This is a genomic window from Nocardioides mangrovicus, assembly GCF_003674065.1.
In the GTDB taxonomy this organism is placed as follows: domain Bacteria; phylum Actinomycetota; class Actinomycetes; order Propionibacteriales; family Nocardioidaceae; genus Marmoricola; species Marmoricola mangrovicus.
Window position 1 is genome coordinate 856,528 of record NZ_RDBE01000010.1, and the last position, 56,360, is coordinate 912,887.

51 protein-coding genes (1 of these 51 running past the window's edge) are annotated in these 56,360 nt (G+C 72.2%); 33 read left to right on the forward strand and 18 right to left on the reverse strand.

What is annotated here, in order from left to right; all coding sequences use genetic code 11:
- Together murJ and D9V37_RS18660 are read right to left on the reverse strand one after the other, a co-directional pair.
- Positions 1-553, reverse strand: a 553-nt coding sequence (gene murJ, locus D9V37_RS18655; RefSeq protein WP_332835767.1) for a murein biosynthesis integral membrane protein MurJ, incomplete at its 3' end; no start/stop codon positions are given.
- On the reverse strand, positions 550-2,646 hold the full coding sequence (locus D9V37_RS18660) for a DUF6049 family protein (RefSeq protein ID WP_147455999.1): 2,097 nt from the start codon (positions 2,644-2,646) through the stop codon (positions 550-552). The genes murJ and D9V37_RS18660, both read right to left, overlap by 4 nt.
- A 71-nt stretch (positions 2,647-2,717) precedes the next feature.
- On the opposite strand from D9V37_RS18660, the gene D9V37_RS18665 reads away from it, so the two are divergent.
- The 3 genes from D9V37_RS18665 (at position 2,718) to D9V37_RS18675 (ending at position 7,359) form a co-directional block, all read left to right on the forward strand.
- The gene (locus D9V37_RS18665) at positions 2,718-4,148 is read left to right on the forward strand and encodes a CCA tRNA nucleotidyltransferase (protein ID WP_121807927.1); all 1,431 of its coding nucleotides are present in this window, start codon (positions 2,718-2,720) and stop codon (positions 4,146-4,148) included.
- Between the two features lie 161 nt (positions 4,149-4,309).
- Positions 4,310-6,394: a RecQ family ATP-dependent DNA helicase gene (locus D9V37_RS18670; RefSeq protein ID WP_121807609.1), complete on the forward strand. Its 2,085-nt coding sequence runs from the start codon at positions 4,310-4,312 to the stop codon at positions 6,392-6,394.
- 92 nt (positions 6,395-6,486) lie between these two features.
- On the forward strand, positions 6,487-7,359 hold the full coding sequence (locus D9V37_RS18675) for an LLM class flavin-dependent oxidoreductase (protein WP_121807610.1): 873 nt from the start codon (positions 6,487-6,489) through the stop codon (positions 7,357-7,359).
- 112 nt (positions 7,360-7,471) lie between these two features.
- Here D9V37_RS18675 and D9V37_RS18680 read toward each other — a convergent pair whose 3' ends face one another.
- The 3 genes from D9V37_RS18680 to D9V37_RS18690 form a co-directional block, all read right to left on the reverse strand.
- Complete coding sequence (locus D9V37_RS18680; RefSeq protein WP_121807611.1) at positions 7,472-8,320, reverse strand: hypothetical protein; 849 nt, start codon at positions 8,318-8,320, stop codon at positions 7,472-7,474.
- Positions 8,321-8,497: 177 nt separating this feature from the next.
- A complete protein-coding gene (locus D9V37_RS18685; protein ID WP_121807612.1) occupies positions 8,498-9,589 on the reverse strand; it encodes an inositol-3-phosphate synthase in 1,092 nt (363 codons plus the stop codon).
- 17 nt (positions 9,590-9,606) lie between these two features.
- The gene (locus tag D9V37_RS18690) at positions 9,607-10,167 is read right to left on the reverse strand and encodes a PadR family transcriptional regulator (RefSeq protein ID WP_121807613.1); all 561 of its coding nucleotides are present in this window, start codon (positions 10,165-10,167) and stop codon (positions 9,607-9,609) included.
- 209 nt (positions 10,168-10,376) lie between these two features.
- On the opposite strand from D9V37_RS18690, the gene D9V37_RS18695 reads away from it, so the two are divergent.
- Complete coding sequence (locus D9V37_RS18695; RefSeq protein WP_232525009.1) at positions 10,377-12,587, forward strand: transglycosylase domain-containing protein; 2,211 nt, start codon at positions 10,377-10,379, stop codon at positions 12,585-12,587.
- Positions 12,584-14,035 carry a glycosyltransferase family 87 protein gene (locus tag D9V37_RS18700; protein ID WP_121807614.1) on the forward strand — a complete coding sequence of 484 codons (1,452 nt, stop codon included), beginning with the start codon at positions 12,584-12,586 and terminating at the stop codon, positions 14,033-14,035. Before D9V37_RS18695 ends, D9V37_RS18700 begins: the two co-directional genes overlap by 4 nt.
- Here D9V37_RS18700 and D9V37_RS18705 read toward each other — a convergent pair.
- The 4 genes from D9V37_RS18705 to D9V37_RS18720 are packed head-to-tail and all read right to left on the reverse strand — an operon-like array spanning position 13,996 to position 17,822.
- Complete coding sequence (locus D9V37_RS18705; protein ID WP_121807615.1) at positions 13,996-15,075, reverse strand: alanine racemase; 1,080 nt, start codon at positions 15,073-15,075, stop codon at positions 13,996-13,998. The genes D9V37_RS18700 and D9V37_RS18705 overlap by 40 nt on opposite strands.
- The gene (locus tag D9V37_RS18710; protein ID WP_121807616.1) at positions 15,075-16,190 is read right to left on the reverse strand and encodes a lipid II:glycine glycyltransferase FemX; all 1,116 of its coding nucleotides are present in this window, start codon (positions 16,188-16,190) and stop codon (positions 15,075-15,077) included. The genes D9V37_RS18705 and D9V37_RS18710 overlap by 1 nt, the downstream gene beginning before the upstream one ends.
- 10 nt (positions 16,191-16,200) lie before the next feature.
- Positions 16,201-17,028, reverse strand: coding sequence for an alpha/beta hydrolase family protein (locus tag D9V37_RS18715; RefSeq protein WP_121807617.1), 828 nt, complete (start codon positions 17,026-17,028; stop codon positions 16,201-16,203).
- Entirely contained in the window at positions 17,025-17,822 is a 798-nt protein-coding gene (locus D9V37_RS18720) for a deoxyribonuclease IV (protein WP_121807929.1), read from the reverse strand. The genes D9V37_RS18715 and D9V37_RS18720 overlap by 4 nt, the downstream gene beginning before the upstream one ends.
- 352 nt (positions 17,823-18,174) lie before the next feature.
- On the opposite strand from D9V37_RS18720, the gene rpsF reads away from it, so the two are divergent.
- From rpsF to rplI, 4 genes are all read left to right on the forward strand, one after another.
- Positions 18,175-18,465, forward strand: a complete 291-nt coding sequence (rpsF, locus tag D9V37_RS18725) for a 30S ribosomal protein S6 (RefSeq protein ID WP_121807618.1) — start codon at positions 18,175-18,177, stop codon at positions 18,463-18,465.
- Positions 18,466-18,522: 57 nt separating this feature from the next.
- Positions 18,523-19,128, forward strand: coding sequence for a single-stranded DNA-binding protein (locus D9V37_RS18730; protein ID WP_121807619.1), 606 nt, complete (start codon positions 18,523-18,525; stop codon positions 19,126-19,128).
- 65 nt (positions 19,129-19,193) lie between these two features.
- Complete coding sequence (gene rpsR, locus D9V37_RS18735; RefSeq protein ID WP_121807620.1) at positions 19,194-19,430, forward strand: 30S ribosomal protein S18; 237 nt, start codon at positions 19,194-19,196, stop codon at positions 19,428-19,430.
- A gap of 19 nt (positions 19,431-19,449) precedes the next feature.
- The gene (gene rplI, locus D9V37_RS18740) at positions 19,450-19,899 is read left to right on the forward strand and encodes a 50S ribosomal protein L9 (RefSeq protein ID WP_121807621.1); all 450 of its coding nucleotides are present in this window, start codon (positions 19,450-19,452) and stop codon (positions 19,897-19,899) included.
- Here rplI and D9V37_RS18745 read toward each other — a convergent pair whose 3' ends face one another.
- Entirely contained in the window at positions 19,900-20,487 is a 588-nt protein-coding gene (locus tag D9V37_RS18745; RefSeq protein ID WP_121807622.1) for a hypothetical protein, read from the reverse strand.
- Positions 20,488-21,068: 581 nt separating this feature from the next.
- On the opposite strand from D9V37_RS18745, the gene dnaB reads away from it, so the two are divergent.
- On the forward strand, positions 21,069-22,373 hold the full coding sequence (dnaB, locus tag D9V37_RS18750; RefSeq protein WP_198412683.1) for a replicative DNA helicase: 1,305 nt from the start codon (positions 21,069-21,071) through the stop codon (positions 22,371-22,373).
- Between the two features lie 125 nt (positions 22,374-22,498).
- Positions 22,499-24,739 (forward strand): putative bifunctional diguanylate cyclase/phosphodiesterase, encoded by a 2,241-nt coding sequence (locus D9V37_RS18755; protein WP_121807624.1) that lies wholly within the window; start codon positions 22,499-22,501, stop codon positions 24,737-24,739.
- A 10-nt stretch (positions 24,740-24,749) separates the two neighbouring features.
- On the opposite strand, the gene D9V37_RS18760 is transcribed toward D9V37_RS18755, so the two are convergent.
- On the reverse strand, positions 24,750-25,175 hold the full coding sequence (locus D9V37_RS18760; protein ID WP_121807625.1) for a hypothetical protein: 426 nt from the start codon (positions 25,173-25,175) through the stop codon (positions 24,750-24,752).
- The gene (locus D9V37_RS18765; protein ID WP_121807626.1) at positions 25,175-27,046 is read right to left on the reverse strand and encodes a penicillin-binding transpeptidase domain-containing protein; all 1,872 of its coding nucleotides are present in this window, start codon (positions 27,044-27,046) and stop codon (positions 25,175-25,177) included. The genes D9V37_RS18760 and D9V37_RS18765 overlap by 1 nt, the downstream gene beginning before the upstream one ends.
- 83 nt (positions 27,047-27,129) lie before the next feature.
- On the opposite strand from D9V37_RS18765, the gene D9V37_RS18770 reads away from it, so the two are divergent.
- The 4 genes from D9V37_RS18770 to D9V37_RS18785 all read left to right on the forward strand — a co-directional run bounded on the left by D9V37_RS18770 (position 27,130) and on the right by D9V37_RS18785 (position 30,995).
- Positions 27,130-27,612: a glutathione peroxidase gene (locus D9V37_RS18770; protein WP_121807627.1), complete on the forward strand. Its 483-nt coding sequence runs from the start codon at positions 27,130-27,132 to the stop codon at positions 27,610-27,612.
- A 12-nt stretch (positions 27,613-27,624) separates the two neighbouring features.
- Positions 27,625-28,053 (forward strand): PPOX class F420-dependent oxidoreductase, encoded by a 429-nt coding sequence (locus D9V37_RS18775; RefSeq protein ID WP_121807628.1) that lies wholly within the window; start codon positions 27,625-27,627, stop codon positions 28,051-28,053.
- The gene (locus tag D9V37_RS18780) at positions 28,050-28,361 is read left to right on the forward strand and encodes a TfoX/Sxy family protein (RefSeq protein ID WP_121807629.1); all 312 of its coding nucleotides are present in this window, start codon (positions 28,050-28,052) and stop codon (positions 28,359-28,361) included. The genes D9V37_RS18775 and D9V37_RS18780 overlap by 4 nt, the downstream gene beginning before the upstream one ends.
- 117 nt (positions 28,362-28,478) lie before the next feature.
- Entirely contained in the window at positions 28,479-30,995 is a 2,517-nt protein-coding gene (locus D9V37_RS18785) for an alkaline phosphatase family protein (protein ID WP_121807630.1), read from the forward strand.
- 10 nt (positions 30,996-31,005) lie between these two features.
- Here D9V37_RS18785 and D9V37_RS18790 read toward each other — a convergent pair whose 3' ends face one another.
- On the reverse strand, positions 31,006-31,728 hold the full coding sequence (locus D9V37_RS18790; RefSeq protein WP_158604521.1) for a TetR/AcrR family transcriptional regulator: 723 nt from the start codon (positions 31,726-31,728) through the stop codon (positions 31,006-31,008).
- Between the two features lie 84 nt (positions 31,729-31,812).
- Between D9V37_RS18790 and D9V37_RS18795 the strand changes: the two genes are divergently transcribed.
- The 4 genes from D9V37_RS18795 to D9V37_RS18810 are packed head-to-tail and all read left to right on the forward strand — an operon-like array spanning position 31,813 to position 35,333.
- Positions 31,813-33,267 carry an MFS transporter gene (locus D9V37_RS18795; protein WP_121807632.1) on the forward strand — a complete coding sequence of 485 codons (1,455 nt, stop codon included), beginning with the start codon at positions 31,813-31,815 and terminating at the stop codon, positions 33,265-33,267.
- 10 nt (positions 33,268-33,277) lie between these two features.
- On the forward strand, positions 33,278-33,715 hold the full coding sequence (locus D9V37_RS18800; protein WP_121807633.1) for a YdeI/OmpD-associated family protein: 438 nt from the start codon (positions 33,278-33,280) through the stop codon (positions 33,713-33,715).
- Positions 33,712-34,182, forward strand: coding sequence for a GNAT family N-acetyltransferase (locus D9V37_RS18805; protein WP_121807634.1), 471 nt, complete (start codon positions 33,712-33,714; stop codon positions 34,180-34,182). The genes D9V37_RS18800 and D9V37_RS18805 overlap by 4 nt, the downstream gene beginning before the upstream one ends.
- Positions 34,179-35,333, forward strand: coding sequence for a lanthionine synthetase LanC family protein (locus tag D9V37_RS18810; protein ID WP_198412645.1), 1,155 nt, complete (start codon positions 34,179-34,181; stop codon positions 35,331-35,333). The genes D9V37_RS18805 and D9V37_RS18810 overlap by 4 nt, the downstream gene beginning before the upstream one ends.
- A 249-nt stretch (positions 35,334-35,582) precedes the next feature.
- On the opposite strand, the gene D9V37_RS18815 is transcribed toward D9V37_RS18810, so the two are convergent.
- The 3 genes from D9V37_RS18815 to D9V37_RS18825 are packed head-to-tail and all read right to left on the reverse strand — an operon-like array spanning position 35,583 to position 38,352.
- Positions 35,583-36,035 (reverse strand): TspO/MBR family protein, encoded by a 453-nt coding sequence (locus D9V37_RS18815; protein WP_121807636.1) that lies wholly within the window; start codon positions 36,033-36,035, stop codon positions 35,583-35,585.
- Positions 36,032-36,994 (reverse strand): SDR family NAD(P)-dependent oxidoreductase, encoded by a 963-nt coding sequence (locus D9V37_RS18820; protein ID WP_121807637.1) that lies wholly within the window; start codon positions 36,992-36,994, stop codon positions 36,032-36,034. The genes D9V37_RS18815 and D9V37_RS18820 overlap by 4 nt, the downstream gene beginning before the upstream one ends.
- A complete protein-coding gene (locus D9V37_RS18825; protein WP_232525010.1) occupies positions 36,991-38,352 on the reverse strand; it encodes a cryptochrome/photolyase family protein in 1,362 nt (453 codons plus the stop codon). Before D9V37_RS18825 ends, D9V37_RS18820 begins: the two co-directional genes overlap by 4 nt.
- 51 nt (positions 38,353-38,403) lie before the next feature.
- Here D9V37_RS18825 and D9V37_RS18830 point away from each other — a divergent pair, with 51 nt between their 5' ends.
- The 6 genes from D9V37_RS18830 to D9V37_RS18855 all read left to right on the forward strand — a co-directional run bounded on the left by D9V37_RS18830 (position 38,404) and on the right by D9V37_RS18855 (position 45,446).
- Entirely contained in the window at positions 38,404-39,312 is a 909-nt protein-coding gene (locus D9V37_RS18830) for a MerR family transcriptional regulator (RefSeq protein WP_121807639.1), read from the forward strand.
- A 77-nt stretch (positions 39,313-39,389) separates the two neighbouring features.
- Positions 39,390-42,227, forward strand: a complete 2,838-nt coding sequence (locus D9V37_RS18835) for a hypothetical protein (protein ID WP_121807640.1) — start codon at positions 39,390-39,392, stop codon at positions 42,225-42,227.
- Positions 42,228-42,653 (forward strand): Crp/Fnr family transcriptional regulator, encoded by a 426-nt coding sequence (locus D9V37_RS18840; RefSeq protein WP_121807641.1) that lies wholly within the window; start codon positions 42,228-42,230, stop codon positions 42,651-42,653.
- Positions 42,616-43,602 carry an adenylate/guanylate cyclase domain-containing protein gene (locus tag D9V37_RS18845; protein WP_232525011.1) on the forward strand — a complete coding sequence of 329 codons (987 nt, stop codon included), beginning with the start codon at positions 42,616-42,618 and terminating at the stop codon, positions 43,600-43,602. The genes D9V37_RS18840 and D9V37_RS18845 overlap by 38 nt, the downstream gene beginning before the upstream one ends.
- A gap of 66 nt (positions 43,603-43,668) precedes the next feature.
- On the forward strand, positions 43,669-44,694 hold the full coding sequence (locus D9V37_RS18850; RefSeq protein ID WP_121807642.1) for an ATP-binding cassette domain-containing protein: 1,026 nt from the start codon (positions 43,669-43,671) through the stop codon (positions 44,692-44,694).
- The gene (locus D9V37_RS18855; RefSeq protein WP_121807643.1) at positions 44,691-45,446 is read left to right on the forward strand and encodes an ABC transporter permease; all 756 of its coding nucleotides are present in this window, start codon (positions 44,691-44,693) and stop codon (positions 45,444-45,446) included. The genes D9V37_RS18850 and D9V37_RS18855 overlap by 4 nt, the downstream gene beginning before the upstream one ends.
- A gap of 20 nt (positions 45,447-45,466) precedes the next feature.
- Here D9V37_RS18855 and D9V37_RS18860 read toward each other — a convergent pair whose 3' ends face one another.
- Entirely contained in the window at positions 45,467-46,066 is a 600-nt protein-coding gene (locus D9V37_RS18860) for a LuxR C-terminal-related transcriptional regulator (protein ID WP_232525012.1), read from the reverse strand.
- A gap of 241 nt (positions 46,067-46,307) precedes the next feature.
- On the opposite strand from D9V37_RS18860, the gene D9V37_RS18865 reads away from it, so the two are divergent.
- The 3 genes from D9V37_RS18865 to D9V37_RS18875 all read left to right on the forward strand — a co-directional run bounded on the left by D9V37_RS18865 (position 46,308) and on the right by D9V37_RS18875 (position 49,654).
- Positions 46,308-47,750: a flavin-containing monooxygenase gene (locus tag D9V37_RS18865; protein WP_121807645.1), complete on the forward strand. Its 1,443-nt coding sequence runs from the start codon at positions 46,308-46,310 to the stop codon at positions 47,748-47,750.
- On the forward strand, positions 47,750-48,520 hold the full coding sequence (locus D9V37_RS18870; protein WP_121807646.1) for a CPBP family intramembrane glutamic endopeptidase: 771 nt from the start codon (positions 47,750-47,752) through the stop codon (positions 48,518-48,520). The genes D9V37_RS18865 and D9V37_RS18870 overlap by 1 nt, the downstream gene beginning before the upstream one ends.
- A gap of 102 nt (positions 48,521-48,622) precedes the next feature.
- Positions 48,623-49,654 (forward strand): type IV toxin-antitoxin system AbiEi family antitoxin domain-containing protein, encoded by a 1,032-nt coding sequence (locus tag D9V37_RS18875; RefSeq protein ID WP_332835771.1) that lies wholly within the window; start codon positions 48,623-48,625, stop codon positions 49,652-49,654.
- A 102-nt stretch (positions 49,655-49,756) separates the two neighbouring features.
- On the opposite strand, the gene D9V37_RS18880 is transcribed toward D9V37_RS18875, so the two are convergent.
- On the reverse strand, positions 49,757-50,650 hold the full coding sequence (locus D9V37_RS18880; protein ID WP_198412646.1) for an NAD(P)H-binding protein: 894 nt from the start codon (positions 50,648-50,650) through the stop codon (positions 49,757-49,759).
- A gap of 89 nt (positions 50,651-50,739) precedes the next feature.
- Here D9V37_RS18880 and D9V37_RS18885 point away from each other — a divergent pair, with 89 nt between their 5' ends.
- The 5 genes in view from D9V37_RS18885 to D9V37_RS18905 are tightly spaced (at most 13 nt apart) and all read left to right on the forward strand, a layout consistent with a single transcriptional unit that may run on beyond the window.
- Positions 50,740-52,620: a glycoside hydrolase family 9 protein gene (locus tag D9V37_RS18885; protein ID WP_121807648.1), complete on the forward strand. Its 1,881-nt coding sequence runs from the start codon at positions 50,740-50,742 to the stop codon at positions 52,618-52,620.
- Between the two features lie 10 nt (positions 52,621-52,630).
- Positions 52,631-53,815: an ROK family transcriptional regulator gene (locus tag D9V37_RS18890; RefSeq protein ID WP_121807649.1), complete on the forward strand. Its 1,185-nt coding sequence runs from the start codon at positions 52,631-52,633 to the stop codon at positions 53,813-53,815.
- Entirely contained in the window at positions 53,812-55,137 is a 1,326-nt protein-coding gene (locus D9V37_RS18895) for an ABC transporter substrate-binding protein (protein WP_121807650.1), read from the forward strand. Before D9V37_RS18890 ends, D9V37_RS18895 begins: the two co-directional genes overlap by 4 nt.
- A 13-nt stretch (positions 55,138-55,150) precedes the next feature.
- Positions 55,151-56,065 (forward strand): carbohydrate ABC transporter permease, encoded by a 915-nt coding sequence (locus tag D9V37_RS18900; RefSeq protein WP_198412647.1) that lies wholly within the window; start codon positions 55,151-55,153, stop codon positions 56,063-56,065.
- A protein-coding gene (locus D9V37_RS18905) for a carbohydrate ABC transporter permease (protein WP_121807651.1) crosses the window boundary here: on the forward strand, positions 56,062-56,360 show its beginning. It continues 529 nt past the right edge of the window; the window shows 299 of its 828 coding nt (coding positions 1-299); it begins with the start codon at positions 56,062-56,064; its stop codon lies beyond the right edge, outside the window. Before D9V37_RS18900 ends, D9V37_RS18905 begins: the two co-directional genes overlap by 4 nt.

The window sequence follows — 56,360 nt, forward strand, 5'->3', positions numbered from 1 at the left end:
CGACCAGGACGACGATCGAGACCAGGTTGTTCGCGATCGGGGCCCACATCATCGGCCCGAACCGGTGGCGGGCGTTGAGCACCTGGCCCACCAGCACGAACATGCCGTAGAAGAAGACCTGCGGCAGGCAGTAGCGGGCGAAGGCGACCACGGACTCGCGCTGGGCGGCCAGCTCGTGGGCGTTGTAGGCGGAGTCGAGGAACAGCCGCATCAGCCAGGGCGCGCCGATGACCAGCACGGCTGTGACGCCGGCCAGGAACAGCGCGGCCAGCGTGATGACGCGACTGGTGTAGGCCTCGCCGCCGTCGGGGTCCTGTCGCATCGCCCGCACCAGCTGCGGGACGAGCACGGCGTTGAAGACGCCGCCCGCCAGCAGGATGTAGAGCATGTTGGGCACGGTGTTCGCGATCGTGAACACGTCGGCGTGCAGCTGGACGCCGAGCGCAGCGGCCAACAGCGAGCCGCGCGCGAATCCGGTGATCCGCGAAACCACCGTGCCCGCGGCCATGACGGCGCTGGAGCCGAGGACCGAGCGGCTGGCCGCCTCGCTCACGGGGCGGGCTCGCGGCGCAGTCCGCGCCGGACGGCGCGGCGCGCGATGGTGAAGGCGAGCAGCGCGAAGGCGCCGGCCATGATGCCCCACACCAGGGAGCTGACCCGGCTGTTGCGGATGCTGAAGCGGAACGGGGTGCCGACGGCGTGGCCGTTGCTGGTCTCGGGGGTGAGCACGACCGTCCGCACCCGGCTGGCGCCGGCGGTGACGCGCAGCCGCACGGTGGTGCGCTGACCGGCGGGCAGCACGGCGGCGGTGGGCGTGGTGATGTGCAGGTCGCCGCTGGTCCGCGCGCGCAACCCGACCTTGACCGGTCGGCTCAGGTCGTTGACCAGGGTCACCGTGAACCGGCCGGTGCCCCCGGACATCGTCACCAGCGAGAAGCCCTCGACGTGGATGCCCGCCAGCCGGTCGCGCACCGACGTCGCCAAGGAGCGGGTGCTGCGCAGCGAGGTCTCCCGGTGGGCGCGGGCGTGGAACGACGCGCCCTCCAGCGCCACCTTGGTGAACTGGTCGACCACCGAGCCGGGGTCGACCAGGGCGTCGGCGTAGATCTCGGCGTCGCGGCGCACGTCGGAGACGGCGTCGATCTGGGCCGCGGAGAGCTGCAGGTCGGCCAGCGTCGAGGGGTAGGCCACCGAGGTGACGGTCGGGGCGTCGGCGGGCACGGTGTCGGCGCCCAGCCGCACCAGGCGCAGCCACGGCACGCGCAGGCCGGCGAAGAAGCCAGAGGTGCTCCAGTCCGGGCCCGGGTTCCAGCCCGCCGGCAGCTCCACGACCAGGGGGTCCTGGGTGCCGGTGCGGTGCAGCGAGGCCTCGGCCAGGATGCGCTGGCGCATGGCCAGGGCCCAGGTGGCCGGTGTCGGCGACGGCCCGCCCTGGGCGGTGGCGGTGCTGGTGGTCACCAGCGGCTGCCCGCTGCGCGAATGTGAGAGCGAGCCGGAGCCGGTCACCGCCGTGTCGGACATCAGCAGCACCGTCGAGGGGTCGAGCAGGTCGGAGAACCGCGGCGGTAGCGCCCCCTCCACCGGCGCCGCGGCCGGCGTGGCGTCGATGTCGTGGCGGGCCAGGGCCTGCTCGGAGAGCGACGCGGCCACCGAGAGCAGCGCCGGGCGGTGCCGGGCGAGGGCGGCGACGTCGGGGTCGCCGTAGCCCAGCCCCAACACGCTCTGGTGCGAGGCGACGCCGCGGAAGCGGACCAGCCAGGCCTTGGCGCGCGCGACGTCGTCCTGCTCGCTGGTGTCCTTGCTGTCGCTGTCGGACTGGGCCAGCGTCGCGACGGCGTCGAGCACCGCGGGGTCGAGCAGCATGGTCAACGGGGCGTTGCCGGCACTCTCGGCGAGCCCGAGGAGCCGCTCGAGCCGGCCGTCGGCGGAGAGCTGCGTGCGCCACCGGTCCGGGTCGCGCAGCTGGCCGGCCTCGTCGGCGTCGCGGGAGACGGCCTGGCGGAACGGCAGCACCAGCGCGACGGCGGCCCGCGGCTTCTTGCCGTCGACGACCGGCATGAAGGTGCGGGCGCGCCCGGCCACCTCGCGGCCCTCGTCGCTGGTGCCGAGCGCGTGGACGCCCATGAAGTAGACGCCGGGCTCGTCGGGGATGGTCAGCTCCGCGCGCGGGACGCGCAGGGTGAACGACGTCTGCTGTCCCGGGGCGAGGTCGCCGACGGCGACGAAGCCGTGCTCGCTGGTCAGCCGCTCGCCGACGTCGGCGTCGGCGTCGGTGGCGGCGGCCGTCGCCAGGTCCTCGGTCGAGGTGATGGGCGTGGTGGAGTCCCAGGCGTGCACGTTGATGTCGCGCCAGGTCTGCGAGGAGGCGTTGCGGACCGTCCCGACCAGCTCCACCGCGCCCTTCGTGGGGACCACCCCCGGCGAGAGCGAAATCAGGTCGACGTCGAGCGGTTCGTCGCTGTCGTCGGCCGCGCGGTCGTCGGCGCGCGAGAGCGTGCTGGTGCGGGGGGTGGGGCTCGACGTGGGGTCGGGGTGGCGCGAGGAGGCGGCCGTCGCGGCCGGGGCGGGCACGCTCACGGCCACGGTGACCAGCACCGCCAGCAGGGTCAGCAGGCCCCGAAGCCGGCTGCCGGACCCCTCTGCCACCCAGGGGACTCTAGTGGTGGCCGCTGTTGGCCCTAGGGTTGTGCCCCGTGTCCGAGCCGCCCGTCCTGAACATGGGCGAGGTGCAGGCCCGCGTCGCGCGTGAGCTGGAGCGGATCGGGCCCGTCGTCGACGAGCTGGGCGAGCGCTTCGCCGCGGCCGGCGAGGAGCTGGCGCTGGTCGGCGGGCCGGTGCGCGATGCGATGCTGGGCCGGCTGCAGCAGGACCTGGACCTGACGACGTCCGCGCGGCCGGAGACCACGGAGCGGCTGGTGGCCGGCTGGGCCGACGCGGTCTGGGACATCGGCCGCGCCTACGGCACCATCGGCTGCCGCAAGGGCGACTGGACGGTCGAGATCACCACCTACCGCTCCGAGGCCTACGACCCGGACTCGCGCAAGCCCGAGGTGGTCTACGGCGACTCGCTGGCCGGTGACCTGGGCCGGCGCGACTTCACCATCAACTCGATGGCGCTGACCCTGCCCGACCGAGGCTTCGAGGACCCCTACGGCGGCATCGTCGACCTCGCCCACCGCACGCTGCGGACCCCCGGGACGCCGGAGCAGTCGTTCTCCGACGACCCGCTGCGGATGATGCGCGCCGCCCGGTTCTCAGCGCAGCTCGGCTTCGAGGTGGCGCCCGAGGTGCTCGCCGCGATGAGCGACATGGCCGAGCGGATCACCATCGTCTCCGCCGAGCGCGTGCGCGATGAGCTGGTGAAGACGGTCATGGCGCCCGACCCGGTGCGCGGGCTGCGGGTGCTGGTGGAGACCGGGCTGGCCGCCCACGTGCTGCCCGAGCTGCCCGCGCTGGCGCTCGAGCGCGACGAGCACCACCGGCACAAGGACGTCTACGAGCACACCCTGACCGTGCTGGAGCAGTCCATCGACCTCGAGGACCGGCTCCCGGCTGCAGGCGAGGGGGGCGGCCCCGACTTCGTGGCGCGGTTCGCCGCGCTGATGCACGACGTCGGCAAGCCGCGCACGCGCCGGTTCCTCGCCGACGGCTCGGTGACCTTCCACCACCACGACGTCGTCGGCGCCAAGCTGACCCGCAAGCGGATGCAGGCGCTGCGCTTCTCCCGCGACCAGACCGAGGCCGTGGCCACCCTGGTCGAGCTGCACCTGCGCTTCCACGGCTACGGCTCGGGGGAGTGGACCGACTCCGCGGTGCGCCGCTACGTGCGCGACGCCGGCCCCCTGCTGCCCTGGCTGCACGTGCTCACCCGGGCCGACTGCACCACGCGCAACCAGCGCAAGGCCGAGCGGCTGCGCCGCACCTACGACGAGCTCGAGGACCGCATCGAGCGCCTCTCGGAGGAGGAGGAGCTCGCCTCCATCCGCCCCGACCTCGACGGCAACCAGATCATGCGGCTCCTCGGCCTCGGCCCCGGCCGCGAGGTCGGCGAGGCCTACCGCTACCTCCTCGACCTGCGCCTGGAGGAGGGCCCGCTGGGTGAGGACGTGGCGGCCGAGCGGTTGCGGGCGTGGTGGGCGGCCCGGTGAGCGTGGTCCGTTGACCAAGGCACCATGGTGAACGGACGGTTCCCACGATGTGCTGACCGTGGGAAGCGACCGTTCACCACGGCACCATGGTGAACGGACGTCCGCGGCCGGGCCTGTGGACGACGGCCCCCACCGTCGGTGACGCCTGTTAGACAGGACGCATGACCGCCGCCGCCGACGAGCGCACCGCCACCCGGGCCGACGCCGAGCACCACCTGCGCGCCCTGGTGGGCCGCGAGGACGCCGTGCTTCGCGAGGACCAGTGGACCGCGATCGAGGCGCTCGCCGTCGACCGGCGTCGCGCGCTGGTCGTGCAGCGCACCGGCTGGGGCAAGTCCGCGGTCTACTTCGTGGCCACGCTGCTGCTGCGTGCCCAGGGGGCGGGTCCGACGGTCATCGTCAGCCCGCTGCTGGCGCTCATGCGCAACCAGATCGCCGCGGCCGAGCGGGCGGGCATCCGCGCGGTGACGGTGAACTCCACCAACGTCGAGGACTGGGAGCAGGTGCACACCGCCATCGCCGCCGGCGAGGTCGACGTCCTCCTGGTCAGCCCGGAGCGGTTGAACAACCCCGGTTTCCGCGACGAGGTGCTGCCGCGGCTGGCCGAGACCTGCGGCCTGCTCGTGGTCGACGAGGCGCACTGCATCTCCGACTGGGGTCACGACTTCCGCCCCGACTACCGGCGGATCCGCACGTTGCTCCAGGACCTCCGCGCGGGGATCCCGGTGCTCGCCACCACGGCGACGGCCAACGCCCGGGTCACCGACGATGTCGCCGAGCAGCTGGGGGCCGACGTTCTCGTGCTGCGCGGCTCGCTGGACCGCGAGTCGCTGCGGCTGGCCGTCGTCGCCCTCCGCACGCCCGAGCAGCGGCTGGCCTGGCTGGCCGACCACCTCGCCGAGCAGCCCGGCTCGGGCATCGTCTACTGCCTCACGGTCGCGGCCACCCAGGAGGTGGCCGACTACCTGCGCTCGCGGGGCCTCGACGTCGCGGCGTACTCCGGGCGCACCGAACCCGCCGAGCGGCACGACCTCGAGCAGCGGCTGGCCGCCGGCGAGGTCAAGGCGCTCGTGGCCACCAGCGCGTTGGGCATGGGCTTCGACGCGACGCTCGGGTTCGTGGTCAACCTCGGTGCTCCGCAGTCGCCGGTGGCCTACTACCAGCAGGTCGGCCGCGCCGGTCGCGGCACGCCGGACGCCGCGGTCGTGCTGCTGCCGCAGATCGAGGACAAGGACATCTGGGCCTACTTCGCCTCGCTCTCCTTCCCCCGCGAGGAGCTCGTGCGGCAGACGCTCGACGTCCTCGCCGAGCACGGCACGCTCTCCACCGCGGCGCTGGAGACGTACGTCGAGCTGGGCCGCACCCGGCTCGAGCAGATGCTGAAGGTGCTCGACGTCGACGGCGCGGTGCGGCGCGTCCGCGGCGGCTGGGAGGCCACCGGTCAGTCGTGGAGCTACGACGCCGAGCGCTACGCCCGCGTCACCGCCGCCCGCGAGCGCGAGCAGCAGGCGATGCTCGACTACCTCACCACCGACGTCTGCCGCATGCGCTACCTGCGCGAGCAGCTGGACGATCCCGAGGCGACGGACTGCGGCCGCTGCGACGTCTGCGGCGGCTTCGACGTCGTCACCGCGGTGTCCGAGGACGCCGTCGCCGAGGCGGGTGCTCGACTCGCCCGACCGGGCGTCGTCGTCGAGCCGCGCAAGCTGTGGCCCACCGGGCTGGCCAACCTGGGCGTCGACCTGCGCGGCAAGGTGGCTGCGGCCTCGGAGGGCCGGGCGGTCGCCCGGCTCACCGACCTCGGCCACGGCCAGGCGCTGCGCGACCTCTTTCGCGCCGGGGTCGAGGACGGTCCGGTGCCCGACCGGCTGGTCCGGGCGGTCCTCGAGGTCGTCAACGACTGGCGTCCGCACGTCGACGGCATCGCCCAGGTCGAGTCCGCCACCCGCCCGCAGCTGGTCGGGTCGCTGGCCGAGGGTCTCTCGCGCTACCTCAAGAAGCCGCTGGTGGCCACGTGGCAGATCGTCGACCCCGACGTCCCCCCGGGCGCCGGGGCGGCGAACTCCGCCCAGCGAGTCGCGGCGGTCCGGCGCCGGGCCCGGCTGGTCGGTGACGTGCCCGCCGCCCCTGTGCTGCTGGTCGACGACCAGCTCGTCACCGGCTGGACCCTCACCCTGGCCGCCCAGGGTTTGCGCGAGGCCGGCGCCACCGACGTCCTGCCGCTGGTGCTCGCCGTCGCCGGCTGAGGGTCGCGGCCCGCGCCGACCCCGGACGTCATACGAAGGGGTCTCCCCGGCGACCGGTCCGTATGACGTCTCGAGCACCTAGAGTCCGGACCATGCGCTTCGGGCTGTGCATCCTCACCGACCTGCCGTGGGAGGAGACCGAGCCTCGCTGGCGGGCGGCGGAGGAGCTGGGGTTCGACCACGCCTGGACCTACGACCACCTGGTGTGGGGCGGGTTGCCCGAGTCGCCGTGGCGAGGCGCGATGCCGACGCTGACCGCGGCCGCCATGGTGACCGGGCGGATCGGGCTGGGCACGTTCGTCACCTCACCGAACTTCCGGCACCCGGTGGCCTTCCACCGCGAGGTCGAGGCGATCGACGAGATCTCGCGGGGTCGGTTCCTGCTGGCGCTCGGCGCGGGTGGCGACCGCGACCGAACCATCACCGGCGGCCCGCCGCTGAGTCCGAAGGAGCGGGTGGACCGGCTGCAGGAGTTCACCGACCTCACCGTCCGGCTGCGCACCGAGGACCACGTCAGCAGCCAGGGTCGGTGGTTCAGCGCCGACGACGCCCGCACGCTGCCGCGGCTGACCAGGGTCCCGCTGCTCCTGGCCGGCAACGGCCCGCGCTCGGTGCGCTACGCCGCCCGCGTCGGCGAGGGCTGGGTGACCACCGGCCTTCCCGCCGACAGCATCGAGGAGTGGTTCGCCGGGCTGGCCCGCAACGTCAGCGTCCTCGACGACGCGCTGAGCGAGGCCGGGCGCGAGCCGACGGACTTCGGTCGCTACCTGAGCCTGGACTCCTCGCCGCGCTACTCCCTCGAGAGCGCAGATCTGTTCGCCGAGCTCGTGGGCCGCTCGGCCGAGCTGGGCTTCACCGACCTGATCGTGCACTGGCCCCGGCCGCAGCCGCCGTACGCCGGGAGCGAGGACGTGCTGCACGAGGTGGCCGAGCTGCTGCCGCGGCTGCGCGGCGGCGGTGTGTGAGACCGGGTCGGCCGGCCTCAGATGTGCGGTTTGACGTACCGCTGCCCGGGCGCCACCGACACGACGAAGGCCCCCGACCGCGACGGTCGAGGGCCCTCGTGGAGCAGATCGATCAGTTCGGCGCCGGGCTGACCGGCTGGCCGTTGAGCCGCCGGAAGGTGTAGGCCGCGGCGATGACGACGATCGGGGCGGTCACCAGCAGTCCGACCAGGCACACGATCGCGCCGACGGCGAACGCGATGATGGCCAGGATGTAGAACAGCAGCGTCTCGCCGAGGTGTGAGGTCGTGAACTTGATGCTGGCTCGGATCGCGTCCATCGGTGCCAGGTTCTGGTCGACGACGTAGAACATCGTCCAGTTCAGCAGGAACCCGGCGACGATGCCCGGCAGGTAGCACAGCACGAAGCCGATGGCGGTGATGACGGAGACGAGCAGGGCGGCCACGATCACGTTCGGCTTGGTGAACCAGGCGAACACCTCGCCGACCGTGGCCGGCTTGCCGTCGGCGACGTTCAGGCCGTCCTTGATCACACCGGCGCCGAGGGCCTGGGTGATCAGGCTGACGATGAAGCCGCCGATGCCGCTGCCGAGCAATGAGACGAAGAGGCCAGGTCCGCACTGGGTCTGCACCGACTGACGGAACACGGTCTGGGTGCACGAGTGCGTACCCAGCAGCGTCGAGCGCAGCAGGATCTGGATGATCACCTCCAAGACCACGACGACCACGAAGACGACCAGGATCGGCACCAGCATCTCGCCGGGGCTGTTCTTGAACTTGCGCCAGGCGTAGCCGAAGGCGTTGGTGGCCTGGTACGGCCCCTCCTCGGCGCCCTGCCCGTAGCCGGTACCCGCCGGCGGCGGCGCGGAGCCGTACGGCGACCCGGCCGGCGGCGGCGGGGGCGGGGGCGTCGATCCCTGGCCGGGGTCACGAGGCGGAGGCGGTGGGACGGAGTCGCTCATGGAGCGAAGAGTAGAGAAAACCGCCCGCCGTGCCTATGGACACGTCGGGCGGTTTCTCAGGTGATTCTCAGCAGCTTCAGCGCTCGACCGTGCTTGGTTTCGGCTCGCCGTTCCGGCTTCGTCGCTCAGCCGGAGGCTCGCTCAACCTTCGGGCATGTCGGTCCAGCGCTGCGTTCCTCAGCGCTCGACCGTGCCCTCGATGAAGGCTTCGACGCTGGCTCGGCCCTCGTCGTCGGGGCGCTGCACCGGCGGGGACTTCATCAGGTACGACGACGCCGAGAGCAGCGGTCCGCCGATGCCGCGGTCCTTGGCGATCTTCGCGGCGCGGATGGCGTCGATGATGATGCCGGCGGAGTTCGGGGAGTCCCAGACCTCCAGCTTGTACTCCAGGTTCAGCGGTACGTCGCCGAAGGCGCGGCCCTCGAGGCGCACGTAGGCCCACTTGCGGTCGTCGAGCCACTGCACGTAGTCCGAGGGTCCGATGTGCACGTTCTTGTCGGCGATCTTGCCGCCGAGCGGACCGTGCAGGTTCGAGGTCACCGACTGGGTCTTGGAGACCTTCTTCGACTCCAGCCGCTCGCGCTCGAGCATGTTCTTGAAGTCCATGTTGCCGCCGACGTTGAGCTGGTAGGTGCGGTCGAGCACCACGCCGCGGTCCTCGAACAGCTTGGCCAGCACGCGGTGGGTGATGGTGGCGCCGACCTGCGACTTGATGTCGTCGCCGACGATCGGCACGCCGGCGTCCTCGAACTTCTTGGCCCACTCGGGGTCCGAGGCGATGAAGACGGGCAGCGCGTTGACGAACGCGACGCCGGCGTCGATCGCGCACTGGGCGTAGAACTTGTCCGCCTCCTCCGAGCCGACGGGCAGGTAGGAGACCAGCACGTCGGCACCGGTCTCGCGCAGCACCTGCACGACGTCGACCGGCTCGGCGTCGGACTCCTCGATGGTCTGCCGGTAGTACTTGCCGAGCCCGTCGAGGGTGTGGCCGCGCTGCACGGTGATGCCGGTCGGCGGGACGTCGGTGATGCGGATCGTGTTGTTCTCGCTGCTGTTGATCGCCTCGGCCAGGTCGAAGCCGACCTTCTTGGCGTCGACGTCGAAGGCGGCGACGAACTCGACGTCGCGCACGTGGTAGTCACCGAACGTGACGTGCATGAGACCCGGCACGTCCGCCGCCGGGTCGGCGTCCTTGTAGTACTCGACTCCCTGCACCAGGGAGCTGGCGCAGTTGCCCGTCCCCACGATCGCTACACGTACCGAGCCCATCGGCTTCTCCTTTGTCGTCACTTATCCGGGGTGGTGTTGGTCTGTTGGTGCTGGTGGCTGTCGCGTTCGGTCTCGATCAGCCCGGTGAGCCAGGTCAGCTCGCGCTCGACCGACTCGACGCGGTGGCGGTGCAGCTCCTGGGCGTACCGGTCGGCGCCGGCGCGCACCGGTCGGATCCGCTCCAGCCGCTCCTGCAGCCGCGCCCGGCGCCCCTCGAGCACCCGCAGCCGGACGTCGCCGGCGGACTGGGCGAAGAAGGAGAACCGGACGTCGAAGGCGTCGTCCTCCCACGCGGCCGGGCCCGACTCGCTCATCTGCGCGGCGAAGTGCTCACGGCCGGCGTCGGTGATCGTGTAGGTGATCCGCTGACGGCGGGCGACGGCGTCGGGTTCGAAGGCGTCGGTGACGTAGCCCTGCCGCAGCAGCTTCTTCAGCGCCGGGTAGAGCGAGCCGTAGCTGAGCAGCCGGCTCCAGCCCAGCAGCAGGTTGAGCCGCTTGCGCAGCTCGTAACCGTGCAGCGGCGACTCCAGGAGCAGGCCGATCACGGCCATGTCCAGCGAGTCACTGCGCTTCGTCACGATGGGTCCTCTCGATGTGTTCGCACAATATATCGAGGTGATATAAAGCGCCACGCGGTCATCGCGGGAGCGCCGTGCCACCGGCGGCGGTGCTGCCGCTGCTCCTGCTGGCCCCGCGATCGAGCAGCGAGACCGGCTCCCGCCCCGATGCCGGACGTGGGTGGCGGCGGTGAGGTGGGTCCTAGCGGGCGCCTCGTACCCTCGTTGCCGTGACTGAGCGCAAGCCCGGGCGGCGACCGGCCGCCCCCACCCGGAGCACGACCCCGGGCGGCACCAGCCGACGCCCGGCCAAGAAGGGCGGCAAGTCCGGCGGCAAGAAGCGGGGCGGGTGGCGGCGGCTGCTGCGCGTGGCGGTGATCTCGGGGCTGTGCCTGGTCATCGTGCTGGCCCTGGGCCTGGTCTTCGCCTACAACGTGACCTCGGTGCCCGACCCCAACACCGACTTCCAGACCCAGACCACGAAGGTCTACTACGCCGGCGGCAAGGCCTCCCTGGGCACGTTCGTGGACCAGAACCGCGAGTCGATCGCGTACTCCAAGATGCCCAAGTCGCTGCGCGACGCCGTCATCTCCGCCGAGGACCGCAGCTTCTGGACCAACCAGGGCATCGACCCCAAGGGCATCTTGCGTGCGGCGTTCTCCAACGCCTCCGGCAACGCCACCCAGGGCGCCTCGACGATCACCCAGCAGTACGTGAAGATCCTCTACCTGACCTCCCAGCGCACCTACACGCGCAAGCTCAAGGAGGCGCTGGTCTCGCTGAAGCTGCAAAAGCAGCAGTCCAAGCGCGAGATCCTCAAGGGCTACCTCAACACCATCTACTTCGGCCGCGGCGCCTACGGAGTGCAGGCCGCGGCGCAGGCGTACTTCCGCAAGGACGCCGACCAGCTCAACGTGCGCCAGTCGGCCGTCTTGGCCTCGGTGCTCAACTCACCGGGCAACCTCGACCCCGCCGACGGCGAGAGCGCCCAGCAGCGGTTGCTGTCTCGGTACCGCTACGTGCTGGCGGGCATGGCCAAGATGGGCAACCTCGACCCCGACCTGGCCACCCGTTACGAGCAGCGGCTGCCGGTGTTCCCGAAGATCCCGAAGTCCAACCGGCTGGCCGGCCAGAAGGGCTTCATGCTGCAGATGATCCGCGATGAGCTGAAGACCCTGCACTTCACCGACTCCCAGATCGACGGCGGCGGCCTGCGCATCACCACCACCTTCTCGAAGAAGTACATGGCCGACATGCAGAAGAGCGTCGAGGACGACCGTCCCACCGGGCTCAAGGGCCTGCACACCGGCGCGGTCAGCATCGACGTCAAGACCGGTGCCGTCCGCGCGATCTACGGCGGCCAGGACTACCTCAAGAGCTCCTTCAACTGGGCTGAGGCGGGTGCGCAGCCGGGCTCGACCTTCAAGGCGTTCGCGCTGGCGGCCGGCATCAAGGCCGGGTTCAGCCTGAAGGACACCTTCGACGGCAACTCCCCGCTCACTCTCGACGACGCCAACAAGACCGAGATCAAGAACGAGGGCTCGGGCGACGGCACCAGCTACGGGTCGGCGGTCAACCTCATCAGGGCCACCGAGGAGTCGATCAACACCGCCTTCGTCGACATGACGCAGTCGATGCCCAACGGTGGTCGCAAGATCCTCGCCATGGCCGACGCCATGGGCATCCCGGTGGACAAGACCTCGCTGCAGCCCAACCTGGGCATCTCGCTCGGCTCGGAGCGGGTGGGAATGCTCGACATGGCCAACGGCTACGCGACCATCGCCAACGCCGGCAAGGAGCACCCCTGGTTCGTGGTGCAGAAGGTCTCCGACGCCGACGGCAAGGTGCTCTACCGGGCCCGCCGCGACGACACCCAGGTGCTCGACCCCGACATCGCCGCCGACGTCTCCTACGCGCTGCAGCAGGTGGTCAGCAACGGCACCGGCACCGCGGCCCAGGCGATCGACCGCGACTCGGCCGGCAAGACCGGCACCGCGACGGCCGGCGACGACGGGCACGTCTCCAGCTCCTGGTACATCGGCTACACCCCCCAGCTGGTGACCGCCGTGATGTACGTGCGCGGTGACGGCAACGACCAGCTCGACGGCTGGCTTCCGGGCCCGTACGGCTACTTCGGGGCCGGCTACCCGGCCCACACCTGGGCCGACATCATGAGCGGCGAGCTCGAGGACGTCGACGACGACGTGAAGTTCCCCGACCCGGTCTACGTCGACGGCACGGCGCCCAGCTCGGGCCACGCGCCGTACACCCCGCCGCCGCCGTCGAAGAAGCCCAAGAAGACCAAGACCCCCAGGCTGACCTCGACGCCATCGGCGACGCCCACCTCCGCGGCGCCCACCACCGCGGCGCCCACGACCGCGGCGCCCACCACCGCGCCCCCGACGACGGCGCCGCCGGTCACCGTGACGCCGACCCCGTGAGCGAGCCCGAGCAGCCGCCCGTGCAGGCGCCGGTCCACCCCAGCCACGCCGACCCCGTGGCGCGGGCCTGGTCGGAGCGGATCGGCGGCCCGGTGGGCGGCCACGCCCGGCCGCACGCGTGGTGGACCCCGGTCCGGGTGATCCTGGCCGTGGCCACGGTGGTGTGCTGCCTGGCCCTGGTGCAGAAAGGTCCGTGCATCCAGACGCAGTGGCTCAACAACGACGTCCGCTACTCCAAGATGTGCTACTCCGACATCCCCTACCTCTACGTCGACCGCGGCCTGGCCGAGCACCACTGGCCCTACAGCGACTCCGACGGCCGCTACCAGGCGATGGAGTATCCGCCGGGCATCGTCTACGTCGCCTGGGCGGCGTCGTGGCTGACCGTCCCGTTCGCCACCGGCCCGCCGCAGAGCGTGCGGGCACACACCGAGCCGGACTCCTTCTGGGGTCTGCCCGGGATGACGCAGGAGATCAACCGCAACTTCCTGGTCAACGCGGTGATCCTGCTCGGGGTGGCGCTGCTGGCGACGTTCTGCCTGGTCGGGGCGGCCGGCCCCCGGCCATGGGACGCGATGGCCTTCGCCGCCTCACCGACGCTGTTGGTGACCGCGCTGATCAACTGGGACCTGCTGGCCGTCGCGTGCGTGGCCGGGGCGCTGTGGGCCTGGGCGCGCGGTCGGCCGGTGGTCACCGGGCTGCTGCTCGGGATCGGCACGGCGGTGAAGCTCTACCCGTTGTTCCTCTTCGGTGCGTTGCTGGTGATCTGCCTGCGCCGCCGCGACCTGCCGGCCCTGGGGCGCGCGCTCGTGTCCGGGCTGCTGGGCTGGGTGGTCCTCAACCTGCCGGCCGTGCTCACCGGCGCGCCGCAGTGGCGCTACTTCTGGCACTTCAACTCCGAGCGCGGGCCCGACCTGGGGTCGCTGTGGCTGGTCATCTCCGACTCCGCGAACCCGATCTCCGCCCACACCGTCAACGTGTGGTCGTGGCTGGTGTTCGCCCTGGCCTGCCTGGGCGTCCTGGTGCTGGGGCTGGTGGCACCCCGCACCCCTCGCCTGTCGCAGCTGGGGTTCTTGGTGCTGGTCGCGTTCTTGATGGTGAACAAGGTCTACTCCCCGCAGTACGTGCTCTGGCTGCTGCCGCTCGCGGTGCTGGCGCGGCCCCGCTGGCGCGACCTGCTGCTGTGGCAGGTCGGTGAGCTGTTCTACTTCGGGATGGTGTGGCTGCACCTGGACAACGCCCTCGCATCGGGCACCTCCGGGGGCGGCGACCCCGCCTACACCATCGCGATCCTGGTCCGGGTGGTCGCCGAGCTGTATCTGACCTCGATGATCATCCGCGACGTGCTGGTGCCCGAGTACGACGTGGTGGGTGGGGCCCCGAGTGAGGCTCCGGAGTCCGATCAGGCTCAGTCGACGACGACCCGGTCGAACCCGGTGGTGGTGTAGCGCACGCGCACGTCGACCTCCTCGCCCACCTCGGGCGGCCGGACGCCGGCGGGCAGCAGCAGCAGCGAGACCTGCATGTGGGGCGGTTCGGCGAAGAGCCGACGCTTGCCGGCCACCGTGAACGGCGACCTCGCCCACCCGGCGGCCTCCAGCCCACCGCGGGCCAGGGTGCCGGCGCGCGAGCGCACCGAGGTGTCGCCGGCCGGTGCCTCGAGCCCGATGCCCTGAGCGGTGCCGCCGGCCACGACCAGCAGCGTGCCCGAGCGGGGCGCGCTGCGTCCGCGGTAGCCGTAGGGCGTGCCCCGCTCGAGCGGGTGCACGTCGAGCACGGTGGCGCGAGGGTGCAGCGCCCCGCGGTCGCCCAGCCACAGGGCGGTGCCCACCCGGGGCCGGAAGACGTGCTCGGGATAGGAGGCGCGCAGCCGGGCCAGCTCGGTGTCGGCGAGGTGGGAGACCCAGACGGTGCGGGTGTCCAGGTCGGCGGCGACGACGTCGGTCATCAGCCGCTCGACCTCGCCCAGGTGCCCTCCGCCGCCCGTGCCGTCGGTGCCGTCGGCCAGCGGCAGGTGCAAGGCGATGCCCTCGACGCTGACGTTGCCCGGCACCGAGGCCACCGCCTCGCGCAGCCCGGTGCCGCTGAAGCCGTGGCGGCGCATCGAGGTCATCAGCTCCAGCACCACGCGCGGGCCGGTGCCGGGCAGGTCGGCGCGGCGGACCAGGTCGGCCAGGTCCTCGCTGCGGCCCACGGTGTGCACCACCCGGCGCGCCAGCGGGCCCGCCAGCGGTGCGTCGTGGAAGGGGCGCCACGGGGTGAGCACCAGCACCGAGCCGGCGAAGCGGGTGCGGACGGTCTCGATCTCGTCGTACTGACCGACGGCAACGGTGTCGGCGCCCAGCCAGGCCGAGCGCCGGGCCAGCCGGGCCAGGCCGAAGCCGTAGCCATTGCCCTTCGCCACCGGCACCAGACCCGGCTCGGCCTCAGCGGCTGACCGCAGGTGCGCGCGCCAGCGGTCGCCGTCGACGTAGAGCGTGAGCGGCATCAGCGTCGCCTCATGTAGGCACTGAAGCCGGCGTAGAGGGCCCGGTTGAGCGGCAGGTCCCACTCCCCGGCGTACTCCACGGCCTCACCGCCGGTGCCCACCTTGAACTGCACCAGCCCGGCGTGCGGGTCGGCGGGGTCCAAGGTGTCGGTGATGCCGCGCAGGTCGTAGACCTCGCAGCCGCCGGCCAGGGCGTCGCGGATCATCGCCCACTGCACCGCGTTGGACCCGCGCACCTCGCGCTTGTGGCTGCTCGAGGCGCCGTAGGAGTACCAGTAGTGGGCGCCGACGCGCACCGAGAGGGTGGCCGCCACCAGGTCGCCCTCGTGGCGCGCGGCCCACAGCCGGATCCGCTCGGGGTCCTCGGCGCCGAGCGCCGCGACCATCGTGCGGAAGTACGACAGGGGGCGCGGGGTGAACCCGTCGCGCGCCGCGGTCTCGGCGTAGAGCCGGTGGAAGTCGGCGACGTCGCAGTCGGGCGCCACCTCCACCCCGGCCTTGGCGGCCTTCTTGATGTTGCGCCGCCACAGCTGGTTCATGCCGGCCAACACGTCGTCCTCGCCGCGTCCCGCCAGCGGCAGCATGAAGTTGAACTGCGGCTGCCCTGCGGTGAACCCGCCGGTGCCGCCGAGCTGGCGCCAGCCCTGCTCGCGCAGCGTGGAGACGACGCGGGCGCCGACGACCTCGCGCTCGGTCGGCGCCAGCTCGGTCAGCGAGCCCACACCGGCGTCGGCGATGCCGTCCTTGACCTGCTGCGCGCTCCAGCGCCGGCACGCCACGGGCGGCCCGATCCGCACCCCGAAGGCACCGCGTCGCCGCAGCTCCTCGGTCATCGGGTTCAGCAGCGCGGGCAGGTCGTCGCTCGACCAGTCGAGCACCGGTCCTTCCGGCAGGTAGGCCAGGTAGCGCTTGAGCCGGGGCAGCCGACGCAGCAGCACGAGCCCGACGCCGATCAGCTCCTCGCCGGCGTACCAACCCAGCGAGAGCGAGCCCCACTCCGGCTTGACCAGCGCCCAGGCGGGGGTCTGCAGGAAGCTGGCCCCCCGCTCCCGCACGAACCCCAGGTGCGTCTCGGCATCGATGACGCGGACGCCGGGGTGGGTGGTGGAGGGCACGGCGACGACCCTAACGAGCCTCGAGCAGCCGCCGGGTGGTGCGCCACAGGGAGGCGGTGGGATCGATGATCGTGAAGTGGTCGCCGCCTACCTCGGTGAAGCTCGCGGTGCCGCCGGCCGCGCGATCGAGCGCGACGTAGCGAGTGCTCTGGTCACGAGGCACGGTGGTGTCGTCGCGCCCGCGGACGCAGGCCACCGGGCAGCCGGCCGGCACCAGCAGCGCGGGATCGCCGAGCCGGTAGCGCCGCGGCACGGCGGTGGGGCTGCCGCCCATCAACTGCTCGACCGCGCCGCCGCCGAGCTGCTCGGCGTAGCCGTGGGTGAGGTCGAGCACGCCGGCCAGGCTGACCACCCGCGCGGGCCGCACCCGAGGTGCCCCGCCGGGGGTGGCGTCGGTGCGCGCGGCCGCCCACACCGCGAGGTGGCCACCCGCGGAGTGGCCGAGCACCCGGACGTCGTCGTGGGGCACGTCGAGCGCGCGGACGTGGTCGACGCCGGCCGCGACGTCCTCGAAGGTGTGGGGCCACCCGCCGCCGTCGCCGAGACCGCGGTACTCCAGGTTCCACACCGCCCAGCCCGCCCGCTGCAGGGTGCGGGCGATCGGCGTCATCAGCGAGAGCGTGTACTGGGAGGACCAGTAGCCGCCGTGGATCGTCACGACCGTCCCCCGGGCCGTGCCCTGCGGCAGGTGGAGCTCGCCGAACCGGTGCGCACCGGAGGCATAGCGGACCCGCCGGGCTCCGGCGGCGCGCGACGGCGCGGGGTCAGACGTGCCGCAGGCCGCTGCGCCCCAGCCGACCAGCCCGGCCGCGAGCAGGCTGCGTCGGCTGCTCCTCACAGGTGCTCGCGCAGCCAGGCGAAGTCGGCCAGGTGCTCGGCCGCGCCGCCGGGGGTCTCGCACACCACCGGTGCGCCCGCCTCGCGGACGATGCCCGCGAACTCGTCGGACGGCAGCTGGCCGGAGCCGAAGTTGGCGTGCCGGTCGGCGCCGGAGTCGAAGGTGTCGCGACTGTCGTTGGCGTGCACGAGATCGATGCGGCCGGTGATGCCGAGCACCTTGGCCACCGCCGTGCCCAGCTCGATCCCGCCGGCCCAGGCGTGGCAGGTGTCGAGGCAGAAGCCGACCTGCTCGGCGCCCTCGGCGCGGGCCACGGCGTCCCAGACGCCGGCGATCCGGTCGAGCTGGCGGGCCATCGCGTTCTCCCCGCCGGCGGTGTTCTCGATGAGCAGCGGGATCTTCAGGTCGGTGGCCTCGATGGCCTTGCGCCAGTTGTCGAAACCCTTCGCGGGGTCGTCGCTCTTGTTCACGTGACCGCCGTGGACGACCAGCCCGATCGCGCCGATCTCGGCGGCGGCGTCCATGTGCTGCTGCAGCAGCTTGCGGCTGGGGATGCGGATCCGGTTGTTGGTGGTGGCCACGTTGACGATGTAGGGCGCGTGGACCACCAGGCTCACCCCGGCAGCCTGGGCCGCCTCGCGCAGCGCAGCCGCGCCGCCGGGGTAGCGGATCTCGGGACCCTGGTAGCCCTGCGGGTCGCCCAGGAACAGCTGCACCAGCGTCGTGTCGCGGGCCTGCGCCTCGGCGACCGGGTCGTTCTGCTCGACGTGGGCTCCGATGGTGAGGTCCGCCATGGTCACCAACCTAGGCGCTGCCGTGATTCGCCGATGCACCGGCGAATTGCGGCGGCGACAACCGACGTTTCGGTAGCGCCCGCCGCGATTCGGTCGCTGCTCACCCCGCCGACGGGGTCCGGTGGGCCCAGGAGCGGCGAGTCACGCCGGCGACGACGCCCGTTCCGGGCGGTGAGCGTCGCGGGTTGTCCACAGGCCGACGGGTCGGCTCTGGCGCAGTGTCGTAGGGCCGGTGCAGGATTTCGTCCGTGACGACGGCTGCGGATATGCTGGCTCGTCGCTCCGCCGAGGAGCGCGTCCCTCCTGCCACGGAACGTCCGTGGCCGCTTGAGTCCGAAGGAGGTGGGCACCTGTGCGTGCCTACGAACTGATGGTGATCCTCGACCCCGATCTCGAGGAGCGCACCGTCCAGCCGTCGCTGGACACCTACCTCAACGTGGTCCGCAAGGACGGCGGCTCGGTCGACAACGTCGACGTCTGGGGTCGTCGCCGGCTGGCCTATGAGATCGACAAGAACGCCGAGGGCATCTACGCCGTCGTCACGCTGCAGGCCGAGCCGGCCACGGTCAAGGAGCTCGACCGGCAGCTCACGCTCAACGAGTCGGTGCTGCGCACCAAGGTCATCCGGCCCGACGCCCACTGATCGACCCGACCGACCCGGTCGGTCCCCGACCCCCCCGCCACCCAGGAAGCTGGCCCCATGGCACTCAACGGAGACACCTACGTCACCGTCGTCGGCAACCTCGTCGACGACCCGGAGCTGCGGTTCACGCCCTCGGGTGCGGCCGTCGCGAACTTCCGGGTCGCCTCGACGCCGCGCACCTTCGACCGCAACACCAACGAGTGGAAGGACGGCGAGGCGCTGTTCTTGTCCTGCTCGGTGTGGCGGCAGGCCGCGGAGAACGTCGCGGAGTCGCTGCAGCGCGGCATGCGCGTCGTCGTGCACGGGCGGCTCAAGGCCCGCTCGTACGAGACCCGCGAGGGCGAGAAGCGCACCGTCTTCGAGATGGAGGTCGAGGAGGTCGGGCCGAGCCTGAAGTACGCGACCGCCAAGGTGAACCGCGTCAGCCGCAGCGGCGGCGACGGCGGCTACTCCGGCGGCGGTAACTCCGGCGGCAACTCCGGCGGCAACTCGGGCGGCAACTCCGGCGGCAGTGCTGGGGGCGGCTACTCCGGTGGCGGCTCCCAGGGGGGCAACGACCCCTGGTCCGGCGGTGGCTCCTCGGGCGGCTCCAGTGGCGGCTCCAGTGGCGGCTCGGGCGGCAGCGACCCGTGGGCCGGCAGCGGCGACGAGCCTCCCTTCTGATCAACCCATCCCATCCCACTTGATCCATTCCGGCGCGAGCCGGGCTCTTAAGGAGGAGCACCACAATGGCCAAGGCGATCATCCGCAAGCCCAAGAAGAAGGTCTGCCAGTTCTGCAAGGACAAGGTGACCTACGTCGACTACAAGGACACGAACCTGCTCCGCAAGTTCATCTCCGACCGCGGCAAGATCCGCGCCCGCCGCGTCACCGGCAACTGCGTCCAGCACCAGCGCGACGTCGCCACGGCGGTCAAGAACGCCCGCGAGGTGGCGCTGCTGCCCTACACCTCCGCCGGTCGCTGAGCAGGAAGGTCACACACTGATGAAGCTCATCTTGCTCCAGGAGGTCACCGGTCTCGGTGCCGCCGGCGACATCGTCGAGGTCAAGGACGGCTACGGCCGCAACTACCTGGTCCCCCGCGGCCTGGCCACGGCCTGGTCGAAGGGCGGCCAGAGCACGATCGACTCGATGCAGCGTGCTCGCAAGGCCCGCGCCGTGCGCGACGCCGACCACGCGGCCACGGTCAAGCAGAAGCTCGAGGCCACGACCTTCGCAGTGAAGGTCCGGGCCGGGGAGAGCGGCCGGCTGTTCGGCTCGGTCACCGTCACCGACATCGCCGACGCGATCAACGCCGCCGTCTCCGGCGACCAGGTCGACAAGCGCACCATCGTGGTCGAGAACCCGATCCGCTCGCTCGGCGGCCACCAGGTCGTGGTGAAGGTGCACGACGACGTCGAGGCCACCGTGAGCCTCAACGTCATTCCCGCCTGATCAGTCGGGACGATCCTCTGGGCGGGCCGGGTCCACGAGCAGTGGACCCGGCCCGCCGAGGTATGTCCGGCGGTGCACCCGGAACAGCGAGTAGACGCCCACCAGCACCACCAGGTACATCAGCGCCTGCGCCGGCAGCTCCAGGGGCTGCAGCCGGCCGCCGACGGTGAGCACCGGCAGCACCGCCAGCGCGGTGAAGCCCCACCCCAGCAGCCCGAAGCGCTTGGCGACGTAGTCGTCGCGCGGCTGCTGCTCGGCGCCCAACCGCCCGATCGCGCGGCACAGCACCAGGCAGGCCAGGTTCTGCGGCAGCAGCGCGGCCCACGCCCCGGCCCCCGTGACGTGGTGGGAGAGCTGGGGCAGCCACAGCGGCACGCTGACGACGCCGGCCAGCACGGCCCACCCGCGCGCGGAGGCCAGCTCGGGGAGCTGGCGGGCCAGCGGCACCAGCCCGGTCAGGACCAGCGCCCACCCGAGCGGGTCGGGCAGCGCGTCGTAGTGGCGCCAGGCCGGGTGCGGATGGGCCGGGAAGAGCGCGACGCCGAAGACGACGACCCAGCCCAGCGCGATCCGCTGCAACGGCGACACGCGGACAGGGTGTCACCCGGGCGCACCCGGGCGTGCGCGAGGGCGTGAGCCGACGCGCCGAAGCCCACAGCCACCCTCGATTGGCACGTTCAAGTGCGCTGCGGGCCCGGCTCCGTCACCGCGTCCCAGATGACGGAACGGTGAACACGGGATGGAGAAGATTTCTCCGCCGGCCCGGCTGTGAACCGAGTCCGCGCAGGTCAGGCCGTGTGGAGGGATATATCGGGCAGGTGTTCTCCACAGCGGCATCAACAGGCTGTGCACACTCCTGGCGGAGTGCTCCACCGGTCGCGGAGGTTGTCCACAACGGCCTGTGGATCACCGTGTGGCGCCGGCCCCCCGACGGCTCCTAACCTCGGCGCGGCGAAAGAGTCGGTGGGCTCGCCTAGCGTCCCTCACCGGTGGGGGTCACGACGGGTGTGAGGGGTTCGATGAGTCAGGTCGCGGAGTCGGGCACCGGGCTGGACGCCGGCTACGACGGTGGCTACCAGGGCGGCTACCAAGGTGGCTACGACGGCGGGTTCGAGGGCGGGGGCTTCGACGACGGCGGAGGCGGCGGCTTCGGTGGCGACGGCGGCCGCATGCCGCCGCAGGACCCCACCGCCGAGATGAGCGTGCTCGGCGCGATGATGCTGTCCAAGGACGCGATCGCCGACGTCGGCGAGCAGATCCGCGGCACCGACTTCTACCGTCCGGCGCACGAGACGATCTACGACGCCATCATCGAGCTGTTCGGCAAGGGCGAGCCGGCCGACCCGATCACCGTCTCGGCCGAGCTGCAGCGCCGTGGCGAGCTGGTCCGCATCGGCGGCGCGCCGTACCTGCACCAGCTCACCGCCGAGGTGCCGATCGCGGCCAACGCAGGCTTCTACGCCTCGATCGTGCGGGAGAAGTCGATCCTGCGGAAGCTGGTCGACGCCGGCACCCGGATCGCGCAGATGGGCTACGCCGGCGAGGGCGACGTCGACGACACCGTCGACCGCGCCCAGCAGGAGGTCTACGCGGTCACCGAGAAGCGCAGCTCGGAGGACTACGCGCCGTTGAGCGCGATCATGGCCGACACCCTCGACGAGATCGAGGCGATCTCGGCCCACGACGGCAGCCTGCGAGGCGTGCCCACCGGGTTCGTCGAGCTCGACGAGCTGGTCAACGGCTTCCAGGGCGGCCAGATGGTGATCGTGGCGGCTCGACCCGGTATGGGGAAGTCGACGATCGGTCTGGACTTCTGCCGCGCCGCCTCGATCAGCCACCAGATGACCACGGCGTTCTTCTCCCTGGAGATGTCGCGCAGCGAGATCACGATGCGGCTGCTCTCCGCCGAGGCCCGGGTGCCGCTGAACCACATGCGCAGCGGCGGCATGACCGAGGAGGACTGGAACAAGCTGGTGCCGAAGATGGGCCAGGTCTCGGGGGCGCCGATGTTCATCGACGACTCCCCGAACATGACGATGATGGAGATCCGGGCCAAGGCTCGGCGCCTCAAGGAGCGCCACGACCTCAAGCTGATGGTGGTCGACTACCTGCAGCTGATGACCAGCGGCAAGAAGGTCGAGTCGCGCCAGGTCGAGGTCTCGGAGTTCTCCCGGCAGATCAAGCTGCTGGCCAAGGAGCTCGACGTGCCGATCATCGCGCTCTCCCAGCTCAACCGTGGTCCCGAGCAACGCACCGACAAGCGGCCGATGATGAGCGACCTGCGTGAGTCCGGCAGCCTCGAGCAGGACGCCGACATCGTCATCCTGCTGCACCGCGAGGACGCCTACGAGGCCGAGTCCACCCGCCCCGGCGAGGCCGACATCATCGTGGCCAAGCACCGCAACGGCCCCACGCGCAACGTCACCGTGCTGTTCCAGGGTCACTACAGCCGCTTCGTCGACATGACCCACTGACGTCCCGTCCGCTGGGCTAGTCCAGTCGCCACCCGGTCCTCGGTTGACCGGACAAACCGGACACTCGCCCATACGCTCGATGGGCCGGAGAGTGCCGGAGGGGCGCTCGGGCGGAGGGAGCGTCGATGCCGTCGAGCACGGCCCGCCCGCCCCGTGCACCCTGGCTGCGAGGCGCGGCCACGCTCCTGGGCACGGTCATCGTGGTGCTGCTGGAGTTCGCCCTCCTCACCACCGTCTACCACTCCGGCGACGGGGCGCGAGAGCGGCAGCGGGCCTTCATCGCCGCCGACGCCGCCCTCTCGGCCTGGGCGCCCGGCGCGTCGACCGGGCCGGTGACAGCCGAGTTCGACCACCTCGAGGCCGTCGTCGGTCGCGACGGCGTCCACCACGACCAGACCGAGGCGCTGATCGCGGCGCAGAACAGCTGGCGCACCGACCCCTACGACACCACTGCCCAGCAGCGGCTGCAGCGGGCCAGCGACCGGCTCGGTCGCAGTCTGGCCGGCGACGTGCGGTTCGCCGACCGGCGGGCGGCCGCCATCCACGCCGCTCTGCTGGCGCTGGTCTCGGTCGGCTGGTTCTTGTGGTTTCGCCGGGTGGTGCGCCGTCACCGCGAGCTCGAGCACACGGTGACCCAGGCCCACGCCCAGATCCACGGCGAGCACCGCATGAGCGCCCTGGTGCGCAACAGCGCGGACATGATCACCGTGATCGAGTCCGACACGATGCTCTCCTTCGCCAGCTCTTCGATCCGCACCGTCACCGGGCACGACCCCGAGGCGATGGTCGGTCGCTCCTTCCTCGACGTCATCGCCGCCGAGGACCGCGAGCTCGTGACCTCGCTGCTGGCCGCCGCACGCCCCGGCGATCACCCGGTGACGCTGCACGCCACGCACACCGACGGCCGGGCGCTGCTGCTCGAGGGCACCTTGACCAACCTGCTCGCCGACGAGGCCGTCAACGGCTGGGTCTGCACGATGCGCGATGTCACCGAGCGGACCCGGCTGCAGGAGGAGCTCAGCCACCAGGCCCTGCACGACGCCCTGACCGGGCTGGCGAACCGCCGCCTCTTCACCGACCGGCTCTCGCACGCGCTGCGACGCCGCCGGCGCGAGGGCGACGTGGGATCGCTGGTGGTGCTGTTCCTCGACCTCGACGACTTCAAGATCGTCAACGACTCGCGCGGTCACCACGTGGGCGACGAGCTGCTCACCACCTTCGCCGAGCGCCTGCGCGCCACCACCCGTGGTGGCGACACCGTCGCGCGGTTCGGGGGCGATGAGTTCGCGGTGCTCATGGAGGACGTCGACGTGCTGGTGGCGCGGGAGGTGGCCGAGCGCATCGTGGCCGGCTTCGCCGAGCCGATCCTGGCCGGCCACCAGGAGATCCAGGTCGCCGCCAGCATCGGCCTGGCCGTCGCGGTGCCGGGGGAGGTGACCGGCGAGGACGTCATGCGCAACGCCGACGTCGCCATGTACTGGGCCAAGGACCGCGGCAAGGGGACCATCGCGGTCTACGACGCCGACCTCCACGCCGACGCCCTGGCCCGGCTCGAGCTGCAGAGCGAGCTGGCCCACGCGGTGGACCACGACGAGCTGCGGCTGCACTTCCAGCCCAACGTCGACCTCGAGAGCGGGCGGATCGTCGCGTTCGAGGCCCTGGTGCGCTGGCAGCACCCGACCCGCGGGCTGGTGCCGCCGGCGGCGTTCGTGCCGATCGCGGAGCAGTCCGGGCTCGACGTGCCGATGGGCTCCTGGGTGCTGCGCGAGGCCTGCCGCAGCGCCCAGGAGCACCTGAACGGCCCCGGCGAGCCGGTCGGCATCACCGTGAACGTCACCGCGCGCCAGATTGCCGACCCCGGTTTCGTCGAGCTGGTCACCGCCATCGTGGCCGAGACCGGGCTCGATCCGCGGCGCCTGGAGCTGGAGATCACCGAGAGCACGCTGCTGGCCGATCGCGAGGAGACCGTGCGGCGGCTCGGTGTGCTGCGCGAGCGGGGCATCTGGGTGGCGGTCGACGACTTCGGCACCGGCTACAGCTCGCTGTCCTACCTCTCCGACCTGCCCGTCGACGTCCTCAAGATCGACAAGTCCTTCGTCGACCAGATCACGCTGGACGGCGGCCCGCTGGTGGACGCGATCGTCAGCCTGGCCGGGAGCCTGCGGCTGCTGCCGGTCGCCGAGGGCGTCGAGACCGCTGAGCAGGCGTGGCGGCTACGCCGGGCCGGTTGCCGGATCGGGCAGGGCTTCTTGTGGTCCAAGCCGGTGCCGCTGGCCGAGGCCACCGAGCTGCTGCAGAACGAGCTGACGCTGCCGCTGTTCCACGCGCTGAGCCACGAGGCGACCCGGCCCGTCACGGTCGCCTGAGCCGCACCGGTCAGCGGCACAGCCGCTGGTCGATCCAGGCCGCGGCCCCGGCCACCGGCAGGCGGCCCGACCGCAGGTCGCGGACGAACACGATCGCGGCCTCGGTGAGCTGGCCGTCCGGTGAGGACGTGGCGTCGCCGCTGTGCTCCATCAGCCACCGGGTCGCCGTGACGCCGAGCAGCTGGCAGGCCCGGGCGACGCCGCAGAAGTGGCGCACCTGGCCGGCGCTGCCGTCGTCGTAGACGGCACGGAAGCCACGCCCGCGCACCAGGTTGCGGCCACCGCGGGCGAGGTCGAGCACCCCCAGCGGCAGCGGCCTGACGCCCGCACCGCCGCGCGCCAGCCGCCGCAGGAACACGTGCGGCGCCGGGTCGCCGGCGGCGCACCGCTCGGCCAGACCCACCAGGCCCGAGCAGGCGTCGGCGGGCAGCGCCATCAGGAGAACCCGAGTAGGAAGCGCTTGAGCAGCGGGCCGGCGGTGCCCGAGCCGGACGCCCCGTCCTCGACAAAGACCGCGACCGCCAGGTCGCCGTGGATCGCGACCATCCAGGCGTGGGTGGGCAGCGAGCCGCCGGCCTTCGCCGTGCCGTACTCAGCCGTGCCGGTCTTGGCCAGCACCGGCGCGCCCGGCACGGTGGCCAGCAGCTTGCCGCTTCCCTCGGTGACCACCGCGCGCATCAGCGAGCGCAGCGAGGACGCCTCGGCGGCGGTGAGCGGGTGCGACGGCGAGGCCTGGGCCGTGTGCCCCTCGATCAGGCTCGGCACCACGGCGGCGCCCTTCTGCACCGACGCGGCCACCGTCGCCATCGCCATCGGCGAGGCCAGCACCTTGCCCTGGCCGATGAGGTCGGCCGCCCCCTCGGTCTGCGAGCCGGCCGCCGGGGCCTGCCCGAAGTACGCGGGGAACCCGAGGTCGTGGTCGACGCCGAGGCCCAGCGCCGCCGCCGCGTCGGTGAGCGCCGAGCCCTGCAGCCGTGCCCGCTGGGAGATCACCGCGGTGTTGCAGGAGTTGGCGATGGCCTCGCGGAACGGGATCCGGCCCAGCGCGGAGGCGGGGTAGTCGTCGTAGTTCTTGAAGGTCTTGCCGTCGACCACCAGCGTCGGCGAGCAGTCGACGGTGGTGCTCGGCGTGACGCCGGAGCGGAGCAGGGCCAGGCTGCTGACCACCTTGAACGTCGAGCCCGGGGCGTAGCGGCCGTAGGTGGCGATGTTCTGGCCCTGGGCCGACGGGCTGCTCGCCGCGGCCACGATCGCGCCCGTGGAGGGGCGGATCGCGACCAGCGCGCTGGGGGAGGACTGGCCGGCCACGACCGAGTCGGCCAGCTGCTGGGCGTTGACGTCGAGGGTGAGCCGCAGCGGCTTGCCGGCCGTCGGTTCCGTGCGGAAGAGCTGCGTCGCGGTGCCCTGGCCGTCGACCGCGGCGATCTTGACGCCCGGCGTGCCGCGCAGCTGGTCGTCGTAGCGCGCCTGTAGGCCCGAGAGTCCCACCTGGTCGGTGGCGCTGAGCGTGCCGCCGGCCTTCTTGACCATCTCGGCCGTGGGCTGCCCGACGGTGCCGAGCAGCTGCGCGGCGAACGCCTTGGTCGGCGCGAGCGGCTGCACCGCGGCGAGCTTCCGGGCACCCGGGATGGCTGTGACCTGCGGTGTGCCCGGCTCGTCGGCAGCGTTGCGACGGAAGGTGATCGCCTCCACGAACGCCTTGGCACTGGCCTGCTGCACCCGCTTGGCGTAGCCGGCTGCGTCGATGCCGACCAGCCGCGCCAGCGCCTGCGCCGAGGTGACCGCGGCGTCGCCGCTGACCAGCGTCTTGTCGATGCCGATGCGGTCGACGGCCCGGTTGGTGACGATGCGGCGGTCGCCGGCGCCGAGGATGTCACCGCGCTGGGCCAGCAGAGTCGTGGCGCGCAGGGTGGAGTCGGACCCCAGCTGCGCAGCCACCAGCTTCGGGCTCCACACCGGTCGCCAGGTGTCGCCGCGCTTGGTCAGGTCCAGGCTCGAGCGCACCACCCAGTTCCGCCCCGGCGTCTGCCAGGTCCAGATGAGGTCACCGCTGGCGTGGTCGCCGTCGGCCTCGACCCCGGCCGCCCGGACGGTGGCGCGGACGCCGTCCATCCCGGCCACGATGCGCTTCAGCCGCGCCTGCGCGGTGGCCGCGGTGGTGCCCGCGAACTCGATCGAGGAAACGTCCTCGCGACCCAGGGCGGTGGCCAGCCGGTCGGCGGCGCCGGTGGGTTTGGGCCCGCCCGACAGGCTGCACCCTGCGCACAGCAGCAGCAGGACGAGAGCGGTTCCGAGAGCGCGTCGCACGCCTCGATCCTGCCGGACCACCCCAGCCATCTGCGGTCACGGTGGCGTCGAATAATGGAGGAACCCCGTGAACGAGGAGACCCATGACAACCCTGACTGACTTCACCGCCCACCGGCTCACCGGCGAGGAGGAGTCGCTCAGCGCCTACTCCGGCAAGGTGGCGCTGGTGGTCAACACCGCCTCCAAGTGCGGCTTCACCCCCCAGTTCGAGGGTCTGGAGAAGCTCTACGAGAACTACGCCGACGACGGCCTCGTGGTGCTCGGCTTCCCGTGCAACCAGTTCGGCGAGCAGGACCCGGGCGACGCCGAGGAGATCGGCTCCTTCTGCCAGAAGAACTACGGCGTCACCTTCCCGATGTTCGAGAAGATCGACGTCAACGGCGACGACGCCCACCCGCTGTACAAGTGGCTGCGCTCGGAGAAGTCCGGGCTGCTCGGCGAGAAGATCAAGTGGAACTTCACCAAGTTCCTCATCGGCAAGGACGGCAAGGTCATCAAGCGCTACGGCTCGACCACCAAGCCGGAGAAGATCTCCGGCGACATCGAGAAGGCGCTCAAGGCCTGAGACGCTGCGGTCATGGAGATCGCCGAGGCCCTGGACTTCGTCCGCGGTCAGCGCCAGGTGGTGCTGGTGACGCTGCGACGCAACGCTCGCCCGCAGCTGTCCAACGTGCTCGCCCACGTGGGCGACGACGGCGTCCTGCGCATCTCGATCACCGAGAGCCGCGCGAAGTACAAGAACCTGGTGCGCGAGCCGTGGGGCGCCGTGCACGCCACCTCCGACGACCGCTGGTCGTGGGTGGTGGTGGAGGGCGACGTGACGCTGAGCGACGTCGTCCGCGACCCCCACGACGACGCTGCCGAGGAGCTGGTGCGGCTCTACCGCGACCTGGCCGGCGAGCACCCCGACTGGGAGGAGTACCGCGCCTCGCTGGTCGCCGAGGGCCGGGTCGTCGTGCGGCTGAGGCCGGACCACGCCTACGGACAGCTGCCGCAGGGCAGATGAGCTACGACCCGGAGCTGGCCGAGCGCGTGCGCGCGCTGCTGCCAGCCGGGGCCTGGGTGGAGAAGCCGATGTTCGGCGGACTGGGGTTCATGCTCGAGGACCGGCTGCTGCTCAGCGCCTCCCACACCGGCGGCCTGCTGCTGCGGCTCGACCCGGCCGAGGTCGACGACCTGCTGGACCCGCCGCAGGTGGACCGGATGACGATGGGCGGGCGCCGTTCGCGTCGCTGGGTGAGCGTGGCCGGCGGCCGGGTGGCCGACGACGCCTCGCTGCGGGTCTGGCTGGACCTGGCGCTGCGCGCCGACTGAGGCTGCACCCCGCCTCGCCGTCACGTCGTCTCCTGCTGCTCACCTGAGCGCCACGTCGGCGTCGCCGGGTGCGGTTGGCATGGGCGGGCACCTGCTCGCTCTCGGGAGGACGTACCCATGCCTGACATCTCTCGTCGCCACCTGCTCACCAGCGGCGCCGCCATCGCCGGCGGCGTCGTCGGTGGCTCGCTGCTACCGCCCCATCTGGCCGCGGCGGTGGCCGCCGAGCCGCGGCGAGGCTCGATCCGCGACATCAAGCACGTCGTGGTGCTGATGCAGGAGAACCGCTCGTTCGATCACTACTTCGGCACGCTCGCCGGCGTCCGCGGCTTCTCCGACCCCGACGCGATCACCCTGCCCACCGGGCGCTCGGTCTTCTACCAGCCGACGACGAGCAACCCCGACGGCTACCTCCTGCCCTGGCACCTGGACACCAAGACCACCAGCGCGCAGGCGATCCCCTCGACCAGCCACGCCTGGGCGGTGCAGCACCAGTCGATCAACAACGGCGCCAACGACAGCTGGATGCCTGCCCACCTGGCCGCCGACGGCGCAGCGCACGGGCCGTACACGATGAGCTACTACGAGCGCGACGACATCCCGTTCCACTTCGCGCTGGCCCAGAACTTCACCGTCTGCGACGGCTACCACTGCTCGCTCCTCGGCCCGACGTGGCCGAACCGGATGTACCTGATGACCGGCATGATCGACCCCCGGGGCACCGGCGGCGGCCCGATCATCTCCAACGTCGTGCCGACCCCGGCGTACTCGTGGACGACCTACCCCGAACGGCTCGAAGCGGCCGGGGTGAGCTGGCAGGTCTACCAGGAGGAGGACGACTACGGCACGAACGTGCTGGAGTTCTTCCAGAGCTTCCAGGACGCGCGCCCCGGCTCGGGCCTCTACGAGCGCGGTCTGACGATCTCCCAGCCGGGCCGGTTCGAGGCCGACTGCGCGCGCGGCACGCTGCCGACCGTCTCGTGGATCGTGCCGACCTCGGGCAAGTCCGAGCACCCGGCCTACCTGCCGGCGTCCGGCGCGAACTTCATCGCCTCCAAGCTCGAGGCGGTCGCGGCGAACCGGGAGCTGTGGAACTCGACGCTGTTCATCCTCAACTACGACGAGAACGACGGGCTGTTCGACCACGTCGTGCCGCCGCTGCCGCCGGCCGGCACGCCGGACGAGTTCGTCGGCGGGCTGCCGATCGGCGGCGGCGTCCGCGTGCCCTGCATCCTCATCTCGCCGTGGACGGTCGGCGGCTGGGTGGCGACCGAGAACTTCGACCACACCTCCGTGCTCCAGCTGCTCGAGCAGGTCACCGGCGTCCAGGAGACCAACATCTCGCAGTGGCGACGCCAGACCTTCGGCGACTTCACCTCCGCGCTGGGCATGGGCGGTGGCCGTCGGCGCACTCCGCCCCCGGTGCCCGACACGATCCACCGGTTCTGGGAGGCCGAGTACGAGGTCGAGACCCTGCCGGCGCCGACGGTGCCGGGGGCCGACCAGACGCCGCCCGTACAGGAGCCGCGCCGCCACCCCGTCCCGCGCGTCGGCACCGAGGCAACGCCAAGACGTCAGGGCCATCACGCGCTGCCCGGCTCGGTGAGCCGGCTGACCGAGAACCGCACCACCCACCGCGCCGACTTCCCCGACGGCACCGCGGGCACCCAGTTCCCCGGCGAGCTGGAGCAGCGGGTCGACAAGGCGCTCGCGGCCACCGGGACGTACGCGTGGGTCACGATGGTCTGCGCCGGCGGCGTGGCCGCCATCGACACCGAGACCTACCAGTGGACCTCGGCGAAGGTCTCCGAGACCAACCCCTACGGCATCGCGGCCACGCCCGACGGCTCGAAGCTCTACGTCAGCCAGTCGGGCACCAACCTGGTCTCCGCCTTCGACGTCGCCGCGCTGCGGACCGCGACCGCCAAGGTGGCCGGCACCTCGATCGTCGTCGGCGTCTACCCGCACGGCGTGGTGGCCTCCCCGGACGGTGCGCGGGTCTACGTCGCGAACACCGGCCCCGACAACGGCGGCGCGGCCGCCTCGGAGACGGTCTCGGTGATCGAGGTCGCCAGCGACACCGTGGTGGGGGAGATCGTCGTGGGCTCGGCGCCGCAGGTCGTCGCGGTCAGTCCGAGCTCGCGGCTGCTGTGGGCGACCTGCTCCGAGGGCCTGTACGTGGCCGACACCACCACGCGCCGGAGCCGGCTGGTGACGCGGGCCTGCTCGCAGGCGCACGGCGTGGCGGCGTCGCCCGACGGCAGAGCCGTCTACGTCGCCGACACCACCCGCGACCGGGTGCTGGTCGTCGACGGCGCGGGTCGGTCGGTCATCGGGCACGTGCGCGTGGGGAGGGGACCGTGGGCGGTCGCGTTCACCACCGACGGTGCGCGGGCCTACGTCACCAACGCCAACGACGACACGGTCTCGGTGATCGACACCAGGTCGCGGCGCGTCGTCGACACCGTCTCGGTGGGCAGGATCCCCACCGGGATCAGCTGCCACGGCTCGCAGATGTGGGTGACCGGCAACGTGTCCAGCACGGTCTCGGTCATCGAGACGACCAGCAACACGGTGATCGAGTCGATCCCGCTCGGGATCAGCGCCGAGCCGGTCACGGCCGCCTTCGCCTGAGCCCTGCGGCCTACGGCTGCTCGGGGATCTGGGCCGCGAAGCCGGCGATGAGCATGTCGACGCCGAAGGAGAACCGCTCGTCGCTGGTGCCCGACGTCATGACCGGCAGCGCCCGGGCGAGGTAGGGGTACCGGTCGGCCGGCATCGCCCCCATGTCGTGCTGGACCGAGGCGACGAAGTCGGCGTCGACCTCCGCCACGGGACGGCCGCGGGCGTCGTGGGAGAACCGCTGCTGCATGATCCAGCCCTCGAAAGCGTCGGCTCCGACGTAGAGGCTGAGGATGTCCAGCGCCCAGGCGGCCACCCGGTCGGGCACGCCCGCCTCGATCATGGCGCGGAGCAGCCGCTCGCTGCCGGCGAGCACCTTCTCCCCGGTGGGGATGTGGGCGAAGCTGAGCCGCGCGACGTCGGCGTGGCGCTGGTAGGCCGAGCGGACGTTGTGGGCGAACCCGCGGACGACGTCCTGCCAGGCGTCGGCGGTCGGGACCTCCATCTCGTCGATGACGCGGTCGAGCACGAGCCGCAGCAGCTCGTCCTTGTCGCGCACGTGCGCGTAGAGACTGGCCGGCCCGGTGTCGAACTCCGCGGCCACCCGCCGCATGGAGACCGCCTCGGTGCCCTCGGTGTCGACGATGCGCAGCGCGACGTCGACCATCGCCTGCTTCGACAGCGGTCGGCGCCGCGCCCGCTTGGCCGCCTTGGCGCGGACCCGATCCACCTTGCCCATGCTCATCGCCGCCCATCCTAGTTGACACGAACGGTGTTCGTGCGTAGAACAGCGTTCGTCCATAATGACGAACAGTGTTCGGGAGCAGCCATGACCACCACCGCCCCTGCGGCCACCACCGCCTACGCCCTGCGCTGGCCCGCCCTCTTCGTGGTGCTCGCCGCCGAGGTGATGGACCTCCTCGACGCGCTGATCACCTCGATCGCCGGGCCGACGATCGTCCGCGACCTCGGCGGCGGCCAGACGCTGATCCAGTGGCTCGCCGCCGGCTACACGATCGCCATGGCCAGCGGGCTGCTGATCGGGGGACGGCTGGGCGACATCTACGGCCGCAAGCGGATGTTCATGATCGGCATGGCGGGCTTCACGCTGATGTCGCTGGCCTGCGCACTCGCCCAGAGCCCGGAGATGCTGATCGCCTTCCGGGTGCTGCAGGGGCTGATCGGCGCGGTGATGCTGCCCCAGGGTCTCGGGCTGATCAAGGAGATGTTCCCGCCCGAGGAGATCGCCGGTGCCTTCGGCGCCTTCGGACCGGTGATGGGCCTCTCCGCGGTCGGTGGTCCGATCCTGGCCGGCTGGCTGGTCGACGCCGATCTCTTCGGCTGGCAGTGGCGCACCATCTTCGCCATCAACGTCCCCATCGGCGTGATCGCGCTGCTGGCCGCGGTGCGGATCCTGCCGGCGTCCAGGCCGAACCGCGACCTGCACGTCGAGCTCACCAGTGCCGCGATTGCGTCGGGCTCGATGTTCTGCCTCATCTACCCCCTCATCCAGGGCCGCGAGCTCGGCTGGCCGGCGTGGAGCTACGTGATGATCGCCGCCGGTCTGCTGGGCTTCGGGCTGCTCGCCCTCGTCGAGCGGGCCCGTGACCGGGCCGGCAAGGTCACGCTGATCACGCCGTCGCTGTTCACCAAGCGCGCCTTCACCACCGGCCTGGTCACCGGCATGGCCTTTTTCGGCGCGCTGATGGGCATGAGCATCGTGTTCACGCTGTTCGTGCAGCTGGGACTGGGCTTCACCCCGCTGCACGCCGGCCTGGCCGGGATCTCCCAGGCCGCCGGGATGGTGGTTGGGTTCGTGGCGTCGCAGCCGCTCAACGCCAGGCTGGGCGGGCGGCGGCTCATGCACGTCGGCGAGGTGATCACGATCGCCGGGCTGGCCGGGTTCGTCTGGACGCTGCACCTGGCCGGTGACGGCGTCGGCGCCTGGGACCTGCAGCCGTCGCTGGCCGTCGTCGGCCTGGGCATGGGTCTGACGATGGCGCCGTTCTTCGACCTGGTGCTGGCCGGCGTGGAGGACCACGAGTCCGGCTCGGCCTCCGGCGTGATGACGGCCGTGCAGCAGCTCGGCGGCGCGTTCGGCATCGCGGTGCTCGGCACGTTGTTCTTCCACGTCCTGACCGCCGCCGACGCCACCTCGCGGATCGCGGTCTTCCGCGACGCAGCGGGCGCGGCGATGTGGCTGGCCGCCGGACTCCTGGTCGTCGGGTTCGGGCTCACTTTCTTCCTGCCCGCGCGGGCACGCGAGGACGCCGTCGCGCACTAGGTTCAAGGCCATGAGATTCACAGCGGAGCTGCTCGCCACCGGCGGCACCACCACGGGCTCCGAGGTCCCCGAGCAGGTGGTCGAGGACCTCGCCGCCGGGAAGCGACCCAAGGTCGTCGTCACCCTCGGCGGACACACCTGGCGCTCCTCGATCGCCTCGATGGGCGGCCGCATGATGCTCGGCGTGTCCGCGGCCAACCGCGAGGCGGCCGGGGTCGAGGCCGGGCAGTCCTACGAGGTCGACGTCGAGCTGGACGACGCCCCGGGCACGGTCGAGGTGCCGGCCGCGCTGGCCGAGGCGCTCGCGGCCGACCCGGCGGCGCAGGCTGCGTGGGACCGGCTCAGCTACAGCGCCCAGCGCGGTCAGGCCGAGCCGATCGCCGCCGCGAAGGGCGAGGACACCCGCGCCCGGCGCGTCGCCAAGACCCTCGAGGGGCTGCGGTCGTGAGCGTCCGCCCGGCCACTCCCGAGGACGTCGCCCGCATCGTGGAGCTGGTGCGCGACCTGGCCGCCTACGAGCGCGAGCCGGAGCAGGCCGTGGCCACCGAGACCGACTTCCACCGCGCGCTCTTCGGCGAGGCGCCCGCGGCGTTCGCGCACGTGGCGGAGGTCGACGGCGAGGTGATGGGCATCGCGGTGTGGTTCTTGACCTTCTCCACCTGGACCGGCACCCACGGCATCTGGCTGGAGGACCTCTTCGTCGACCCGGCCCACCGCGGCTCCGGGCTCGGCCGCGAGCTGCTCGCCACCCTGGCCAGGACGTGCGTCGAGCGCGACTACCAGCGGCTGGAGTGGACGGTGCTGGACTGGAACGAACCCTCGATCGGCTTCTACCGCAGCCTCGGAGCGGTCGGCCTGGAGGAGTGGACCACCCACCGGCTCGACGGCGAGGCGCTGCGGCAGCTGGGGTCGTGAGCGACGCCGAGCGGCTCGGTCTCGACGCCGTCGACTGGCTGCTCGTCCACGAGGAGCCCGACGATCCGACGCTCTACAGCGGCACCGCGGGTGTCGTGCTGACGCTGCTCGAGGCGCACCACCACACCGGGGAGCAGCGGTACGCCGACGAGGCCGAGCGACGCGTCGACGGACTGTCGGGGCTCGACGGTGGGTCGCTGTACTTCGGACAAGCCGGTGGGGCGCTGGTCCAGCACGCGGTGCGACGCGACCCCTTAGCCGCACTCGCCGCGGTGCGTGCGGCGTTCGACGGCGAGCGCTTCGAGCACTGGCTGGACCTCCTGCTCGGCAACGCCGGCGTCGCGCTCACCGCGCTGGCGCTGGGCGATCACCAGCTCGCGATCGACGTGCTGGCGCCGCTGCCGGAGCTGGCCGAGCCGACGTCGGCCGGCGTCATCTGGCAGACGCGGGCCGGGCGCGAGGCACGGCTGCACCACGTCTCCCACGGCACGCTCGGCGTCGTCATGGCCCTGGTCGCGGTGGGCGCGGCCTGCGGCCGCGCCGACCTCGTCGAGCTCGGGCTGGCCGGTGCGGCGGACGTCGTGGCCCGCGACGAAGCCGGCCCGACCGGCTTCCTGGTGCCCCACTCGGACCCGCAGAACCTGCCCGACCGGGTCGAGCGCTACAGCTTCGGGTGGTGCCACGGTCCGGTGGGCGATGCGCAGGCGTTCCGGCTGCTCGCCGCCGCCACCGGCGACGCCGCATGGAGCACCCTGGCCGAGCGGTGCTGGACGAGCGTGCTCGGATCGGGCCTCCCGCAGCGACTGCGGCCGGGGTTCTGGGACAACAGCGGCCGCTGCTGCGGCACCGCCGGGGTGCTCGCGCTGGCCTCCGACCGCCGGGCCGAGCTCGACGACGACCCGACCTTCGGCCGGCTCCTGGTGGCCGACCTCGAGCGGCGCGCCGTCCGGACGTCCGCCGGCGTGTGCTGGCGCAACACCGAGCACACCGCCGCCCAGCCGCTGCTGCCGTCCCGGTCGGGCTGGGCGATGGGCAACGCCGGGATCGCCCGGGAGCTGCTGCGGTGGACCCGGGTCGAGGCGGGTGGGGACCCGCGGTATGCGGTGGCGCTGCCGGATCAGCCGGTGGTCGGGGACGGTTCCCCCGCCTAGGCGGGGAAACCGTCCTCCGGATCGTCACGAATCGGGACACCACAGGGCGGTTTCCTCCACTCGGGTGATTGGCTGGTCCGGTTGGTCGGCCGTGGCAGTGGCAGTGGCACCCGGTTTCACCGGCCGGCGGGTGAAACCGGGGGACGAACCCGGAGGAACCACCCCGCGAACGTCCGGATTCGCGCGCCCGTGGCCCTGAATGACCCGGTTCTGGATGACCCGGTTCTGGATGACCCGGTTCTGGACGAGCTAGTTCCGCCGCGCGATCTCGGCGTTCAGGGCGGTGGCGAAGCTGTTCCAGGCCAGGTAGGGCGCCACCAGATGGTGCGCGGTCGGGTCGACCTCGCGCAGTCGGCGCAGCAGGTCGGCGGTCGAGGCGTCCAGGGCGAGGATCTCGGCGAGGGCGAGCCGGGGTCGCTCGGCGGTGAAGAACAGCCAGCACCAGCCGGCGTTGAGCGCCATGTTCGTCCACAGAGCCCGCTCGATCCCGCGTACCTGTGCGGCCGTGCCTCGTTCCATCGCGCGCGCGGTGCCGTAGGCCGTCAACGCGTACAGCGCCGTCCACACCGGGCCGAACACCGCGTTCGGCGGATTCCAGCGCGGCTTGTCCAGCGCCCGGTACCACCGCGAGGTCGGCCGGACGCCCAGTCCGCCTACGACGGCCCCGAGCACCACCGGCACCACGTTGCGTCGCAGGCTCATCGCTCGGCCCCGCCCTTGTCGGGCGACGTCTCCTCGATCCCGATCTGCTCGCACACCCAGCGCCACATCCGCGCGACGTCGCCGGGCCGGCTGCGCGTGGTGGGCGAGAAGTGGGGCGGTCGCCGGCGGCGGTCGTGCCACAGGCTGCCGCCCGGCGGTGCCGGGTCGACCGCGCTGAGCCAGACGGTGGTGTCGGCGCCGCCCTCGGCGTCGCGCAGCAGCGGCCGGGTGAGCCGCCGGAAGCCGGGTAGCGAGTCGGCCACGCCGGGGGTGTCGGCCCACCCCGGGTGCGTCGCCCAGACCGAGGCCTCCCAGCGCCGGTCCAGGATCGACAAGAGCTCGACCTGGGCGCGCTTGCTGCGGGCGTAGGCGGTGGTGGGGGAGTAGCGGCCGGTGAGGTACTCGGGGTCGTCGGCCCGCAGCCGTTGGGCGTACATGCCGCCCGAGGTCACCAGCACCACCCGCTCGCGGGGCCGCAGCAGCTCGCTCATCAGCACCGGGCCGAGCACGTGCACCGCCATCGCCAGCTCGTGGCCCTGCTGCGACTCGGTGCGTGAGGGCGGCATCACCCCGGCGTTGTGCACGAGCACGTCCAGCGGCGACTCGAACGAGGCGGCGAACCGGCGCACGTCGTCGAGGTCGCCGACGTCGCAGCGGTGCACCTCGACCACCGCCGTCGGCACCTCGGTGACGATCCGCGCCACCACCGGCCTGGCCTTCTCGGGGTTGCGCACCACCAGGTGCAGCTGCGCGCCGAGGCGTGCCAGGCCCAGCGCGGTGGCGGCACCCAGTCCCGACGAGGCGCCGGTGACGGCGACGTGGCGGCCCAGCAGCGCCTGCGGTGCCGGGTCGGCGGGCCAGCCGGGCAGGTGGGAGCGGACGCCGAGGCCGAGGCGCGTGAAGCCCAGGACGACGCTGCGGTCCAGCGCCGTGTCGACCAGGGCGGACGCCGCCCTCACCGCGAGGCCGCCTGGTAGCGGTCCAGCGCCTTCGTGCGCTCCTCGGCGTGGTCGACGATGCGCTGGGGGTAGTCGTGGTCGTAGCCGTCGTCGTGCTCCCACGGCTCGTGCGCGGCCTTGCCGGCCAGGTGCGCGAGCTCGGGCACCCAGCGACGCACGTACTCGCCCTGGGGGTCGAACTTCTTGCCCTGGGTGATCGGGTTGAAGACCCGGAAGTACGGCGCCGCGTCGGTGCCGGTGCCGGCGGTCCACTGCCAGCCGTGGTTGTTGGAGGCCAGGTCGCCGTCGAGCAGGTGGTCCAGGAAGTGGCGGGCCCCGACGGGCCACCACACGTGCAGGTCCTTGGCCAGGAAGCTGGCGGTGATCATGCGGACCCGGTTGTGCATCCAGCCGGTGGCCAGCAGCTGCCGCATCCCGGCGTCGACGATGGGGTAGCCGGTGCGGCCCTCGCGCCACGCCTCGACCGCCTGCGCCGACTCGTCGTAGCGCATCGAGCCGAGCTCGGCGCGGTAGTCGTGCCAGGCGGAGTCGGGGCGGTGCCAGAGCACGTCGGCGTAGAAGTCGCGCCAGCACAGCTCGGTGGCGTAGCTGGCGGCGCCCGTGCCGCGGCGTCCGTCGAGGTCGGCCAGCATGGTCCGCGGGTGGATCGCACCGACCTTGAGGTAGGGGGAGAGGAACGAGGTGCCGTCGACGGCGGGCTTGTCGCGGTCGCCGTCGTAGTCGGCCAGTGGGCCGTCGAGGAAGTCGTGCCACCGCTTCAGCGCCGCCTTCTCCCCGGCGTCGGGCAACTGCTCGGGCCCCTCGCGCAGCGCCTTGTCGATCATCGCCGCCACGCGCTTGTCGTCCTCGGCGTCGGCCAGGTGCAGGCCGGTGGGGTCGGCGGCGGGCTCGCGCCAGCCGTGGTCGTGCCAGGCCCGCGAGAACGGGGTGAACACCTGGTAGGGCGAGCCGTCCTTCTTGCGCACCCGCCCCGGCGTCACGGCGTAGGGGGAGCCGGTCTCGACCCAGCCGATGCCCTCGGCATCGAGCCGCTCCTGCACCGCGCGGTCGCGCGAGCGGCCGTAGGGGAAGGGCTCGGCCGAGACGTGCACGGCGTCGACGCCCAGTTCCTTCGCCAGTCGTGGGATCAGGGTGCGCGGGTCGCCGTGGCGCAGTGAGACCTTGCCGCCGTAGGCCTCCTGGACGGCGCGCAGGTTGGCCGCGGTCCACGCCGTGCGCACGGCGCCGGCGCTGCCCCAGATCGCGGGGTCCACGACGAACACGACGTGCACCTGACCGCCCTCGGTGCCGGCGGCTGCGCCCAGGGCCGGGAGATCGTGTCGTCGCAGGTCACGGCGCAGCCAGAGGAGGGAGGGCACGGATTCAACGTAATCCTTGTCAAAGGTTCGTGGAAGGTCCATCCTCTCGGCATGGACCAGACGGCCGAGCGACCCCTGCGCATCGGGGCCCTGGCCGAGCGCACCGGCACCACCACCCACCTGCTGCGGGTGTGGGAGGAGCGCTACCAGCTGCTGTCCCCGCACCGCTCGGCCAGCGGCTACCGGCTCTACGGGCCCGAGGACGAGCGCCGCGTGCGCGACATGGTGGCGTTGCGCTCGCAGGGCGTGGCTGCCGCACAGGCCGCCGACCGCGTCCTGCAGGGCGCGCTGGCCCGCGCCCGCCCGGCCAGCCTGGAGCACCTGCGCGAGGACCTCATGGTGGCCTTCGCCGCCTACGACGACGCGGGCGCGCACGAGGTGGTCGACCGGGCCATCTCGGGCCACGCCATGGAGCAGGTCATCGACCGGCTGTTCTTCCCGGTGCTGCGCCACCTCGGCGACGCCTGGGAGGCCGGCACCATCACGGTCGCGCAGGAGCACTACGCCAGCGGCATGATCCGGGGCCGGATGCTGGCCATGGCCCCCGGGCAGCACGCCGGTCTGCACGCCGGCGCGACGGGTCCTTCGGCCGTGCTCGCCTGCACCGCGCACGAGCGGCACGACATCGGGCTCCTCGCGCTGAACCTGCTGCTGCGTCGCAACGGCTGGCGGGTGACGTTCCTGGGCGCCGACACCCCGGTGGTCGACGCCGTGACCATGGCCGACGACCTGCCGGCCGACGTCCTGGTCCTGTGCGGCACCGAGCCCTACATGTACGCCGCCCAGCTCGAGCAGCACGACATCGCGCTGCGCACCCGGCGGCGCACCGTACGGCTGGCGCTGGGCGGCAGGGCGGCCAGTGCGGAGCTGGCGGCCGAGCACGGTGCGGAGCTGCTCCCGCTCGACCCGGGTGAGGCCGCCGCGCAGCTCGAGGCCGCGCGCGTCTCACGCGGGCACTGACGAGGTGTGCGGGGCCGCGCTCCGGTCGTAGAGTGGGCGGCTCTCACCCCATCCGTGACCACCCCGGGAGCAGCCCGATGCCGAGCGTCGCCGACGTCGAGCAGGCGTTACGCGTCGCCGATGCACTCCCGTCCGGCGAGGAGCAGGTCGCTGCCTCCGAGCGCGCGCTCTCGCTGGCCACCGCGGTGGAGGGGGCCGACCCCGCCCGCGCCTGGGGGCTGGAGGTGCAGGCGCGCATCAACCTGGTCGCCGCCTACGACGCCGCCCTGCCGGGCGAGCGCGAGCTGCCGCACATCGCGTGGCTACTGAGCGCGCTGGGCGAGTCGACCGGGGGCCGCGAGGACCGCGTGCTCAGCGAACGGCAGCGCTTCGAGATCTTGTGGGAGAGCCGGTTCGCGCTGGTGCGCACCCGGCGCAGCTCGCGCATCCCGCTCAGTGTGGTGCGCCGCATCCACGGCGATGTCGAGCGGCGCTACCGCGCCGAGGGCGTCTCGCCGCACCTCTACGCCAAGCACCGCGCGCTCTTGGCCCGCGACGTCGACTCCCCCGAGGTGCTCGAGCGGTGGCTGAGGGTGTGGCGGGAGAGTCCGCGCGACGAGCTGTCGGACTGCGAGGCCTGCGACATCGCCGCCGAGGCGCGCTTCGTGGCCGACTCCGGCGACCTCGAGGGTGCCCTGGCCCGGGCCTCGGAGCTGGTGGAGGGTCGGCGGGCCTGCGACGACCAGCCGGCCCGGCTCCTCGGCCAGGCCGCCGACTGGGCCGCGCGCCTGGGGCGCGTCGACGCCGCCGAGGCCTACCACCGCACCGGCTGGCTGATGGTTGCCGGCCACCCCGGTCAGGTCTCGGCGATGGCCGACCACGTGATGTACCTGATGCGCGCCAACCGGCCCGGCCGCGGCGTTCGGCTCGCGCTGGAGCTGGTGCCGCTGCTCACTGGCCGTGCGGCCGACCGGATCGACGACGTCGACCGGATGCGGGGCAGCGCGGTCGTCGCGCGGGCCCTGCGCGCCGGGCGCGGCCACCAGCTCGCCCCGGCGGTCGTGGCCGGCCTGCCGCTGGACACCGCCATCGCCAACTTCGACGCCGTCGCGCGCGAGCTGGCCGCCTGCTTCGACGAGCGCAACGACAACCGCCGTACCAGCCAGCGGCTGGCGGCGCTCACCCGGATCTCCCCCTACCGCCACCTGGCCTCGGTCGAGACGCGCGCCTCCGACCTGCTCGAGGTGGCGCTCGAGGCGCCGCCGCAGCCCGCACCGGCGTCGTCGGTGCCGCTGCCGGGCAGCGCGCTGGGCTACGCCGCCGAGCTGCTGGCCGCCAGCGACGCCTTCGACGCCGCGCGCGTCGTCGACCTGGTCAACGGCTGGGCCGCGCACCGCGAGGAGCTGCTGCCCGTCGACGACCCGCTGGAGCACTTCTCGGTGGCCTACCTGGACCGGCGGGCGCTGGCGTCGGATCGGGCGCAACTCGACGACGCGTTCGCCGATGCCTTGCTGGCCAACGCCGCCGAGTCCGCGCGGCTCTCGGGCAGCCAGCCGGCCGTCCAGCGCGTCGAGGTGGAGATCATGCACCGAGCCGCGCTGGCCGGCGACGAGACGGCCTGGCGTCGCGCCGAGAAGCTGGTCTCCGAGCTGGCGGCCGTCGGTGAGCTGCGCGAGGCGGCGGCGGGGCTGATGACGCTGAGCCGCAACCCCGACCCGAAGCGCGGGATGGCCTACGCGCTGCGAGCCTCCGACCTCTTCGCCCGCGGCGGCCACGAGCGCTGGCAGGTCACCGCGCTGCAGGCCGCCGGGTACGCCGGCATCTGGGCGGCGCCCGACCTCGCCGCCGATCTGCTGCGCAAGGCCCGGGCCATGGCCGTCCAGCAGGCGCTGCCCTCGCTCGTCGTCGCCGTGACCGCCACGTTGGCCAAGCTGGCCTGGCAGCGCGGCGACCTCGACGCCGCGGTCGCCGGCTACCGCGAGGCCGTCGCGGAGTCCGCGGAGGTGGGCGTCACCGACCCGGCCGGGCTCCGCTCGGAGCTGTGCGACGTGCTGTTGCAGGCCGGCGACTGGGAGGCCCTGGTCGACGAGGCCCACTCGCTGCTCGACCGGCTGGCCCCGGACGACGTACTGCGGCGGGCCCTGGCCCACCGCGTGCTCGGCCTGGGTCTGCTGGAGACGGGCAACGCCGCCGAGGCGGCCGAGGTGCTGGCCCCGGCCGTCGTCGCGCTCGAGCGGGCCGGCGACCCGCTGGTCGCCGTCACCGCCTGGACGCTGGGCCGCGCCCTGCTGGCCGCCGGGCGCGCCGACCTCGCGGTGGAGCACTTCGAGACCGCCGCCGGCGGCTTCCGCGCCCAGCGACGGCTCGCCGACTCCGCCGCGGCCCACGAGGCGGCCGGCGCCGCCCTGGCCCAGGCCTCGCTGGGACGACCCGGCCAGGCCGGTCCCACCGCCACCAGCACCGCCACCAGCACCCGCGCGGCCGAGCACCTGGTGGCGGCGGCGCGCACCGCCCGCGCGGTGGGCGACGTCCACCGCATGGTCTCGGCGCTGCGTCAGCTGGCCGGCGTCCAGGCCACGGCCGGACGCGTCAACGAGGCACTGGCCACGCTCGGCTCGGTCATCCCGGAGGCCCGGTCGGTGCCGGTGCCCGACGATCCGCCGCCCGGCCTGTCGACCGCACCGCTGGCGGAGGAGAGGCTGCGCGGCCGGCTGGAGCACCAGGCCGCGCTCGTGCTCATCGACGGCGGCCGGGGCGAGGAGGCGGTCCCGCTGCTGAGCGACGCCGTGACGCTGCTGGGCGACCACGGCGACGCCGAGGAGGCGGCCGCCGCCCGGGCCGCCTGGCAGCGGCTGACCGGTCGCGTGTGGACAGAGAACGACCGTTCACGCGAAGATCGCCGCAGGTCGTCCTCCCACGGGAAAGAGTCGAGGTAGATGAGCTCCGAGAAGCCCGCGCTGGCGCAGGTGCCGATCTTCGACACGCTCTCCGACGCCGAGGTCCGTGCCATCGCCAAGGCCGGCACGGAGGTCACCGCGCCCGCGAACTGGTCGCTGATCTCGGAGAAGACGCCGGCCGACAAGGCCTACATCATCCTCGAGGGCGAAGTCTCCGTGCGCCACGGCAAGGAGGAGATCGCGCGCCTGGGGCCGGGCAACATCGTCGGCGAGACCGCGATCGTGCGGCACAAGCTGCGCAACGCCTCGGTCGTCACGCTGGCCCCCACCACCGCCCTGCACTTCACCCGCGAGGCCGTGGAGAAGCTGGTCGCCGACATCCCGACCTTCCGCGAGGCGCTGGAGAGCGCCGCCTCGGGTCGCAGCGGTGGCGGCGGTGGAGGCGGTGGCGGCACCGCCTCCTGACCCCGGCGAGCTGCTCGAGGCGGTCGAGGCGCTCCTGCTCGGCGGTCCGCCGGAGCTGACGCGGGCGCAGGTGGCCGAGCGGGCCGGCGTCGAGCTGGCCACCGCCACCTCGCTGTGGCACCTGCTCGGGTTCCCGGAGTCGGCCGACGACGAACCGGTCTTCACCGAGGCCGACGTGACCGCGCTGCGCCAGGCCGCGCAGCTCATCGACGCCGGCATCCTCGACGAGCAGTCCCAGAACGCGCTGGTGCGCACCTGGGGCCGCAGCTTCGCGCGGCTGGCCGAATGGCAGGTGCGGCTGCTGGCCGGCATCGCCGTCGATGCCGAGGACCCCGGTCGCCGGCTCGAGGAGCTCGCGCTCGACGTCGTACCGGTGGTCGAGGAGCTGCAGGCCTACATCTGGCGCCGCCACCAGTTGGCGGCGACGACCCGGCTCCTGATGCGCCCGGCCGCCGACGCCGAGCGACTGGCCGTCGGGTTCGTCGACATCGTCGGCTACACCAGCCGCAGCAAGACGATGGAGGACGGCGAGCTGGTCGACCTGGTCGAGCACTTCGAGGACGTCGCCACCAGCGCGACCACCGACCACGGCGGCCGGATCGTCAAGACGATCGGCGACGAGGTGCTCTTCGTCGCCGACGACCCGGCCGCGGCCGCCGAGCTGGCACTGGACCTGGTCGGTCGCTCGGAGGCCGACGAGGCGTTCCCGCAGGTGCGTGCCGGAGTGGCCTACGGGGCGGTGGTGGAGCGGCTGGGCGACGTGTTCGGCCCCACCGTCAACATCGCCTCGCGGCTGACGAGCGTGGCGCGGCCGGGCTCGGTCCTGGTCGACCAGGGCATGCACGAGGTGTTGGAGGGCGAGGCCTACCAGCTGCATCGCACGCGCCGGGTCTCGGTCAAGGGTTATCGCCACCTCGAGCCGTGGCGGCTGCGCGCCCGCGACCGATGAGTTCGGGGCTCGCGAACTGTCGGTCCCTGGTGATGTGCTGCGGGTGCAGCCGAGGAGAGGGGCCAGATGATCACCGCACGAGGTCTGGTGCAGACCTTCCACACCAAGCAGGGCAGGCACAAGAGCGAGGTCCGCGCCGTCGACGGGGTCGACCTCGACGTCGCCGAGGGTGAGGTCGTCGGCTTCCTCGGACCCAACGGCGCGGGGAAGACCACCACCCTGCGGATGCTCACCACCTTGCTGCGCCCGACCGCCGGCACGGCCACGGTCGTCGGCTACGACGTGGTCACCCAGTCCGAGCAGGTGCGTCGCAGCATCGGCTACGTATCCCAGGCCGGCAGTACCTTCTCCGGCGCCCGCGCAGGCGACGAGGTGGTCGACCACGGGATGCTCTACGGAGTCTCGCGCAAGGCGGCCGTCCAGCGCGGCCGGGAGCTCTTCGAGCAGCTGCAGCTCGAGGGACTGTGGCAGCGGATGCCCAAGAACATGTCCGGTGGGCAGAAGCGCCGGCTCGACATCGTGATGGGACTGGTCCACGACCCGACGCTGGTCTTCCTCGACGAGCCCACCACGGGCCTGGACCCGCAGGCCCGGGCCAACCTGTGGGAGCACATCGCGGCACTGCGCTCCGCGCGCGGCGCGACGGTCTTCCTCACCACCCACTACCTCGACGAGGCCGACGCCCTCTCCGACCGCATCCTCATCATCGACCGCGGCCGCATCGTCGCCGCCGACACCCCCGACAACCTCAAGGCCCAGGTGAAGGGCGACCTGGTCGACCTCGAGGTGGAGGACCCGGACCGGCTCGCGCTGGTGGCCCAGCGGCTGGCGGCCATCGGCGCCGAGGTCGAGACCGCCGACCAGCACGTGCGCGGTCGTGTCGCCCGAGCGGGCAAGGCCGTGCCCGGGCTGCTGCGCGAGCTCGCCGCCGCCGACGTCGCGCTGGCCTCGATCGAGATCGCGCGGCCGACGCTGGACGACGTCTTCTTGACCATGACAGGCCGGTCGCTGCGCGACGCCGAGGATGAGCAGACCGACGAGCAGCCGGCCCAGCAGGCCGGACCCGCCAGCGAGGAAGGGGGTGCCCGATGAGGTTCCTGCGCGAGTGCTCGATCGTGTTCCGCCGCCAGATCCGGATGAACCTGCGCAACCCGGCCTGGGTGATCATCGGGATGCTGCAGCCGGTGCTCTACCTGCTGCTGTTCGGCCCGTTGCTCAAGCCGCTGATCAGCCAGTTCGGTGCCGCGAACGCCTACACCTTCTTCGTGCCCGGCATGCTCGTGCAGCTGGGGCTGTTCGGGGCGTTCTTCGCCGGCTTCTCCCTCATCGGGGAGTGGCGCGAGGGAGTCATCGAGGCCGAGCGGGTCACGCCGGCCTCCCGCACGGCGTTGCTGGTCGGCCGGCTCACCCGCGACGTGCTGCAGCTGCTGGTGCAGGCCGTGATCCTGGTCGGGCTGGGCTACGCCTTGGGCATGGACGCCTCGTTCGGCGGCATGCTGCTCGGCGTCGTGCTGACGGTGCTGATCGGCGGGGCCTGCGCCGCGGCGTCCAACGCGCTCGCGCTGAGCACGAAGTCCGAGGACGTGATGGCGCCGGTCATCAACGTGGTGATGATGCCGGTGCTGCTGCTCTCGGGGATCTTGCTGCCGATGACGATCGGGCCCCAGTGGCTGCAGCGCGCCAGCGACTTCATGCCGACCCGCTGGGTCGTCGACGCGACGCGCAGCCTGTTCGGTGGCGACTTCTCAGGCCACGACATCTGGTGGGGCACCGGATGGGCGCTGCTGCTCTTCGCGCTGGCGCTGTGGTGGGGGACGGCGACGTTTCGCCGTGAGAACGCCTGACCCGGCCGCGGGCGGCCCGCTCAGTCGCGCCGGAAGTCGTGCTCGATGCCCCAGAGCACGGCTCGGCTGCGGCTGGTGACGCCCATCTTGCGGTAGCTGGAGCGGATGTAGGACTTCACCGAGTTGATGGAGAGGAACGCGCGGTCGGCGATCTGCTGGTTGGAGAGCCCGCTGGTGATCATCATGATGATCTCCGACTCCCGCGCGGTGAGTCCGGCGTCGCGGCCCGGCCAGCGGTCGGGGTCGGCGGCCAGCACCGGGGGCGGCGGCACCACCACGGTCTCGCCGAGGTGGATCCGCTCCAGTGCCTCGACCAGGTCGGCGGCCCCCAGCGTCTTGGCCAGGTAGCCCGCGGCCCCGTTGCCCATGGCCTCCTGGACGTGGCGCGGGTCGGTGTCCCACGACCACAGCACTACCCGCCGGGCCAGTGAGCGGCGGCGCAGCGTGGCCAGCTCGGCCAGGTCACAACCGTCGACCAGGACGATGTCGTAGCCGACCTCCTGGTCCTCGGCGTGGTCGCGGGGGAGCGCGACGACCTCGACGCGCGAGGCGTAGGGCTCGACCATCTTGACCAGGCCGTGCACGACCAGCTCGACGTCGTCCACGAGAGCGACGCGCACCGGCCGGCCCCTTGTCATGGGCGTCAAGGTAAGCGACGACCTGGCCACCCCTAGGGAGGTAGGTAGGCCGGTGGAGCGGATCCTAGGTTCGTCCCATCTGGGGGGCCACGGTGTCCGACCCGACGACCGTGGCCCTTCATGATCTTCTTTCGCGGCTCCCCGGGCGTCGGCCGACGGCTGTGGGTGAGTGCACCCGTTGGGACCGATCGCTTCTGCCGCCTCGGTCCCTAGACTCCAGCCCATGGCCGCTGTCGACGTCGACGTCCTCGTCGTCGGGGCGGGGCTCTCGGGGATCGGTGCTGGCTGCCACCTAGAGCGCGACCTCCCGGCCACCACGTACGCGATCTGGGAGGCGCGCGACGCCAGCGGCGGCACCTGGGACCTGTTCCGCTATCCCGGGGTGCGCTCGGACTCCGACATGTTCACGCTGGGCTACCGGTTCCGCCCCTGGCCCGGGGAGCAGGTGCTGGCCGACGGCGCGTCGATCCTGGCCTACGTGCGCGAGACCGCGCAGGAGTACGGCGTCGAGGACAAGATCGCCTACGACCACCGCGTGACGCGGGCCGAGTGGTCCTCGACCGATCGCTGCTGGACGGTGACCGCGCAGCACGCGGGCCGCTCGACGACGGTGCGGGCCCGGATGCTGTGGATGTGCAGCGGCTACTACGACTACGAGGCGGGCTATCAGCCCGACTTCGCGGGCCTGGCGAGCTACGAGGGCCGGTTCGTCCATCCGCAGCTGTGGCCCGAGGACCTCGACGTGACGGGCCGCCGCGTGGTCGTCATCGGCAGCGGCGCCACGGCCGTGACGCTGGTGCCCGCGCTGGCCGAGACGGCCGAGCAGGTGACGATGCTGCAGCGCTCGCCGACCTACATCCTGCCGCTGCCCTCGCGCGACTCGGTCTCCGCGGCCCTGCACCGGTGGTTGCCCGGACCGGTGGCGGACGCGGTGACCCGCTGGAAGAACGTGCTCACCCAGAACGCGCTCTACCAGCTGGCGCGGCGTCGCCCGGGCTTCGTGCGCGGCCTGGTGCGCAAGGCCAACGTCGCCCAGCTGCCGCAGGGCTACGACGTCGACACCCACTTCCGGCCGCGTTACGACCCGTGGGACCAGCGGCTGTGCCTGGTGCCCGACGGCGATCTGTTCGCGGCGGTGCGCCGCGGTGGCGCGGAGGTGGTCACGGACACGATCGAGACCTTCACCGCCGAGGGCATCCGCCTCGGCTCGGGCCGCGAGCTCGCCGCGGACGTCGTGGTGAGCGCGACCGGGCTGAACCTGCTCGCGTTCGGCGGCGTCGAGCTGGTCGTCGACGGTGAGCCGCTGCACCTGCCCGACACGGTCGCCTATCAGGGGATGATGCTCTCCGGCGTGCCCAACTTCGTCTTCACCATCGGCTACACGAACGCCTCGTGGACGCTGAAGGCCGACCTGGTGGCCGAGTACGCGGTGCGCGTGCTGCGCGAGCTCGGCCGCACCGGGCGCAGCGTCTTCGAGCCGACGGCGCCGCCGGCGATGAAGACCGCGCCGTTCTTGGACTTCGCGGCCGGATACGTGCTGCGCAGCGTCGAGCAGCTGCCCCGCCAGGGCTCGTCTGGACGGTGGCGGATGCCGCAGAACTACCTGCGCGACGCCGTACGGATGCGGCTGGGCCGCGTGCGTGACGACGCCCTGCGACTCTCCTGATGCCGGCGCCCTCACTGTGGCAGCGGCTGCTGGGTCCCTCGCTGACCCGGCAGGTGCCGCGCGACCACCGCCAGAGCAGCGCCGCGTTCCGCCGCCGGCAGCTGGTGACGCTGGGGTTCGTCGTGCTGGGGGCGGGCGTGCTGGCCTGGTCGCTGCGCATCACGCCGGGCAGCAACACCTTCTACCTGGCCACGATCCTGCTGGCGATGGTGTGGGCGGTGGGCGGCTTCGCCTCCGGCCCGCTGCACCTGGGCCGCATCGACACCGGGGTGAGCGGCCCGGAGCACGGCACGGCAGCAGGTACCGACGACGGTAGGGACGCCGGCCCGCTGGGACGCCCGGTGGTGCAGCCGCTGCTGCTGGGCCTGGGCCTGGCCGCGGTGTTCGTCGTCGGTGGCCTGGCGGTGCACGCCCTGCCCTTCCTGGGCTTCCTCGACGACGCCGTCGCGCGCGTGCTCGCCTACGCCGACCGCGGCTCGACCCCGCTGCTGCTGGCCGTGACCGTGGTGAACGGCGTGGCCGAGGAGATCTTCTTCCGCGGCGCGGTCTACGCCGCCATCCCGCGCCGCCCCGTGGTGTGGACGACCCTGGTCTACGTCGTCGCCACCCTGGCCACCGGCAACGTCATGCTCGGCTTCGCCGCCATCGTCGTCGGCGCCGTCGTCGCCCTCCAACGCCGCGCCTCCGGCGGCGTCCTCGCCCCGATCATCACCCACATCACCTGGTCGGTGGTCATGTTGTACGCGCTGCCGGCGATCTTCGTGCGGTAGGGGCGGTGGTGTACCCGGTTTCACCGGCCGGCGGGTGAAACCGGGGGACAAGCGCCGCGAATGGGCACGAGATCTACCGGATTCGCGCGCCCGTTGCCCGAGATGTCGCGGCCTTCCACAGGTTTATCCACAGGTTCGCGGTGTGGCCTGGCGAGAGGGCACGGCACTGCTCAGGCTCGCGACATGGCCACAGACCTCTCCGACCTCCTCATCGACGGCGTACTCCTCACGCGCGAAGCCCTGGCGATGGGCGTCGAGGACAAGGAGCTGACGAAGGCGGTGCGTGCCGGGGTGCTCACTCGTATCCGCCACGGCGGCTATGCCGCGACGGCGGAGTGGAACGCTGCGGGACCGGATCGACGCCACCAGCTCCGCTACACCGCCGTCCTCAGGCTCTACGGCAGCCACGTTGCGCTCTCCCACGTCAGTGCCGTCGTCGCCGTCGGGGGTCCGACGTGGGGGATGAGCACCGATCTGGTCCATCTGACCCACCTCACGACCGGCAGCGCCCGCAAGGTCGCAGGCGTGTGTCACCACCGCGGTCGTTGTGACCGCGACGAGCTGATCTGGAACCGAACGCACTGGGTCACCAATGGTGCTCGCACGGTGCTCGACGTGGTGGCGACCGAGTCGTTCGAGGTCGCCTTGGTGGTGGCCTGCTACTTCCTCCACGAGGGCTTCGCCGACAAGGAGGAGTTGCTCGGCCGCAGCATCTCGCTGCGGCGGGAGTGGCCGAGCACGCTGAGGGCGCCGCTCGTGCTGTCGCTGGCCGACGAGCGCATCGAGTCGGTGGGCGAGGCCAGGTGTTGGTACCTGTTCTGGCGCAGCGATTTTTCGATGCCGGTGCCCCAGCACAAGGTCTACGACCATCGCGGCACCTTCCTGGGTCGCGTCGACTTCGTGTGGCCCGACCTCGGCGTCATCATCGAGTTCGACGGCGCCGAGAAGTATCTGCGCTATCGACGGCCGGGTGAGAGCGTCGTCGACGCTGTGATTCGCGAGCGCCGACGCGAGAATCGCATCCAGGAGGCGACGGGCTGGGACGTCATCCGGCTGACCTGGGCTGACCTGGCCTACCCCGACCTGGTTGTCGAGCGCATCGAAGCCGTCATTGCCCGCCGGGCTCGTCGGTGACTACAAATCGGACAACGGGCGCGCGAACCCGGTAGATTCGCGACCCTCTTGCCCGGTTTTGTGACCCGGTTTCACCCGCCGGCCGGTGAAACCGGGATCCCCTCAGTCCTGACGCTCGTCCTCGACCGCCCGCCGCACGGACTCCTGGTAGGAGGCGAGGTCGAGCGGGACGACGCGGGTGATGGCGTCGTCCTCGACGACGACCTCGTTGCCCATGGAGTCGATGAGGTTGCGGGCGGTGGTGGTGTCGACGTCGGTGACCAGTGACATCCAGTGCGAGGACAGGCCGGCGCTGAGGACCGGGACCTGGAGGATGGGGAGGTCGCGGCCGTTCATCACCAGGGCGGCCTGCTGGAGCATCTCGGCGTAGGTCAAGACGTCGGGGCCGCCGATCTCGAAGACCTGGCCCATCGCGTCCTCGTTCAGCGCGACGCCGACCAGGTAGGACACCACGTCGTCGATGCCGATCGGCTGGGTCTTCGTCGCCGCCCACTTCGGCACGACCATCGCCGGCAGGTGCTTGACCAGCTGGCGGGTCATCTCCCAGGAGATGCCGCCGCGGCCGACGACGATCGCCGCGCGCAGCACGGTGACCGGCACCTCGCCCTTGGCCAGGATCTTCTCGACCTGCCGCCGCGAGCGCAGGTGCGCGGAGAGGGAGCCCTTCTCCTCGTTGCCCAGGCCGCCCAGGTAGACGATCTGCTGCACGCCGTTGGCCCCGGCCGCCTGGGAGAAGCTGCGGGCGGCCTCGGCGTCCTTGTCCTCGAAGTCGTCGTCGTCGAGGGAGTGCACGAGGTAGTAGGCGACGTCGACGTCCTCGAGCGGCTCGGTCAACGAGGCCCGGTCGGCGACGTCGCCGTAGACCGCACGCCCCGCGCCGTCGTAGCTCTCGGGGTGGCGCGTCATCGCCACGACGTCGTGGCCGGCCTCCTCGAGCGCAGGGGCCAGCCGGGATCCGACGAAGCCGGTTGCCCCGGTCACCAGTACACGCGCCACCCCTTCAGCCTAGGAGCCCTTGCCAGACCCGAAGGGAGGTGCCACGATGCCGCACCAATAGGAAACTTTCCTAACTAACGGAGGGCGCCGTGCGCCGGATCCTGATCGCCGCCCTCGGGCTGGCGTTGACCGCGCCCGCTACCGCGCTCTCCGCCGCCGCCTCCACCTCGTCGGTGACCGGGGTCGTCCGGCTCGACCAGCAGGGCTACCTCCCCGGCGAGCACAAGCCGGTGGTGCTGATGACCACCGGCCCGGTCGCGCGGACGCGCTGGGTGGTGCGCGACGCGTCCGGGCACGCGGTGCTCCGCGGCCGCGTGCCGGCGCGTGCCGCGGGCAGCTGGAGCAGCCGGTTCCCCGACGTCTACCGCTTCGACGTGGCGCGGGTCCGCACGCCCGGGCGCTACCGGCTCACCACCAGCGGCGGTGTGCGTGCGACGTCGCCGTGGTTCCGGGTGGCGAGCGCCGAGGACCTCTACGGTGAGCTGCTGGACGACGGCGTCGCGTTCGATCAGAACCAGCGCGACGGCGCCGACCAGGTGGCCGGGCCGCTGCACCGGCAGCCCAGCCACCTCAACGACGCCAGCGCGACGACGTACGCCTGGCCGAGGATGCAGGCCGGCGAGGACCTCATCCTCGACCCGACGCTGACCCCGACCGGCGGTCCGGTCGACGTCGCGGGTGGCTGGTTCGACGCCGGCGACTACCTCAAGTTCACCCATTCCACGGCCTACAACGACGTGCTGCTGTTCACCTCGGCCCGGCTGCTCGGCAGCAAGGCGCCGGCCGCGCTGCTGGCGGAGGCCAGGTACGGCGAGCGGTGGCTGGAGAAGACCTGGGACCCGAGCACCGGTCGGCTGCTGCTGCAGGTGGGCATCGGGTCGGGCAACAAGCAGGGCACCTTCATCGGCGACCACGACGGCTGGCGCGAGCCCCAGGCCGACGACGCCGACACCGCGACGGGCCACCAGTACGTCAGCCACCGGCCGGTGTTCGTCGCGAACCCCGACGGCGGGCTCATCAGCCCGAACCTGGCCGGCCGGGTCAGCGCCGCCTTCGCGCTCGCCGCGCAGGCCGACGCCGCCACCGACGCGAGCCGCGCGGCGCACGAGCTGTCGCTGGCCGAGTCGCTCTACGCGCACGCCGCCACCAGCGACGTCCCGCACCCGCTGGTCACCGCGCTGCCCCACGCCTTCTACCCCGAGTCGACCTGGCGCGACGATATGGCGCTCGGCGGGGCCGAGATCGCACTGGCTCGCCACGCGCTCGGCCAGGACGCCACGGCCGCCCTGCGCGCCGCGGCGCGCTGGACCCGCGCCTACCTGCGGCACCCCGGCACCGACACCCTCAACCTCTACGACGTCGGCGCGCTGGCCGACAGCGCGATGGGCCAGGCGCTGCGCACGATCGGCCACGGGCACCTGACGCTCACCCGACGCGCGCTCGCCCGCGACCTCGCCCGGCAGGTAGGGACCGGCATCGACCACGCCCGCACCGACCCGTTCCGCTCGGCCGCGAGCGTCGACGACTTCGACGTCAACTCCCACACCTACGGCCTGGTGGCGGTCGTCGGCCTCTACGACCGACTCGTCGGCACCCGCCGGTTCCAGGGCTGGGCCACCACCTGGCGCACCTGGCTGCTCGGCGGCGACCCGTGGGGGGTCACCTCGATGGTCGGCGTCGGCACCCGTTCCCCGCGCTGCATGCAGCACCAGATCGCCAACCTCGCCACCGGCGGAGCGCTGGACGTCGGCGCCGTCGTCAACGGGCCCAACGGCAAGGACAACTTCGACGGCGGCCTGGGCGGGTTCCAGGACGGGATGGTGCACTGCACCAGCCCCGGGCTGCGACGGTTCGACGGTCAGGGCAGCCGGTACGTCGACGACGTCCGCGCCTGGCAGACCGACGAGCCCGCGCTGGACATGACCGGCTCGGCGATCGTCGCCGCCGCTGCCCAGCTGGCGGCGCGATGAGGCGGCTCCGGTGAACCCGGGCACGCCCGCGGTACTGCGTGGCATCAACGACCGCGCCGCGCTCGACCTGCTCCTCGAGCACGGTCCGCTCTCGCGCACCCGCATCGGCGAGCTCACCGGCCTGTCCAAGCCCACCGCCTCGCAGCTGCTGACCCGGCTCACCGACGCGGGCCTGGTCGTGACCAGTGGCAGCACCACCGGCGGCCCCGGCCCGCGCGCCCAGCTCTACGCCGTCAACCCCGACGCCGCGCACGTCGCCGGCCTCGACGTCACCCCGGGCCGTGTCCATGCCGCCGTCGCCGACGTCACCGGCCGCACCATCGGCGAGTACGAGCTCCCCACGCCCCGCCGGGCGCACCGCGACGCGGTGGCCGAGGTACTGGAGGCACTGGCCGGCGCGACGGCCGCGGCCGGGCTGCGGCAGCGGGCGCTGGCCCGCGTCGTCGTCGGCACGCCCGGCGCCTTCGACCCCGGCACGGGCCGGCTCCGCTACGCCCGGCACCTGCCGGGCTGGCACGACCCCGACCTGCTCGACCGGCTCGGCGAGGCGGTGGGCGTACCGCTGGAGGTGGCCAACGACGTCAACCTCGCGGCCGCCGCCGAGCAGGACACCGGGGCCGCCCAGGGCGTGGCCGACTTCGTGCTGCTGTGGGCCGAGGACGGCATCGGTGCGGCCGTGGTGATCGACGGCCGACTGCACCGGGGGGCCACCGGCGGTGCCGGCGAGGTCGGGTTCCTACCGCTGCCCGGCACCCCGAAGCTGCGCGACGTGCGCCGCGGCAACGCCGGCGGTTTCCAGGACCTGGCCGGCGGCCCGGCGGTGCTCGCGCTGGGACGCGCCCACGGCCTGCGCGGCTCGACGCCCCAGGTGATCGTCGCCCGAGCGGTCGCCGGCGACCACGACGCCTTCCTCGGTGTGCTGGCCGAGCGGGTCGCGCTCGGCATCGCCGCGCTGGTCGCCGTCGTCGACCCGGCGCTGGTGGTGCTGGCCGGCAGCGTCCTGGCCGCCGGCGGACCGCGGCTGCGCGACCGGGTCGGCGTCGAGCTCGGCTCGCTGGCCGCCGCCCAGCCCACGCTCGCACTCTCCGCCGTCACCGGTCGTCCGGTGCTGGCCGGTGCCCTCCGGACAGCGCTGTCCACCGTCCGCGACGAGGTCTTCGACACCGTCGCCCTCACCCGCAGGAGAACCCGATGAAGCGCATCCACCGCGTCCTGGCCCTGGCCGCCGTCTCCAGCGTGGCGCTGGCCACGGCCGCCTGCGGCTCCTCCGGCAGCGCCGACGACAACCCGGACGCGAAGGTGACCATCACCTTCTGGCACGGCTGGAGCGCGCCCAACGAGGTGAAGGCGATCAAGGACAACATCGCCGCCTTCGAGAAGAAGTACCCCAACATCACGGTGAAGTCGGTCGGCAACATCACCGACGACAAGATCAACCAGGCGCTGCGCGCCGGCGGCGACAAGGCACCCGACGTCGTCTCCTCCTTCACCACCGACAACGTCGGCGAGTTCTGTACGTCCAAGGCGCTCGTGGACCTCACGCCCTTCATGAAGAAGTCCGGCGTCGACGCCGCGACCGTCTTCCCGAAGGCGCAGCGCGAGTACACCCAGTACCAGGGCGACCAGTGCACGCTGCCGCTGCTCAGCGACGCCTACGGCCTCTACTACAACAAGACGATGTTCGCCGCGGCCGGCATCACGTCGCCGCCGAAGACGCTCTCGGAGTTCGACGCCGACGCCGTCAAGCTCACCAAGACCTCCGGCGACACCTACTCCCAGCTCGGCTTCATGCCCGACTACCACGGCTACGAGTCGACGATCACCCACTTCGGCGCGCAGTGGAACCCGACCTACTTCACCTCCTCGGGGAAGTCGAACGTCGGCAAGGACACCGGGCTGACGTCGGCGTACGAGTGGCAGAAGGCGCTGGTCGACAAGCTCGGCGGCTACAGCCGGCTGGAGAAGTACCGCACCACCTTCGGCGACGAGTTCGGCTCCAAGAACCCGTTCATGACCGGCCAGGTGGCCATGTCCATCGACGGTGAGTGGCGTGCCGGGATGATCAAGGACTCCAAGAGCACGGTGGACTTCGGGGTGGCGCCGTTCCCGGTGCCCGACGACCAGGCCGACCAGTACGGCAAGGGCTACGTCACCGGCACCATCGTCGGCATCGCGAGCACCAGCAAGAAGCAGAACGCAGCCTGGCGGTTCGTGAAGTTCCTGACCACCGACACCGGTGCCGTCGTGTCCTTCGCCAACGCGATCCACAACGTGCCCTCGACGAACGCCGCGCTGGCCTCCTCCGAGGTCAGCCAGGACCCGGCCTTCCAGACCTTCATCAAGATCGCCCAGAACCCGAACAGCAGCACGACGCCCTCGAGCCCCAACGGCGGCGCCTACCAGCTGACGCTGCAGAACCTGGGCTACGCCTACGAGTCGGGCAAGACCACCGACCTGCAGGGCGGCTTGGACCAGGCGGCGAAGGCGATCGACCAGGCCGTCGAGCAGGCCCAGTGAGTCAGGAGGCGCAGTGAGGACGAGTCGCCTCGCGATCCTGGCGTTCCTGTCACCCTGGCTGCTCGGCACCGGCCTGTTCTTCCTCTACCCGCTGGCCGACACCGTCTACCTGTCGTTCACGCACTACAACGGCTTCGGCTCGCCCAGCTGGGACGGCCTGGGCAACTGGACCTACGTCCTGCGCGACTACGACTTCTTCTGGCCGGCGCTGCGCAACACGCTCTGGCTGGTCGTGGTGATGGTGACGCTGCGGGTGGTGTTCGGGCTGGCGGTCGCGCAGCTGGTGATCTCCGTCAAGCGCGGCAGCAACGTGTTCCGCACGCTGTTCTACGCGCCGTACCTGGCGCCGCCGGTGGCCAGCACGCTGGCCTTCGTGTTCCTGCTCAACCCCGGCACCGGACCGGTGAACACGGTGCTGGAGAAGCTCGGGATCCCGGCACCGTCGTGGTTCAACGACCCGCACTGGGCCAAGCCCGCGCTGACGCTGCTGGCGCTGTGGGGCGTCGGCGACCTGATGGTGATCTTCATGGCCGCACTGCTCGACGTCCCGCGCGAGCTCTACGAGGCCGCCGAGCTCGACGGTGCCGGCGCGCTGCGCCGCTACCGGTACGTGACGCTGCCCCACCTGCGCCCGATCATCGGCTTCGCCGTGGTCACCGGCGTCATCGCGACCATGCAGTACTACACCGAGCCGCTGGTGGCCGGTCAGGTCGCCAGCGGCCAGATCGGCGGCTCGGGCCAGCAGGTCGAGCCCGGCTACCCGGCCGGCTCGACGCTGACGCTGCCGCAGCTGGTCTACAACCTGGGCTTCCAGCGCTTCGACATCGGCGCCGCCTGCGTGGTGGCAGTCGTGCTGTTCGCCCTGTCGATGCTCTTCGCGGCGGTGCTGATGCGGCGCGGCGGGGGCTTCATCGAGGCCGACCGGTGAGGCGCTCGGCGCTGCAGTGGGTCGCGGTCCACGCGCTGGCGATCGCGGCTGCCGGCTTCTTCGTGGTGCCCTTCGCCTTCGTCGCGCTGACCGCCCTGATGAGCAACGACCAGTCGCTGACGCGCGAGCTGTGGCCCCACCCGTTCGTCTGGCACAACCTGGTCGAGGTCTGGCACACGCCCGGGTTCGGCACCTGGTGGCGCAACACGCTGATCTACGCCTGCGCCGGCACCGCCCTGACGCTGCTCTCCAGCGTCCCGGTGGCCTACGCCCTGGCCTGCTTCCGGTTCCGGGG

What these genes read in the sequence shown, in the direction of transcription:
- D9V37_RS18665 (WP_121807927.1), top strand. Translation starts at nt 2,718, where the DNA reads ATGGGCGAGGTGCAGGCCCGCGTCGCGCGTGAGCTGGAGCGGATCGGG.
- D9V37_RS18670 (WP_121807609.1), top strand. Translation starts at nt 4,310, where the DNA reads ATGACCGCCGCCGCCGACGAGCGCACCGCCACCCGGGCCGACGCCGAG.
- D9V37_RS18675 (WP_121807610.1), top strand. Translation starts at nt 6,487, where the DNA reads ATGCGCTTCGGGCTGTGCATCCTCACCGACCTGCCGTGGGAGGAGACC.
- D9V37_RS18680 (WP_121807611.1), bottom strand. Translation starts at nt 8,320, where the DNA reads ATGAGCGACTCCGTCCCACCGCCTCCGCCTCGTGACCCCGGCCAGGGA.
- D9V37_RS18685 (WP_121807612.1), bottom strand. Translation starts at nt 9,589, where the DNA reads ATGGGCTCGGTACGTGTAGCGATCGTGGGGACGGGCAACTGCGCCAGC.
- D9V37_RS18705 (WP_121807615.1), bottom strand. Translation starts at nt 15,075, where the DNA reads ATGCCGCTCACGCTCTACGTCGACGGCGACCGCTGGCGCGCGCACCTG.
- D9V37_RS18720 (WP_121807929.1), bottom strand. Translation starts at nt 17,822, where the DNA reads ATGGCGGACCTCACCATCGGAGCCCACGTCGAGCAGAACGACCCGGTC.
- D9V37_RS18730 (WP_121807619.1), top strand. Translation starts at nt 18,523, where the DNA reads ATGGCACTCAACGGAGACACCTACGTCACCGTCGTCGGCAACCTCGTC.
- rpsR (WP_121807620.1), top strand. Translation starts at nt 19,194, where the DNA reads ATGGCCAAGGCGATCATCCGCAAGCCCAAGAAGAAGGTCTGCCAGTTC.
- rplI (WP_121807621.1), top strand. Translation starts at nt 19,450, where the DNA reads ATGAAGCTCATCTTGCTCCAGGAGGTCACCGGTCTCGGTGCCGCCGGC.
- dnaB (WP_198412683.1), top strand. Translation starts at nt 21,069, where the DNA reads ATGCCGCCGCAGGACCCCACCGCCGAGATGAGCGTGCTCGGCGCGATG.
- D9V37_RS18755 (WP_121807624.1), top strand. Translation starts at nt 22,499, where the DNA reads ATGCCGTCGAGCACGGCCCGCCCGCCCCGTGCACCCTGGCTGCGAGGC.
- D9V37_RS18760 (WP_121807625.1), bottom strand. Translation starts at nt 25,175, where the DNA reads ATGGCGCTGCCCGCCGACGCCTGCTCGGGCCTGGTGGGTCTGGCCGAG.
- D9V37_RS18770 (WP_121807627.1), top strand. Translation starts at nt 27,130, where the DNA reads ATGACAACCCTGACTGACTTCACCGCCCACCGGCTCACCGGCGAGGAG.
- D9V37_RS18775 (WP_121807628.1), top strand. Translation starts at nt 27,625, where the DNA reads ATGGAGATCGCCGAGGCCCTGGACTTCGTCCGCGGTCAGCGCCAGGTG.
- D9V37_RS18780 (WP_121807629.1), top strand. Translation starts at nt 28,050, where the DNA reads ATGAGCTACGACCCGGAGCTGGCCGAGCGCGTGCGCGCGCTGCTGCCA.
- D9V37_RS18785 (WP_121807630.1), top strand. Translation starts at nt 28,479, where the DNA reads ATGCCTGACATCTCTCGTCGCCACCTGCTCACCAGCGGCGCCGCCATC.
- D9V37_RS18790 (WP_158604521.1), bottom strand. Translation starts at nt 31,728, where the DNA reads ATGAGCATGGGCAAGGTGGATCGGGTCCGCGCCAAGGCGGCCAAGCGG.
- D9V37_RS18795 (WP_121807632.1), top strand. Translation starts at nt 31,813, where the DNA reads ATGACCACCACCGCCCCTGCGGCCACCACCGCCTACGCCCTGCGCTGG.
- D9V37_RS18800 (WP_121807633.1), top strand. Translation starts at nt 33,278, where the DNA reads ATGAGATTCACAGCGGAGCTGCTCGCCACCGGCGGCACCACCACGGGC.
- D9V37_RS18815 (WP_121807636.1), bottom strand. Translation starts at nt 36,035, where the DNA reads ATGAGCCTGCGACGCAACGTGGTGCCGGTGGTGCTCGGGGCCGTCGTA.
- D9V37_RS18830 (WP_121807639.1), top strand. Translation starts at nt 38,404, where the DNA reads ATGGACCAGACGGCCGAGCGACCCCTGCGCATCGGGGCCCTGGCCGAG.
- D9V37_RS18835 (WP_121807640.1), top strand. Translation starts at nt 39,390, where the DNA reads ATGCCGAGCGTCGCCGACGTCGAGCAGGCGTTACGCGTCGCCGATGCA.
- D9V37_RS18840 (WP_121807641.1), top strand. Translation starts at nt 42,228, where the DNA reads ATGAGCTCCGAGAAGCCCGCGCTGGCGCAGGTGCCGATCTTCGACACG.
- D9V37_RS18850 (WP_121807642.1), top strand. Translation starts at nt 43,669, where the DNA reads ATGATCACCGCACGAGGTCTGGTGCAGACCTTCCACACCAAGCAGGGC.
- D9V37_RS18855 (WP_121807643.1), top strand. Translation starts at nt 44,691, where the DNA reads ATGAGGTTCCTGCGCGAGTGCTCGATCGTGTTCCGCCGCCAGATCCGG.
- D9V37_RS18865 (WP_121807645.1), top strand. Translation starts at nt 46,308, where the DNA reads ATGGCCGCTGTCGACGTCGACGTCCTCGTCGTCGGGGCGGGGCTCTCG.
- D9V37_RS18870 (WP_121807646.1), top strand. Translation starts at nt 47,750, where the DNA reads ATGCCGGCGCCCTCACTGTGGCAGCGGCTGCTGGGTCCCTCGCTGACC.
- D9V37_RS18875 (WP_332835771.1), top strand. Translation starts at nt 48,623, where the DNA reads ATGTCGCGGCCTTCCACAGGTTTATCCACAGGTTCGCGGTGTGGCCTG.
- D9V37_RS18895 (WP_121807650.1), top strand. Translation starts at nt 53,812, where the DNA reads ATGAAGCGCATCCACCGCGTCCTGGCCCTGGCCGCCGTCTCCAGCGTG.